This is a genomic window from Geobacillus sp. 47C-IIb, from assembly GCF_014679705.1.
In the GTDB taxonomy this organism is placed as follows: Bacteria; Bacillota; Bacilli; order Bacillales; family Anoxybacillaceae; genus Geobacillus; species Geobacillus thermodenitrificans.
Window position 1 is genome coordinate 2,483,998 of the sequence record NZ_CP061473.1, and the last position, 57,671, is coordinate 2,541,668.

General features: G+C 46.4%; 58 protein-coding genes, 1 rRNA gene and 4 pseudogenes (2 of these 63 only partly in view). 43 read left to right on the plus strand and 20 right to left on the minus strand.

Annotation, left to right across the window (positions count from 1 at the left end; all coding sequences use genetic code 11):
• On the plus strand, positions 1 to 96 hold the final stretch of the coding sequence (locus IC804_RS12485; RefSeq protein WP_011886795.1) for a hypothetical protein. The gene continues 648 nt to the left of window position 1, outside the view; 96 of the gene's 744 nt are visible here — the last part of the coding sequence; the start codon falls outside the window, past its left edge; the stop codon is at positions 94 to 96.
• 110 nt (positions 97 to 206) lie between these two features.
• The gene (locus IC804_RS12490; RefSeq protein ID WP_008881574.1) at positions 207 to 524 is read left to right on the plus strand and encodes a DUF3870 domain-containing protein; all 318 of its coding nucleotides are present in this window, start codon (positions 207 to 209) and stop codon (positions 522 to 524) included.
• A gap of 83 nt (positions 525 to 607) precedes the next feature.
• Here IC804_RS12490 and IC804_RS12495 read toward each other — a convergent pair whose 3' ends face one another.
• Positions 608 to 1,807 (minus strand): acyl-CoA dehydrogenase family protein, encoded by a 1,200-nt coding sequence (locus IC804_RS12495; protein ID WP_008881573.1) that lies wholly within the window; start codon positions 1,805 to 1,807, stop codon positions 608 to 610.
• A gap of 96 nt (positions 1,808 to 1,903) precedes the next feature.
• Positions 1,904 to 3,085 carry a CaiB/BaiF CoA transferase family protein gene (locus IC804_RS12500; protein ID WP_008881572.1) on the minus strand — a complete coding sequence of 394 codons (1,182 nt, stop codon included), beginning with the start codon at positions 3,083 to 3,085 and terminating at the stop codon, positions 1,904 to 1,906.
• Between the two features lie 538 nt (positions 3,086 to 3,623).
• On the opposite strand from IC804_RS12500, the gene IC804_RS12505 reads away from it, so the two are divergent.
• Positions 3,624 to 4,454 carry a glycosyltransferase family 8 protein gene (locus IC804_RS12505; RefSeq protein WP_008881571.1) on the plus strand — a complete coding sequence of 277 codons (831 nt, stop codon included), beginning with the start codon at positions 3,624 to 3,626 and terminating at the stop codon, positions 4,452 to 4,454.
• A 206-nt stretch (positions 4,455 to 4,660) separates the two neighbouring features.
• Here IC804_RS12505 and IC804_RS12510 read toward each other — a convergent pair whose 3' ends face one another.
• From IC804_RS12510 to IC804_RS12525, 4 genes are all read right to left on the minus strand, one after another.
• Positions 4,661 to 4,843 (minus strand): YfhD family protein, encoded by a 183-nt coding sequence (locus IC804_RS12510; protein ID WP_008881570.1) that lies wholly within the window; start codon positions 4,841 to 4,843, stop codon positions 4,661 to 4,663.
• A 90-nt stretch (positions 4,844 to 4,933) separates the two neighbouring features.
• Positions 4,934 to 5,062, minus strand: coding sequence for a YfhE family protein (locus IC804_RS12515; protein ID WP_078172606.1), 129 nt, complete (start codon positions 5,060 to 5,062; stop codon positions 4,934 to 4,936).
• A 129-nt stretch (positions 5,063 to 5,191) separates the two neighbouring features.
• The gene (locus IC804_RS12520) at positions 5,192 to 5,746 is read right to left on the minus strand and encodes a GNAT family N-acetyltransferase (protein ID WP_008881568.1); all 555 of its coding nucleotides are present in this window, start codon (positions 5,744 to 5,746) and stop codon (positions 5,192 to 5,194) included.
• A gap of 251 nt (positions 5,747 to 5,997) precedes the next feature.
• Complete coding sequence (locus tag IC804_RS12525; RefSeq protein ID WP_008881567.1) at positions 5,998 to 6,915, minus strand: TIGR01777 family oxidoreductase; 918 nt, start codon at positions 6,913 to 6,915, stop codon at positions 5,998 to 6,000.
• A gap of 135 nt (positions 6,916 to 7,050) precedes the next feature.
• On the opposite strand from IC804_RS12525, the gene recX reads away from it, so the two are divergent.
• The gene (gene recX, locus IC804_RS12530) at positions 7,051 to 7,860 is read left to right on the plus strand and encodes a recombination regulator RecX (protein ID WP_008881566.1); all 810 of its coding nucleotides are present in this window, start codon (positions 7,051 to 7,053) and stop codon (positions 7,858 to 7,860) included.
• Positions 7,861 to 7,928: 68 nt separating this feature from the next.
• Positions 7,929 to 8,264, plus strand: a complete 336-nt coding sequence (locus IC804_RS12535; RefSeq protein ID WP_008881565.1) for a YfhH family protein — start codon at positions 7,929 to 7,931, stop codon at positions 8,262 to 8,264.
• Positions 8,265 to 8,389: 125 nt separating this feature from the next.
• On the opposite strand, the gene IC804_RS12540 is transcribed toward IC804_RS12535, so the two are convergent.
• From IC804_RS12540 to fdhF, 5 genes are all read right to left on the minus strand, one after another.
• On the minus strand, positions 8,390 to 8,551 hold the full coding sequence (locus IC804_RS12540; RefSeq protein ID WP_008881564.1) for a YpzG family protein: 162 nt from the start codon (positions 8,549 to 8,551) through the stop codon (positions 8,390 to 8,392).
• Between the two features lie 74 nt (positions 8,552 to 8,625).
• The gene (locus IC804_RS12545; protein WP_008881563.1) at positions 8,626 to 8,787 is read right to left on the minus strand and encodes a small, acid-soluble spore protein K; all 162 of its coding nucleotides are present in this window, start codon (positions 8,785 to 8,787) and stop codon (positions 8,626 to 8,628) included.
• A gap of 123 nt (positions 8,788 to 8,910) precedes the next feature.
• On the minus strand, positions 8,911 to 9,891 hold the full coding sequence (locus tag IC804_RS12550) for a metal-dependent hydrolase (protein WP_008881562.1): 981 nt from the start codon (positions 9,889 to 9,891) through the stop codon (positions 8,911 to 8,913).
• 350 nt (positions 9,892 to 10,241) lie between these two features.
• On the minus strand, positions 10,242 to 10,730 hold the full coding sequence (locus tag IC804_RS12555; protein WP_008881561.1) for a helical membrane plugin domain-containing protein: 489 nt from the start codon (positions 10,728 to 10,730) through the stop codon (positions 10,242 to 10,244).
• The gene (gene fdhF / locus IC804_RS12560; protein WP_008881560.1) at positions 10,723 to 13,686 is read right to left on the minus strand and encodes a formate dehydrogenase subunit alpha; all 2,964 of its coding nucleotides are present in this window, start codon (positions 13,684 to 13,686) and stop codon (positions 10,723 to 10,725) included. The genes IC804_RS12555 and fdhF overlap by 8 nt, the downstream gene beginning before the upstream one ends.
• Positions 13,687 to 13,944: 258 nt before the next feature.
• Between fdhF and IC804_RS12565 the strand changes: the two genes are divergently transcribed.
• The 4 genes from IC804_RS12565 to mutY all read left to right on the plus strand — a co-directional run bounded on the left by IC804_RS12565 (position 13,945) and on the right by mutY (position 18,183).
• Entirely contained in the window at positions 13,945 to 14,292 is a 348-nt protein-coding gene (locus IC804_RS12565) for a Na-translocating system protein MpsC family protein (protein WP_029761750.1), read from the plus strand.
• 264 nt (positions 14,293 to 14,556) lie between these two features.
• Positions 14,557 to 15,348: a formate dehydrogenase accessory sulfurtransferase FdhD gene (gene fdhD / locus IC804_RS12570; protein WP_029761751.1), complete on the plus strand. Its 792-nt coding sequence runs from the start codon at positions 14,557 to 14,559 to the stop codon at positions 15,346 to 15,348.
• Positions 15,349 to 15,364: 16 nt separating this feature from the next.
• The gene (locus tag IC804_RS12575) at positions 15,365 to 16,642 is read left to right on the plus strand and encodes an L-lactate MFS transporter (protein WP_029761752.1); all 1,278 of its coding nucleotides are present in this window, start codon (positions 15,365 to 15,367) and stop codon (positions 16,640 to 16,642) included.
• 440 nt (positions 16,643 to 17,082) lie between these two features.
• A complete protein-coding gene (mutY, locus tag IC804_RS12580; protein ID WP_029761753.1) occupies positions 17,083 to 18,183 on the plus strand; it encodes an A/G-specific adenine glycosylase in 1,101 nt (366 codons plus the stop codon).
• Here the strand turns inward: mutY and IC804_RS12585 are convergent.
• Positions 18,180 to 18,404: a hypothetical protein gene (locus tag IC804_RS12585; protein ID WP_008881554.1), complete on the minus strand. Its 225-nt coding sequence runs from the start codon at positions 18,402 to 18,404 to the stop codon at positions 18,180 to 18,182. The two genes, mutY and IC804_RS12585, sit on opposite strands and share 4 nt — an antisense overlap.
• A gap of 60 nt (positions 18,405 to 18,464) precedes the next feature.
• Between IC804_RS12585 and fabL the strand changes: the two genes are divergently transcribed.
• The 10 genes from fabL to nikC all read left to right on the plus strand — a co-directional run bounded on the left by fabL (position 18,465) and on the right by nikC (position 28,172).
• The gene (gene fabL, locus IC804_RS12590) at positions 18,465 to 19,214 is read left to right on the plus strand and encodes an enoyl-[acyl-carrier-protein] reductase FabL (protein WP_081157352.1); all 750 of its coding nucleotides are present in this window, start codon (positions 18,465 to 18,467) and stop codon (positions 19,212 to 19,214) included.
• 58 nt (positions 19,215 to 19,272) lie between these two features.
• Positions 19,273 to 19,464, plus strand: coding sequence for a gamma-type small acid-soluble spore protein (locus IC804_RS12595; protein ID WP_008881552.1), 192 nt, complete (start codon positions 19,273 to 19,275; stop codon positions 19,462 to 19,464).
• Positions 19,465 to 19,694: 230 nt separating this feature from the next.
• Entirely contained in the window at positions 19,695 to 19,898 is a 204-nt protein-coding gene (locus tag IC804_RS12600) for a YgaB family protein (protein ID WP_029761755.1), read from the plus strand.
• 130 nt (positions 19,899 to 20,028) lie between these two features.
• Positions 20,029 to 20,562, plus strand: coding sequence for a nucleoside tri-diphosphate phosphatase (locus tag IC804_RS12605; RefSeq protein ID WP_011886805.1), 534 nt, complete (start codon positions 20,029 to 20,031; stop codon positions 20,560 to 20,562).
• Positions 20,563 to 20,627: 65 nt separating this feature from the next.
• Complete coding sequence (locus IC804_RS12610) at positions 20,628 to 22,370, plus strand: ABC transporter ATP-binding protein (protein ID WP_081157351.1); 1,743 nt, start codon at positions 20,628 to 20,630, stop codon at positions 22,368 to 22,370.
• 199 nt (positions 22,371 to 22,569) lie between these two features.
• A complete protein-coding gene (locus tag IC804_RS12615) occupies positions 22,570 to 23,592 on the plus strand; it encodes an ABC transporter ATP-binding protein (RefSeq protein WP_008881548.1) in 1,023 nt (340 codons plus the stop codon).
• Positions 23,558 to 24,526, plus strand: a complete 969-nt coding sequence (locus IC804_RS12620) for an ABC transporter ATP-binding protein (protein ID WP_008881547.1) — start codon at positions 23,558 to 23,560, stop codon at positions 24,524 to 24,526. The genes IC804_RS12615 and IC804_RS12620 overlap by 35 nt, the downstream gene beginning before the upstream one ends.
• 47 nt (positions 24,527 to 24,573) lie before the next feature.
• On the plus strand, positions 24,574 to 26,178 hold the full coding sequence (locus IC804_RS12625; RefSeq protein WP_008881546.1) for an ABC transporter substrate-binding protein: 1,605 nt from the start codon (positions 24,574 to 24,576) through the stop codon (positions 26,176 to 26,178).
• 70 nt (positions 26,179 to 26,248) lie between these two features.
• Complete coding sequence (locus IC804_RS12630; protein WP_011886810.1) at positions 26,249 to 27,253, plus strand: ABC transporter permease; 1,005 nt, start codon at positions 26,249 to 26,251, stop codon at positions 27,251 to 27,253.
• A gap of 19 nt (positions 27,254 to 27,272) precedes the next feature.
• Positions 27,273 to 28,172: a nickel transporter permease gene (gene nikC / locus IC804_RS12635; protein WP_081157350.1), complete on the plus strand. Its 900-nt coding sequence runs from the start codon at positions 27,273 to 27,275 to the stop codon at positions 28,170 to 28,172.
• 13 nt (positions 28,173 to 28,185) lie between these two features.
• Here the strand turns inward: nikC and IC804_RS12640 are convergent, their stop codons facing one another.
• Positions 28,186 to 29,265 carry an FUSC family protein gene (locus tag IC804_RS12640; protein ID WP_008881543.1) on the minus strand — a complete coding sequence of 360 codons (1,080 nt, stop codon included), beginning with the start codon at positions 29,263 to 29,265 and terminating at the stop codon, positions 28,186 to 28,188.
• Positions 29,266 to 29,382: 117 nt separating this feature from the next.
• The gene (locus IC804_RS12645; RefSeq protein ID WP_050772223.1) at positions 29,383 to 30,438 is read right to left on the minus strand and encodes a class II glutamine amidotransferase domain-containing protein; all 1,056 of its coding nucleotides are present in this window, start codon (positions 30,436 to 30,438) and stop codon (positions 29,383 to 29,385) included.
• 490 nt (positions 30,439 to 30,928) lie between these two features.
• Between IC804_RS12645 and IC804_RS18905 the strand changes: the two are divergent.
• Positions 30,929 to 31,060 (plus strand): annotated as a pseudogene (locus IC804_RS18905) (transposase); the annotation flags it as partial.
• A gap of 124 nt (positions 31,061 to 31,184) precedes the next feature.
• On the plus strand, positions 31,185 to 32,252 hold the full coding sequence (locus IC804_RS18690) for an IS1182 family transposase (protein ID WP_223812815.1): 1,068 nt from the start codon (positions 31,185 to 31,187) through the stop codon (positions 32,250 to 32,252).
• A 110-nt stretch (positions 32,253 to 32,362) separates the two neighbouring features.
• On the opposite strand, the gene IC804_RS18910 is transcribed toward IC804_RS18690, so the two are convergent.
• Complete coding sequence (locus tag IC804_RS18910; protein WP_060476368.1) at positions 32,363 to 32,890, minus strand: IS630 family transposase; 528 nt, start codon at positions 32,888 to 32,890, stop codon at positions 32,363 to 32,365.
• Entirely contained in the window at positions 32,890 to 33,420 is a 531-nt protein-coding gene (locus IC804_RS18915; RefSeq protein ID WP_014195313.1) for an IS630 family transposase, read from the minus strand. Before IC804_RS18915 ends, IC804_RS18910 begins: the two co-directional genes overlap by 1 nt.
• Positions 33,421 to 33,471: 51 nt before the next feature.
• On the opposite strand from IC804_RS18915, the gene IC804_RS12665 reads away from it, so the two are divergent.
• Genes IC804_RS12665 through IC804_RS12675 form a run of 3 tightly spaced genes read left to right on the plus strand, consistent with a single transcriptional unit; the run spans position 33,472 to position 35,085 of the window.
• Positions 33,472 to 33,741 (plus strand): S8 family serine peptidase, encoded by a 270-nt coding sequence (locus tag IC804_RS12665; RefSeq protein ID WP_190300611.1) that lies wholly within the window; start codon positions 33,472 to 33,474, stop codon positions 33,739 to 33,741.
• Between the two features lie 13 nt (positions 33,742 to 33,754).
• On the plus strand, positions 33,755 to 34,543 hold the full coding sequence (locus tag IC804_RS12670; RefSeq protein WP_008881970.1) for an SAR2788 family putative toxin: 789 nt from the start codon (positions 33,755 to 33,757) through the stop codon (positions 34,541 to 34,543).
• 20 nt (positions 34,544 to 34,563) lie between these two features.
• Positions 34,564 to 35,085 carry a hypothetical protein gene (locus IC804_RS12675; RefSeq protein WP_008881969.1) on the plus strand — a complete coding sequence of 174 codons (522 nt, stop codon included), beginning with the start codon at positions 34,564 to 34,566 and terminating at the stop codon, positions 35,083 to 35,085.
• 178 nt (positions 35,086 to 35,263) lie between these two features.
• Here IC804_RS12675 and IC804_RS12680 read toward each other — a convergent pair.
• Positions 35,264 to 36,930, minus strand: a pseudogene (locus tag IC804_RS12680) (IS1634 family transposase).
• 213 nt (positions 36,931 to 37,143) lie between these two features.
• Between IC804_RS12680 and IC804_RS12685 the strand changes: the two are divergent.
• The 10 genes and pseudogenes from IC804_RS12685 (at position 37,144) to IC804_RS12720 (ending at position 47,177) form a co-directional block, all read left to right on the plus strand.
• Entirely contained in the window at positions 37,144 to 39,042 is a 1,899-nt protein-coding gene (locus tag IC804_RS12685; RefSeq protein ID WP_223812816.1) for a peptidase domain-containing ABC transporter, read from the plus strand.
• 26 nt (positions 39,043 to 39,068) lie between these two features.
• Positions 39,069 to 40,004: an erythromycin esterase family protein gene (locus IC804_RS12690; protein ID WP_223812817.1), complete on the plus strand. Its 936-nt coding sequence runs from the start codon at positions 39,069 to 39,071 to the stop codon at positions 40,002 to 40,004.
• Entirely contained in the window at positions 39,985 to 40,242 is a 258-nt protein-coding gene (locus IC804_RS18700) for a hypothetical protein (protein WP_223812818.1), read from the plus strand. The genes IC804_RS12690 and IC804_RS18700 overlap by 20 nt, the downstream gene beginning before the upstream one ends.
• 266 nt (positions 40,243 to 40,508) lie before the next feature.
• Positions 40,509 to 41,675, plus strand: a complete 1,167-nt coding sequence (locus tag IC804_RS12695) for an IS256 family transposase (RefSeq protein ID WP_190300612.1) — start codon at positions 40,509 to 40,511, stop codon at positions 41,673 to 41,675.
• A 298-nt stretch (positions 41,676 to 41,973) separates the two neighbouring features.
• Positions 41,974 to 42,612, plus strand: coding sequence for an MFS transporter (locus tag IC804_RS18705; protein ID WP_223812819.1), 639 nt, complete (start codon positions 41,974 to 41,976; stop codon positions 42,610 to 42,612).
• 11 nt (positions 42,613 to 42,623) lie between these two features.
• Positions 42,624 to 43,184 (plus strand): MFS transporter, encoded by a 561-nt coding sequence (locus IC804_RS18710; RefSeq protein ID WP_223812820.1) that lies wholly within the window; start codon positions 42,624 to 42,626, stop codon positions 43,182 to 43,184.
• A gap of 14 nt (positions 43,185 to 43,198) precedes the next feature.
• Positions 43,199 to 43,804: a flavoprotein gene (locus IC804_RS12705; RefSeq protein WP_060475569.1), complete on the plus strand. Its 606-nt coding sequence runs from the start codon at positions 43,199 to 43,201 to the stop codon at positions 43,802 to 43,804.
• An 82-nt stretch (positions 43,805 to 43,886) separates the two neighbouring features.
• Positions 43,887 to 45,164, plus strand: a pseudogene (locus tag IC804_RS12710) (IS110 family transposase).
• Between the two features lie 428 nt (positions 45,165 to 45,592).
• The gene (locus tag IC804_RS12715) at positions 45,593 to 46,000 is read left to right on the plus strand and encodes a protein kinase domain-containing protein (protein ID WP_236927521.1); all 408 of its coding nucleotides are present in this window, start codon (positions 45,593 to 45,595) and stop codon (positions 45,998 to 46,000) included.
• A gap of 298 nt (positions 46,001 to 46,298) precedes the next feature.
• Positions 46,299 to 47,177, plus strand: coding sequence for an IS982 family transposase (locus IC804_RS12720; RefSeq protein ID WP_099232982.1), 879 nt, complete (start codon positions 46,299 to 46,301; stop codon positions 47,175 to 47,177).
• A 115-nt stretch (positions 47,178 to 47,292) separates the two neighbouring features.
• Here IC804_RS12720 and IC804_RS12725 read toward each other — a convergent pair whose 3' ends face one another.
• The gene (locus tag IC804_RS12725; RefSeq protein WP_029761757.1) at positions 47,293 to 48,579 is read right to left on the minus strand and encodes a glutamate-1-semialdehyde 2,1-aminomutase; all 1,287 of its coding nucleotides are present in this window, start codon (positions 48,577 to 48,579) and stop codon (positions 47,293 to 47,295) included.
• A gap of 220 nt (positions 48,580 to 48,799) precedes the next feature.
• A pseudogene (locus IC804_RS12730) lies at positions 48,800 to 49,845 on the minus strand (IS630-like element ISBs2 family transposase).
• A 188-nt stretch (positions 49,846 to 50,033) separates the two neighbouring features.
• Here IC804_RS12730 and IC804_RS12735 point away from each other — a divergent pair.
• The 7 genes from IC804_RS12735 to perR all read left to right on the plus strand — a co-directional run bounded on the left by IC804_RS12735 (position 50,034) and on the right by perR (position 55,525).
• Positions 50,034 to 51,038 (plus strand): ABC transporter ATP-binding protein, encoded by a 1,005-nt coding sequence (locus IC804_RS12735; protein WP_029761758.1) that lies wholly within the window; start codon positions 50,034 to 50,036, stop codon positions 51,036 to 51,038.
• Entirely contained in the window at positions 51,031 to 51,822 is a 792-nt protein-coding gene (locus tag IC804_RS12740) for an ABC transporter permease (RefSeq protein ID WP_011886813.1), read from the plus strand. The genes IC804_RS12735 and IC804_RS12740 overlap by 8 nt, the downstream gene beginning before the upstream one ends.
• Before the next feature lie 4 nt (positions 51,823 to 51,826).
• A complete protein-coding gene (locus IC804_RS12745; RefSeq protein ID WP_011886814.1) occupies positions 51,827 to 52,612 on the plus strand; it encodes an ABC transporter permease in 786 nt (261 codons plus the stop codon).
• A gap of 151 nt (positions 52,613 to 52,763) precedes the next feature.
• Complete coding sequence (locus IC804_RS12750; protein ID WP_081157605.1) at positions 52,764 to 53,717, plus strand: L-lactate dehydrogenase; 954 nt, start codon at positions 52,764 to 52,766, stop codon at positions 53,715 to 53,717.
• A gap of 185 nt (positions 53,718 to 53,902) precedes the next feature.
• Complete coding sequence (locus IC804_RS12755; protein ID WP_008881536.1) at positions 53,903 to 54,307, plus strand: potassium channel family protein; 405 nt, start codon at positions 53,903 to 53,905, stop codon at positions 54,305 to 54,307.
• Between the two features lie 63 nt (positions 54,308 to 54,370).
• Complete coding sequence (gene bcp, locus IC804_RS12760; protein ID WP_029761761.1) at positions 54,371 to 54,847, plus strand: thioredoxin-dependent thiol peroxidase; 477 nt, start codon at positions 54,371 to 54,373, stop codon at positions 54,845 to 54,847.
• 225 nt (positions 54,848 to 55,072) lie between these two features.
• Positions 55,073 to 55,525 carry a peroxide-responsive transcriptional repressor PerR gene (gene perR / locus IC804_RS12765; protein WP_011886816.1) on the plus strand — a complete coding sequence of 151 codons (453 nt, stop codon included), beginning with the start codon at positions 55,073 to 55,075 and terminating at the stop codon, positions 55,523 to 55,525.
• 26 nt (positions 55,526 to 55,551) lie between these two features.
• Here the strand turns inward: perR and IC804_RS12770 are convergent, their stop codons facing one another.
• Positions 55,552 to 55,905 carry a YgzB family protein gene (locus IC804_RS12770; RefSeq protein WP_008881533.1) on the minus strand — a complete coding sequence of 118 codons (354 nt, stop codon included), beginning with the start codon at positions 55,903 to 55,905 and terminating at the stop codon, positions 55,552 to 55,554.
• A gap of 408 nt (positions 55,906 to 56,313) precedes the next feature.
• Here IC804_RS12770 and IC804_RS12775 point away from each other — a divergent pair, with 408 nt between their 5' ends.
• The gene (locus IC804_RS12775) at positions 56,314 to 57,192 is read left to right on the plus strand and encodes a nucleotidyltransferase-like protein (protein WP_011886817.1); all 879 of its coding nucleotides are present in this window, start codon (positions 56,314 to 56,316) and stop codon (positions 57,190 to 57,192) included.
• Between the two features lie 465 nt (positions 57,193 to 57,657).
• Positions 57,658 to 57,671 (plus strand): 16S ribosomal RNA (locus IC804_RS12780) (it continues 1,543 nt past the right edge of the window).

Below are 57,671 nucleotides of genomic sequence, written 5' to 3' on the forward strand. Positions count from 1 at the left end.
CAACGGTATTTTCTTGAAGCAAGCGAAGGTCATGGCGCCCGGTTTGACCATATGTTAAAGCAGTTTCACATTGTCGATAAGCAACAAGGAAAATAAACGGTCTTCTGTCAGTCGGCACACAAAGGCAGGGAAAACAGTAGCGGGCAACGAAATAAAGTAGTAGATGATGTAGTAAACATTAGGCGCGAAGGAAAGAGGGAAAGCGGATGAAAACGCAGTTTATTGCTGGTCATGCACGACTGCCGGCTGGAATGGCGGCGAAAAGCCTTTACGATACGTTGACGATTACCGCGGAAATTGATAAAAAGTACGGGGTGATCGTGGAAGCGTCGTGCACGCTCGCGACTGAACACGGCCGTGACTATGTTGCTCGTCTGCTTCGCGGTCATTCGCTGCGTGATGGCATTGACGGGCTGTTAGCTGAGCTTGACGCGGGGTATTTAGGCAAAGCGCATTCCGCTCTCTGTGCGGCGCTGAAAGATTTGTACAAGCAATATTGTAAAATGGACGAGAAAGAACAATAAGCGGCTGTTCCTCATCGGCGGATGAGGACAGCCGCGTTTTTGCACAGAGCGGCGATTTGGACAACTGCCGTTTCGCTGTTGTTTTAGTTCTCGTCTGGCCGCCATGCCGGCAATGTTTTGCGCAACGGTTTGTCCTTACGGTAGCCAAGCACGTACTCAGCCTGCATAATCGTATGAATTTCCCGTGTACCTTCGTAAATGACCGGTGCTTTCGAGTTGCGTAAGTAACGCTCGACTGGATATTCGTTCGAGTAGCCATAAGCGCCATGGACTTGAACCGCATCATCGGCTGCTTGGTTGGCATAGTCACAAGCGATCCATTTGGCGAGCGACGTTTCCCGCGTGCAGCGTCGACCTTCATTTTTCAGAAATCCGACTTTGTAGACAAGCAGGCGGCTGATTTGCAAGCCGGCTTCCATGCGGGCGATCATTTGCTGAACAAGCTGGTGGCGACCGATTTCTTTACCAAACGTTTTTCGTTCATGGCAATATTTGACGCTCGCCTCTAAACACGCCATAATGAGGCCGACGGCGCCGGCAGCGACGGTGAAGCGGCCATTGTCGAGTGCTGACATGGCGATCTTGAACCCTTCTCCTTCCTCACCGAGCAAGTTTTCTTTTGGGACGCGGACGTTGTCAAAAAACAGCTCGCCCGTGTTGCCGGAGCGGATGCCGAGCTTCCCTTTAATCGGGCGCGACGAAAACCCGGGCATTGTCCGTTCGACGATGAAGGCGGAAATGCCGCGATGTTTTTTCGATTTATCCGTGTAGGCGAATACAAGGAAATGGTCGGCGATGTCAGCAAGGGAAATCCACGTTTTTTGCCCGTTTAAAATATAGTCATCGCCATCACGGACAGCGGTCGTTTGAATCGAAGCAACGTCTGAGCCGGCGTTTGGTTCGGTTAGGCCAAAGGCGCCGATTTTTTCCCCGCGGGCTTGCGGGATGAGATATTTTTGTTTTTGTTCTTCCGTCCCCCATTGCAATAGCGTCAAGCTGTTCAGACCGGTGTGAACCGAGACAGCGGTGCGGAAGGCGGTGTCACCGCGCTCGAGCTCTTCGCAGACGATGGCGAGCGAGTTGTAGTCCATGCCCATGCCGCCATATTGTTCTGGAATGCAGACACCCATTAAATTGAGCTCGGCGAGCCGTTTGAAAATGTTGCGGTCAAATTCGCCGCGCTCATCCCATTCTTTGATATACGGCATAATTTCTTTGTCGACAAACTTGCGAACCGTTTGCCGCAACATCTCTTGTTCTGGTGTAAAGTCGAAGTTCATCATCGTTTTACTCCTCCTATGCATCTATTGTATATGTCCGCGTTTGCTTGGCGCTTGCGGGCGCCGAGCCGTTGCGGGAAGCCATGTCTCTTGCGTTGGTCAGGACGATTCGTTTCGGTCGCTTTGGAGCGTTTGTTCGTTTCGCCATCCGATATCGGATTCGTTGTTATGCTCGCCAGCGAGCGGCGGTGGAAGCCGATAGGATACCGGCGTTTCAGATAGCTTGAGCGGGCTGGCGACAAGCGGGAGAGAGCCGACGGTCGGATGATGCATGATGACCATCATTTCACGCGCTGCCGTTTGTGGGTGGCGAAACAGTTCATCTAGCGTCTGTACCGGGCCGCACGGAATGCCTTTTTCAGCAAGAAGGCGTTGCCATTCCGCTCTCGTCCGTTGTTTGATCTCTTCGTTCAGCCGCCGGTTGAGTTCATCGCGATGGGCAACGCGGCCCGGATTTGTCTGAAAGCGAGGATCAGTTCCGATCGAACGATCAGATAACAACGAACAAAGCGCTTGAAACTGTCGGTCATTACCGACGGCGATGACGATCGGCCCGTCGCTCGCTTCGTATGTTGAATACGGAACGATGTTCGGGTGTTCATTGCCGAGCGGTTTTGGAATGTTGCCGGATAATAAGTAATTAGCGGCAACATTGACTAGTGCGCCGATAGCGCAGTCAAAGAGCGATAGATCGATTTTTTGTCCGCACCCCGTTTTTTCACGGGCGAGCAATGCCGCTTCAATAGCGATGGCCGCGTACAAGCCAGTAAATACATCTGTAACGGCCACGCCGACTTTGAGCGGGCCGGTGTCAGGGGTGCCATTAATGCTCATCCAGCCGCTCATCGCTTGAATGATGTAGTCGTAGCCGGCAAGTGGAGCGAGCGGTCCGGTTTCGCCGAACCCGGTGATCGAACAATAGATGAGGCGAGGATTCAAACGGGACAGCTCTTCATAGCCAAGTCCCCATTTTTCCATCGTCCCGGTTTTGAAGTTGTGAATGACAACATCAGCCGTTTCCGCCAAGCGGCAGACCGTTTTTCGCCCTTCCTCCGTTTTTAAATCGGCGGTTATGCTCCGCTTGTTGCGATTGACGGCCGTATAGTAGGCGCTCATGCCGTTTTTAAACGGCGGTCCCCAAAACCGGGTATCATCCGATCCACCCGGTGCCTCGACTTTGATGACATCGGCACCTAAATCGCCTAAAATCATCGTCGCATACGGACCTGCCAACACGCGGGACAAGTCGAGCACACGCACACCATCGAGTGCTCCTCCCATCGGGTTTTTTTCCTCCTTTCCCTTTCACATGCAAAAAGCCGGTTCCCTGCCAAATGTGCGAAACAGGAACCGGCTCAAGCGGACTGAGGGGGGCATTCCGGCACGGAGATGCCGTCAGGCCGCACAGTTCTTTTTCGGTGACGAGTATATGAAAATCAATGTTGTCTACCAAGCAGCAGGACAAATGAGCAGATGGTGCGTCCGTCTGGTCTGCACAACCGGCCAAGCTGACAGGAGACGGCTCGCTATATTTATTATAAAATTTTGATAGATAATTGTAAATAGTCTAAACATTACTCGCAAAAAATACTCGAGAGCTAAAGTCAGCTAAAGAGTGAAGCAAACATCCGTTTTGTTGCATTAACAATGTAGCGATTGCCGCCGCCGTTTCCCACTTTTTAAGCAAAGACCAAGCAGCTGATTACGATAGTCGGCAGGAAAACATCGCAGTCTGAGACCAAAAGCGCGCAACATTCGTCTATATCCATATATAATTGTAAAGAAAGGGGAAACGCTGACGTAAAGGAAGTGATGGTGCATGTTCCGCATTTTAGTGACGACAGACGCCAATTATCTTCCACCGTTGAAAGTACTCATGCATTCGTTATTTTGCAATAACCGGCGCCCGTTTACGTTTTATTTACTTTATTCGCGCATTGCGGAGGAGGAGATCCGGGCGCTTAGTGATTTTGTTCGCAAGCAAGGGCACGAGCTTGTGCCGATTTATGTGGATCCACAACTGTTTCATGATGCTCCGGTGTTTCGTCACTATACGGCTGAAATGTATTACCGGCTGGCGGCGCATATGTTTTTGCCTTCGGATGTCGAGCGCGTGTTGTATCTTGATCCGGATATTGTCGCTATCAACCCGATCGATGAGCTGTATGAGATGGATTTTGAGGGCAATTGGTTTATCGCCGCTGAGCATACACATTCCACGAAAGTAGCCAACTTGTTCAACAAACTCCGACTGAAGACACCGAATGCCAAGGGCTATTTCAACACAGGCGTAATGATGATGAATATAGCGATGATGCGGCAACACGTTCAGCTAGAGGAGATTTATCAGTTCATTCGCGACAACCGGTTTAAACTCGTCCTTCCCGATCAAGATGTGCTTAACGGACTGTATTGGGACAAAATTAAACCAGTCGACGGGTATCGCTACAACTACGATGCTCGTTACTATGATTTTTTACAGCTGCTGCCGAATCCAAAGCATGATTTATCGTGGATTGAGAAAAATACGGTTTTCATTCATTATTGCGGCAAAGAAAAACCATGGAAACAAAATTATAAAGGGGAACTCGGCCTGTTTTACAAGCGGTACAGCCAAATGCTTGAACTGGAAGGAGAGGCGATGGTGTAACCCGGTCGAGACAAAGGGAATTAGCCGCTTGTAAGCAAGAGCAGAAAAGCAATGTCAGTTAGGTCAATCAAAAACAAACGAATCAGCAAGGAGAAGAGAGCACTCGACTTGCTTTCTGTTATGGGAGGCATAACCCGCGACATTGCAGCTTGGAAGTGAGGGAGGCAAGCAAAAGGTGTCCCGTTAAGCGGGACACCCTTGTTCGACTATCGTTTGCGTTCTTGCCGGCGGATGCCAGCCGCTGCAGCGCGCGCTTGCGCTTCGAGGTCTTCGTGGTCGGCAAATTCTTCGGAATACTCGACATCAATGTTGTCTTTCAGCTGCTTCGGCACCTGTGGTAAAGTCGCCTTATTTTTATCACGTGCCCGTTGTCCGCGAGATCGGCCCATTGTCCATGCCCCCTATAGAAAAGTGGTGAATCGTACGATTCATTCTTTAGGATGGCAAGGACAGAGCGGTTGTATAAATAGCAATCGTTTCTAATGGCGCGCTTTTTTAGCCGTATAACCGCCCGCTTGGTCGGCCATTTTAAAATCGCGGGCATAGCTCACTTCTTGGGCGCTTGTCAGTGTATGTTTTACTTTTTCACGTTTTCGTTTTTCCGCCATCACTCGTTCCCTCACTTTGCATCAAGATTCATTCAGTTCCATTTTGGACGACACGAGCCGTTTTTATGCATAAAAAGAGGATGTCTGGACGGACATCCTCTTTTTGGATCGTCATGCGTTCTCCCGTGTTTACGCTTCTTTCCGTTGTTCCTCTTCAAGCGTGAAGGAGGGATGGCGCATCGTATAAAGCGTGTAGTTGTCTTTCGTAATTTCATACAAATTGTACACATCCGCACCGATTTGTTCGAGCAGCGTCCGCCGCGTTTCATTGGCCGATGTCACATACGGTAGCTTTTCCACTGCCTTAATCGAGCGGACATTGACTTTACGGATGCGTAAAAATACTGTTTCGATGGAAAGTTCATAAAACAGTTCATGGAAAAATGCTTCTTTGGCGCGCCGGTTGTAGCCGAGTCCGTGGTATGGTTTGCCGAGCCATGTTCCTAAAAAACCGGCACCATCTTGTATATCAAAGAGGCTGATCGTGCCGATCGAGTTTCCCCATTCATCCAAAATCGTGCGTGAAATGACCTCTCCTCGTTCTTCGGCCTCAATGAGCTGTTTTGTCATAAACAAAAACTCTTCGTACGAGCTGGCTTTTTGGCGCACAAAAGGGAAGACGTCCGGGTGCACCATCAGCTCGTATAGCGCATGGCAGTCTTGCAACTCGCGTTTTTTCAGCATGGCCAATCCCTCCTTTTAAATGCCGAGGGCAGCCTCCCAACGCGAGTAGGACCCACCCTCGAAATTTTTTTATTAAAACTTCGTTAAAAAAATTTCGGGGTGGGAATCGAACCCACTAGAACCAGCGCGAGCGCTGGTGGCGCACCATTTGCCTTCCCCTTATTCCTGTTTGTATGCGATTATGAACAACAACTGTTCTGAAGTCTTCTTTATCATACACGATTAGATGGAAAAAAGAAATTGCTTTTTTGTTAATTTTTTTTGGATATTTTTTGTTCGTCTTGCGACAAAACTAAATCCTTGAGACAATCTTCTAACGTTGGAAATGAAAAGCGGAACCCGGCTTGCAGCAACTTTTCCGGGATGACGCGTTGTCCTTCCGTAATAAGCATGCTCATTTCACCGAGGAGGAGGCGAAGCGCTGCTGCAGGGACCGGAAGCCAGTGCGGACGGCGAAGCAGGCGGGAAACCGTACGGCCGAACTCATCCATTTGTACCGGATGAGGCGCCGTGAAGTTGACGGGCCCTGCCAGCTCATCATGTTCGATGATATAGGCGATTGCACGGGTGACGTCCTCAAGATGAATCCATGACAGCCACTGATGTCCGCTGCCGATCCGGCCGCCGATAAATAAACGATATGGTATGACCATCATCGGCAAGGCGCCACCGTGGCGAGCGAAGACAACACCAAACCGGGCATAAACGGTGCGGATGCCGCTCTGTTCGATTGGATGAGCCGCCGCTTCCCACGCTCGAACAGTTTTAGCGAGAAAATCAGCGCCATAATCGGTCGTCTGCTCGGTAAAGGTAGCGGAGTCGGAAGTGCCGTAAACACCGATGGCACTCGCGTTGATAAACAGTGACGGACGCTTAGATAGCGAGTGGATATAGTTGACCATTGCTTCGGTAGCTCGAAGACGGCTGTCAACAATCACAGTTTTTTGCTTCGTCGTCCAACGCTTTCGATTGAGCGGCTCGCCGGCCAAATTTAGCGCCACATCGATGGCGGTTGGTTTTTGGCTGTCGTTGAAGGAAAGATAATGAATGTTTCCTTCAGAAGGCTTGGGTGAGCGAGTGAAAATATAAACGTCATGCCCTTGTTTAGAAAAAGAGTGGGCGAGCGCCTGGCCGATTAGTCCAGTTCCACCATTTATGGCAATGCGCACAGTTCTTCCCTCCTTTTATTTTATGCATAAGGAAGCGGGAAATCATCGCATGCGGGTGACACGTTCCCTTCCCATTTCGCCGTTTATGTCGAGAATTCCTCTCTATGGTAAGATAAAGGAGAGGGGGAACGAGGCATGGGAACGATTGTTGACATTACGGTGACGAAAGAAAACGCTGAGCGGTTTTGGATCGTCATTCACCGCGACAACGAGTCAGCGTTAAAGCTGACAGTCGACCAAGACGTATTGCTTAAATTCCGTTTGAAAAAAGGGATGATCATCGACGATGCCCTTCTTCGTGATATCGTCTATGCCGATGGGATAAAAAAAGCGTACCAACAAGCGCTCTATTTTTTGGCGCATCGGATGCGATCGGAGCAAGAGATTGTTGAACACTTGAGAAAAAAAGGTGTTGTCGATCCGGTCATCGAAGAAGTGCTTGAAAAACTTCGCGCCGAGCGGTATGTCGATGATGAGGCGTTCGCTGCTGCTTATGTGCGTACGCAAAAGAACACATCTACCAAAGGACCGCGTCTCATTCAGGCTGAACTTGAGCGGCTCGGCGTACCTGCGAGTGTGATTGAACAAAGCTTAGTCGAATACTCGTTTAATGAACAAGTGATTGCAGCCCGCTCGCTTTACGAAAAGGCAAAAAAACAACGGCGGGCAGAGTCGGCGCGCGCTTTTTTGGAGCGAGTAAAGCAACAGTTGATGCGCAAAGGGTTTTCGCATGAAGTGATCGCTATCGTCCTAGCGGATGGGAGCGGCCATACCGAGGAGGAAGAGAGAGAAGCGCTACATGTTCAGGCAGAAAAGATTCGTCGCCGCTATGCGCATCACCCGCGCCCGCTTTATGAACAAAAAATGCGTCAAGCTCTTTACCGGAAAGGGTTTTCGCTTGCTTTGATCGACGAGTGGCTGCGCAGGCAAGATGACGATGGATGACCATCGCAACTAAAAACGGGAAAAGAAATGGTGCTGCCGGTTAAAAAAGAAAAAGGAGATGGCCAAAAATGCTCAAAGAGGAACAAAAACGATATAGTGAAATGACAAAAGAAGAATTACAGCAAGAAATCGCTGTCTTAACGGAAAAAGCTCGCAAGGCGGAACAGATGGGCATGGTGAACGAATATGCCGTTTATGAGCGGAAAATTGCTATGGCAAGAGCGTATATGATGAATCCAGCTGATTTTCAGCCTGGGGAGATATACGAGATTGAAGGGGCGCCAGGGGAGTATTTTAAAGTGCGATATTTAAAAGGGGTGTTTGCTTGGGGATGGCGGCTGAAAGGAAACGGAGAGGAGGAAGCGCTGCCGATCTCATTGCTGCGAAAGCCTAACTTGCCGTAAGTAAAAGCATGCAAGGGAGGCTTGACAATCGAAAACACGCCCCTTCCTCTATCTTTATCCGGTGAGCGGCACAGAGAGCCATTTGATGTTTGAAAGAAAACCTAGGGGATTGCCCCTAGGTTTTGTTACGACCGCTTGCGCGTTTCTCGCTCTAAAATGATCAAGTTAAGCGGTTGCCGCGTTTCACCGTTTACTTGCGCGTGGGCATGCTTGCGGTTAGCCCATGGCTGCGGGAACGGATTCGAATACAAGTTGTCATAAAACGCCTTGCGCCGATGGTGACCCATGACTGTTCACCTCGCTGCGGAATATGCTGGGGAACATGGCGGATAGCACCATGCTCCCACGTTTTTGCTCACTATTAAAAGAAGTCGCTTCGTTCACCTGAGGCGCGCATCCGTTCTTGCGGGTGGGTGTTGGTCGTACCGTCAGCCCGCTTTGATGCATACTCGGATTTGGCGCGTGGCTCTCCCTCAAACTTGTTGTTGTTTTGGTTTGGGAAGTTGTGCTCCTTATTCCGCACCGCACATTCCCCCTTAATGGAGTGCTCGTGTTGGGATGGCCAACACGTATTTTTATTATGGGATAATCGAGTGTGCTTATGTGTGCAAATTGTTGGGACAAACATGGGCGCTGGTGACCACTGTCAGTTTGGTGCGAGTTCGAGTTTTTTTCGTAGTCTTCCTTCGCTGAAAATCCATCCGGTGTATGAGCTGACAATGTTGAGGTTCCGGTCAAGCTGAACGACAGCGACGAACGAATAATATCCTTTACTCCGGTAGCGCAAGTCGGTAAAGCGTACTTCGTAATGGTCATCGTATTCGTTCATTTCCCAACGGTATACCGGGGAAAAGGATAAAAAAGCAGCAACATTTTCATCGCGTTTGGCCGCATTCATGACTGGGTGGTCTGGAAGCGGCCGCTTTTGGAAACGGTCGAGAATGAGAAGACGACCGCGTTTGATGCGGGCGACATAAAATTCGTCGCTCGTCGAAATGGCTAAGTGCCATTCACGGGGGCGCCACGTCGGTACGGTAATGATCTCGGTCACGCCATCGATCGTGGAGCGAACGAGCTGTTTTATGTTGGCCTGTTGGCGGAAGCGAAGCACGTAATATGCGGCGATGATTACATAGATGGTGAAAAATGTATAACCTGGGTGGGCGCCGAGAAGCAGTCCACCAATCCCGAGCAAATGGAGCACAAAAATGATCGGATCAAACGTATGAACGACGCCAAGAGCGATCCATTTTTTCGTAAACGGGCGCAACGCTTGTGTCCCGTAAGCATTAAAAATATCGACAAACACGTGAAAGGCAACGGCAATAAACGTCCAGAGCCAAACGCGGAACCAATCTGTCTCCGGATAGACGGCGGTCATCACGCCAACGATTAATAACGGCCAAAGAATGACGCTCGGAATCGAGTGGGTAATACCGCGATGGTTGCGAATATATTTGGCATTATTGTGCAATTTTAAAATCGTATCGATATCTGGCGCCTGTGAGCCGGCAAGCGTGCCGATCAACACAGCGCGCGATAAGAGCGGATCGTGGGCGATGGCGGGATCGAGCGAAGCAAGGCTGCCGAGCGCCACTCCCATTAAAACGTGTGTGCCTGTATCCAACGTCAAGGCACCTCCTTTATTAGCGTCGTTTGTTAGTATATCCCGCATGGAGCCCGGCCAATAACCGCTCCGTTTCAGAGCGGTTGGTCGGTGAGGTAAATAATAGTATCGGTAGTGTACCACATGATGCTGTCAGTCAGCGAGGGACAGAATGACTAAATCGGTGTCTATTTGTTGTTGGGGACATCTAGCAGGGAAGGAAAAAGGCTTGATCGGGGACGGTTTTACTCGAATAAAAAGCGCCCGCGCAATCGGCGGGACGCCTCATTCGTTTTGCTAGTCGCTTGGATTGCTGTCCATTTTTTTGAAAGTCTATTTGCTTGCTGCTATTTTGTCCGCTAACCAACTGGTTAGCTATCATTTCCAAGACGTTGGCCGATCGCCTTAAGTGCGGAAAGGAAAAATCGAACGGCGCGGTTGATATCCGGGTCGTTGAGCGCCTTAAACAAGTCGAACAGCCCGACTTTTGTCGGTTCGACAGAGGTCTGTTCGTACGCCTCGATAGCACCGGAGGCGATATGTTCAAGCAGTTTGGCTGTCCGTTCCGGATCAAGAGAAGAGGCGAGGCTGGCCCAGGCGAACGCGTGATTGACCATCGTTGTTACGGGTTTTTGATTGAGCTGGCCGACGACGATTTTTGCTACGTCTTCCCGCGCTTTTAATAAAGCGTTAGCTGCCTCAAGCAAACCGCTTTCGTGCAGCTGTTCGATGAACTCGAGGAGTTCGTGAACTGCTTCTTCACTGTCACCGACAGCCGCTTTTAGTTTCGTCAGCGCTTCGGCCCGTTTTTCCTCTTCGGTCATCTCATGTTTTTGAATGGTGGTAATCGGTTTAGCCACCGATTTTCACCTCCTTTTCCGCTTCCGTGAGCGGTACGTAATCGCGGCGTCGCCATTTTCGTTCGACCTCGACGCCGTTTTGCGGATGCCGCTTTTGAAAGCGTGGGTTTGTACGCGGCAGCGGCGTCTCTCCTGATCGTTCAAGCACTTCCATACGCACTCGGGCTTGCTTATACGCCGGTGTATTTGTGCGATGGTCGGTCTGTGGACCGGTTAAAATGTTAATAGCGCTCTCATTGGCGGTTGAATGCATCGGCAAGAACAGCTCATTGCCTCTGACCCGGTCGGTGACGAGCACGCGCACTTTGACACGGCCGTATGGTGAGATGAGCCGGACGAGCGCCCCGTCACTAATGCCGCGCTCTTTGGCGAGTTCTGGCGACACCTCAACGAAAATGTCCGGAAACTTGCGCTGGATGCCTTTTGATTTGTACGTCAAGTTTCCTTCGTGGAAATGCTCAAGCAGCCGGCCGTTGTTGACGAGCAAATCGTACTCTTCCGGGTATTGCACCGGTTCGACCCAGTCAGCTAGCGCAAAGCGAGCTTTGCCGTCCGGGAAGTTGAACCGCTCTTTGTACAAAAGTGGTGTGTCGGCGCCGTCATAGCTGCCCCAGCATAAGCTGTTCCAGCCTTCGAGCCGGTCATAATGCGCCTGCGAATAGAGTGGAGCCAAGCTGGCGATTTCGTCCATAATTTCGCTCGGACCGGCGTAATTCCAGTCGGCGCCAAGCCGTTTTGCGATTTCTTGAATGATCCACCAATCCGGTTTGGAGTCGCCAAGCGGCTCGAGCGCTTGGTAAAACCGTTGGATGCGGCGTTCGGTGTTTGTGAATGTTCCTTCCTTTTCTAAGCTCGGCGCTGCCGGCAAGATCACATCAGCAAATTGCGCCGTTTTTGATAAGAAAATGTCTTGGACGACGACAAAGTCGAGTTTCGCTAACGTGTCTTGCACGTGGTTGGCGTTACAGTCGACAAGCGCCATATCTTCACCGATGATATACATCGCTTTTAGATCACCGCGTTCAGCAGCTTCAATCATTTGAATGTTGTCAAGACCAGGTTTGGCATCGATGCGGACGCCGTACGCTTTTTCAAATTTCGTGCGCGCTGCGTCATCGGTCACATGTTGGTAGCCAGGCAGCCAGGAAGGGAGCGATCCCATGTCACAGGCGCCTTGGACGTTGTTATGGCCGCGCAATGGGAACGCACCGGCGCCCGGACGCCCGTAGTTTCCGGTTGCGAGCAGCAAGTTGGAAATCGCCGCCGATGTGTCGCTGCCGCCTGTATTTTGCGTCACGCCCATGCCCCAGAGGACGCATGTGCCGTCTGCTTTGTGAATCATTTCAGCAATGCGGATGAGATCGGTTTTGGCGATGCCGGTTATTTGTTCAGCATAATCGAGTGTGTATTTTTCTAGCAACTGTTTAAATTCATCAAAGAAATGGACGCGTTCGCGAATGAACGATTCATCATGCCAGCCTTGGTCAATGATATATTTCGTTACTGCCATGAGCCACACTTGGTCGGTGCCTTGTTTCGGACGGATGAACAAATCGGCACGCTCGGCCATTTCGTTGCGGCGCAAGTCCGCGACGATCAGTTTTTGACCGAACAGTTTATGCGCCCGTTTTACGCGAGTCGCAATGACGGGATGTCCCTCAGCGGGGTTGGCGCCGATGATGATAACCAAGCCGGCGGAAGCGATATCATAAATCGTGCCGGAATCGCCGCCCATGCCGACCGTGCGGAACAAGCCGTCAGTAGCTGGCGATTGGCAATAACGTGAACAATTGTCGACGTTGTTCGTTTCAAACACTTGCCGAGCCAGCTTTTGCATTAAATAGTTTTCTTCATTGGAAATTTTCGATGATGAAATAAAGCCGATGGCGTTGCCTCCGTATTGTTGCTTGATGGCGCCGAGCTTTTCTGCGACCAAGTCAAGCGCTTCCTCCCATGTCGATTCGACGAAAGTGTCCCCTTTACGGATGAGCGGTTTTGTTAAACGCTCTTCGCTGTTGATAAAATCCCAGCCGAATTTCCCTTTGACACACGTTGAAATGGCGTTGACAGGCGCTTCGGAAACAGGTTGGATTTTTAAAATCTTGCGTCCTTTTGTCCATACTTCAAACGAACAGCCAACACCGCAGAACGTACAAACCGTTTTCGTTTTTTTGATTCGCTGTTGGCGCATAGCGGCTTCAATTTCGGAAATGGCGAAGATGCTCGTGTAATTCGGCTCAACTTCTTTGACAAAATCGATCATTGGTTTGAGCACATCTTGGTCTAAACCGGTCATAAATCCGGCTTCGCCGAGCATCGATTTTTCCATTAAAGCGTTGCACGGGCAGACGGTGACGCAGTGTCCACAGCTGACGCACGACGATTCGTTGATCGGCACGCCGCCATCCCAAACGACGCGCGGCCGTTCCGCTTCCCAGTCAATGGAGAGTGTTTCATTGACTTGTAAGTTTTGGCATGCCTCAACGCACTGCCCACAGGCGATGCATTGGTTCGGATCATAGCGGTAAAAGGGGTGTGACATATCTACCTCGGACGGGTCGACTTTCGGACGGTACGGATATGTTTGATGTTCAATTTGCATCATTTCCGCTGTGTTATGCAGCTTGCAGTTGCCATTGTTGTTGTCACATACCGTACAATACAAGAGATGGTTTTCCAAAAGGCGATCCATCGCTTCTTTTTGTGCCACTTTCGCCCGCGGTGAGCTAAGTTCGACGACCATTCCGTCTTCCACTAGCGTTGAGCAGGCGCGAAGAAGCGAGCCGTTAACTTCAGCGATGCACGTGTCGCACGTTTGAATAGCGCCAAGCTCCGGCGTGTAACAAACTTGCGGGTGAGGGAGACCGTGTTCATTGACAGTTTCTAAAATGGTCATCCCTTGTTTGACGTGATACGGGCGTCCATTGATGGTGACTGTTACCGTTCGTGTTTCCATCATCACTCCTCCTTTGCAAAATAAAAACTCCACCAGCGATGAGAAGCGTGTTTCATCGTGGTGGAGTAGTTCTTTAGCATGGCGATACTAAACAACCAATCCAATATTCACTAGATTCGTAGAAAAATAACAAGAGAAACCTTATTATTTTTCCACTATATACACATCTGTTATAGTTTATTATAGTATGGAGAAACATAGAACACAATGGATGAACAGGAAGTTTTTCAAACGTTGGCGAAAGGAGAGGGGATGGAGATGTCGAGAAAAGAAGCCGCGTTTAATGATATTGTGCGCAAAGTGCGTAAACAGTTGTTTGGCAAAGGACCGGAACGGATTAAAACGTATTTTGTCGACAACTTGGCGATCTCCATTTTGCATGGCAATTTAACGCCGACGGAAAAATTTATCGCCCGCACGCCGGAAGGGCGGGACATGGTGCATGCAGCAAGAACGAAAATGATTCAAGATGTGTATGCCCAACATGTGCCTGATGGTATGGAAGAACTTGCTGGATCGAAACTGCTTTACTTGTTCAGTGATATTAAAGTAGAAGAAGATATGGCCGTTTCCGTGTTTGTGTTTGAAAAACCGATTGAATTGTGACAAATTTGTGAACAATTTTGGTTGTGTTTCGCGATTGTTCATGGTATGCTTATGAATGTAAGTAATGTGAAAATAGGGAGAAGCCTTGTCGGCTAACGGGGGGTGTCCGGTTGGCAGAAAGGTTTCGAAAACGGATGTGCGTTGGTTTCGCTGCAGATCGTACTGGGTGTAAACTACCGCCGCCTTTCGTAAGCAGAAGGATGATTGGCCTTCTGTATCGAAAGGCGGCGGTTTTATTTTGAACAAGGGAGGAGGGGGGACTTGTTGGACGGGTTTGTGGCCAAAAGACGGTATATCGTTAAATATCGAAATGGGCAGCTGGCCGAGGAAGAAGATGAGATCGCGCTCGAGTTTCCGCTGACGGTGGTAGTCAACGGGCAAGAGTTTGCGACAATCGTCTGCACACCGGGTCATATCAATGAACTTGTCATTGGTTTTCTGGCGTCAGAAGGAGTGATTCGTGTAATCGATGACATTAAGGCGATGACGATTGACGGGGAGCGGGGCTTCGTGTATGTGGAGCTCACCTCAGACGAGCTCCCGGCAAAACAGTTTTACGCGAAGCGATTCATCGGCTCGTGCTGTGGAAAAAGCCGGCAATTTTATTTTTACAATGATGCGAAAACCGCCAAAACGATTGTCGGCGGCATTACTGTCAAAGCGGATGATTGTGTGTGTTTAATGAAAACGTTACACGAACAGTCAATTGATTTTGCGGCAACCGGTGGCCTTCATAACGCTGCGCTTGCCACGCCGGATAGAATTGTCGTCATCCGCTCTGACATCGGCCGCCATAATGCGCTTGATAAATTGTACGGTTACTGCTTGCGCCATCAAGTGGCGATGAAAGACAAGCTTATTGTATTCAGCGGTCGCGTCTCGTCAGAAGTGCTCTTGAAGGCGGCGAAAATGGGCATAAGCATCCTGTTGTCGAAATCAGCGCCGACGACGCTAGCCTTAGATTTGGCGGAAGAACTTGGAATTACCGTTGTCGGTTTTTTACGTGGACAGGATTTTAATGTGTATACGCATGAGAAGCGTATTATTATCGAATGAAAGGGGAGAAAATGCCTTGAAAAACCGCTGGCTGATTGCTTTATCCGCTGTCGGCATCCATATCTCCATTGGATCGGTTTACGCATGGAGCAACTTTACGAATCCATTGAAACAATTGTTTGGTTGGTCGGATCAAGAAGTCGCTCTCACATTCAGTATTGCGATCTTATTTTTAGGATTATCCGCCGCATTTCTCGGCCATTTTGTTGAAAAGCATGGACCACGGAAATCTGGACTATTGGCTGCCATCTTCTTTGGTCTCGGGGTGACTGGGTCCGGATTAGCGGTAGCACTTGGATCGAAGTACTTGCTGTATTTGTTTTACGGTGTGTTGGGAGGAATAGGGCTTGGTGTCGGTTACATTGCGCCCGTGTCGACGCTCGTCAAATGGTTTCCGGACCGTCGAGGGCTAGCGACAGGACTGGCGATTATGGGATTTGGGTTTGCCGCGGCAATCGCGAGTCCTGTGATGAATAGTTTGATTGATTCCGTTGGTGTACAAAATACGTTTTTTATTTTAGGTATCACGTATTTTGTCATTATGACGGTATCTTCCCTTTACTTAGAAAAACCGCCGGAAGGATGGCTGCCGGAAGGATTTCAAGAAAAAGTGAAGGCCGGAAAAGCCAAGCCTTCGCTTGACTTGGCGCAATTGACGGCCAATGAAGCTGTTAAAACAAGACGGTTTTGGTATTTGTGGTTTATGCTGTTTATTAACGTCACATGCGGCATTGCTGTTTTAGCGGTGGCCAAGCCGTTAGCGGTAGAAAGCATCGGCATCAGCCAAACGGCAGCGGCGGCACTGGTTGGCGCCATTGGGGTATTTAACGGGCTAGGGCGCATCGGTTGGGCGTCAGCTTCCGATTATATTGGGCGGCCGAATACATACACGACATTTTTCGTTTTGCAAATTTTGATTTTCTTCTTGTTGCCGAATGTATCCATTAAATGGCTGTTTGTTGTGATGCTGACGATTGTGTATACGTGTTATGGCGGCGGGTTCGCCTGTATTCCAGCATATATCGGTGATTTGTTCGGAACAAAACAGCTTGGCGCCATCCATGGTTATATTTTAACTGCTTGGGCAGCCGCCGGGTTGGTCGGACCCATGTTTGCGGCATATATTAAAGACACAACTGGCTCTTATGAAGGAAGTTTAGCCTTTTTTGGCGGATTGTTTGTCATCGCTCTCGTTTTGTCTTTGCTTGTTCGCATTGATATTCGTCAAATGCGTGCTCAATATGAACAGACAGCCTATGTTTCCACGACAAAAGAACAATCCCATCACGTATGAGTCAACTATTTTTCGGTGAAATCTAACGTAGATTCTTGATGAGAATCACGGACGTTTGTCTGTTGTGTTTGTGAGGAATGCCAGACAAAGCGTAGTAGGAAGGAAGCTACATTCCTATCAAAAGGACTCTCTCCCTGCTAGGATAGTGATTGATCCAAACAGCGGAGGGAGTCCTTCACTAGTTATAAACCTTTCATCCTGCAAAATGGTCTATGCTGTTTCCCCATTCTCATGTTGTCACGTTTTCAGCCTCTGTGTTTTTCCAACTGCCGATGCCGTGATGTGCATCGTTTTTACGTCATATCTTGAGCAAGATCTTCGTCTCTCCATGTTCTGTAGTGGATCACCCAGCCGTTTGTCTTCCTGCATGCTGCAAGTCATGTTGGGGGTTTTTTGGTATAATGGGATGGACAATAGACACCATGGGGGACATAATGAATATGACAACGTGGACAAAACGGTTTCCTGCCCGCGAGTTTCAGCGCGATTTGCTTGATTGGTTTGCCCGTGAGCGCCGCGATTTACCGTGGCGCCAAGACCGCGATCCGTATAAGGTTTGGGTATCGGAAGTCATGTTGCAGCAGACGCGCGTCGAGACAGTGATTCCGTATTTTGAAAAGTTTATCAGGCAATTTCCGACGCTAGAGGCGCTCGCTGACGCCGATGAAGACGAAGTGCTGAAAGCGTGGGAAGGGCTCGGCTATTACTCGCGTGTGCGCAACTTGCATGCAGCGGTAAAAGAAGTGAAAGAGCGCTACGGAGGAAAAGTGCCGGATAATCCGGATGAGTTTTCGAAGTTGAAAGGAGTCGGTCCGTATACGGTCGGGGCTGTATTGAGCCTCGCCTACGGCGTGCCAGAGCCAGCGGTCGATGGTAACGTCATGCGTGTGTTGTCTCGTTTGTTTTTGGTGACGGATGACATTGCTAAGGCGTCAACACGAAAGCGGTTTGAACAGATTGTCCGTGAAATTATGGCGTATGAACAGCCTGGGGCATTTAATGAAGCGTTGATTGAGCTGGGTGCTCTTGTTTGTACGCCGCGCCGCCCATCGTGCCTTCTTTGCCCGGTGCAAGCTCATTGCCGGGCGTTCGCGGAAGGGGTGCCAGAGGAACTGCCGGTGAAAACGAAAAAAACAGCGGTGAAACAAGTGCCCCTTGCGGTCGCGGTGCTGACTGACCAAGATGGGCGCATTCTGATTCGCAAACGTGATCATACCGGTCTGCTGGCAAACTTGTGGGAATTTCCAAGCTGTGAAATGAAGGGCGAAGGTGAGACAGAGAATTTGGAAAGGGCGTTTTTGAACGAGCAAGGTCTCGACGTCAAGCTTGGTGAACCTATCGCTTCGTTTGATCATGTTTTTTCCCACTTAGTTTGGAAGCTGACGGTGTTTTATGGACGATTGCTTGATGGCGAGCGGCTGGAGGAACCGTATCGATTGGTGTCAGAGAGGGAGCTAGAGACATACGCATTTCCTGTGTCACATCAGCGCGTTTGGCGGGAATATCAAGAGCACGCAGGCGAAGTGCGCCGCCTGCGTTAATCGGGAACTGGCATCGTGCCATGCGTGTACGTCGCTTCGCGGCGCCCAAGGCCGCCGCGCGCTTCAATTTCTTCAATAATTTCCCGATGAATCGTTTGCCCTTCGATGTTTAAATACGGAGCAATTTGCTGGAATGAATGGTGGAAATAAGCGAGTTCATCATCGGTCCATTCCGTTTTTGGAATCATTGACAGTTCAGTCATATCGCGGCCGACATACATAGGCTGCGCCTCCTTTGTTTGCGGAATTCGGCTATATTATACGTAAAGGAGTGGAAAAACATGAGTGAAAAAGTGGCGGTCGTTACGGGAAGCAGCCGCGGCATTGGTAAAGCGATTGCTTTGCGACTGGCGCAAGAAGGATATGATATTGTCGTTAATTATGCTCGCAGCAAAACAGCAGCTGAAGAAACAGCACGTGAAATCGAAGCGCTCGGCAGAAGAGCGCTTGTCGTCAAAGCGAACGTTGGCGACGTCGAGAAAATTCGTGACATGTTTGCCCATATAGACGAAGCGTTCGGGCGGGTCGATGTGCTGGTGAATAATGCCGCATCCGGCGTGTTGCGACCGGCGATGGAGCTGGAAGAAACGCATTGGAATTGGACAATGAATATCAACAGTAAGGCACTTTTATTTTGCGCCCAAGAAGCAGCAAAACGGATGGAAAAAGTCGGCGGTGGAAAAATCGTCAGCATCAGCTCACTCGGCTCGATCCGCTATTTGGAAAACTATACGGCTGTCGGCGTGTCGAAGGCGGCACTTGAGGCTCTTACGCGCTACTTGGCCGTCGAGCTGGCACCAAAAAATATCGCCGTCAACGCCGTTTCTGGCGGAGCGGTTGATACGGATGCGTTGAAACATTTCCCGAACCGCGATGAGCTACTCGCTGATGCGGCGGCGAACACCCCAGCCGGGCGCCCGGTGAAACCGGAAGATATCGTTAACGCCGTCTTGTTTTTGTTATCCGATGCAGCTGAAATGATTCGCGGACAGACGATCATTGTTGATGGTGGAAGATCTTTACTTTTATAATGTTGGCGGATAGAACGGCCACCTCCGGGGCATAGTAAGGTACGTGGAGGTGAGAGCAATGGCCAAACAACCGAACAAAACATCTGCTGGCACGAACATTCAAGAAGTAAGACAACAAAATGCACAATCGTCGCAAGCTGCTCAAGCTGGCCAATTCGGCACTGAGTTTGCGGCTGAGACGAATGTACAACATGTCAAACAACAAAATGCGCAAGCAGAAGCCCGCAAAGCACAAAACGCTAATCAGTAACCGATCATTATAAAGGCCGATGCCATCGAGCGCTAATGTCGGCGTATGTTGCCAAGAGAGCGCAGGCAAGAGGCCGGATAGGAAAGTCAAAAAGCGGAGGCAGTACGCCTCTGCTTTTTTGTCGACAAAAGCTGCTAAGGCTCTACATAATTAGCTAGAGGATTTGAAAGTCGGGTCGCGAAATGATAAAGCAGATGGTAGGACAAAGGGGAAGGGAGAATAGGAGGAGCATGGAACAGATTTGGGTGGATGAACGGGAAGAAACGTTGTTTTTGTGGCATGAAATGGAGCGCTGTCAGGAGATTACCCGCCAGTTGGAGGAACTCGAACGCGAAGCGCCGACCATTGCTCTTCGTGAAGAAGTACGGCAAATGAAACAGCAAGTCGAAGCCATTCGCCGCGTGTTTGAGAGACAGATGTCATCTAGCGCTTGAAGCAGGCCGCATCCTTCAGCGCTGCACCGCTAGGCCGCTTTTGCTTCGGCAAGGCGGCTTTCTTTTCATTTGCGAAGTAAACAAGGTATAATGAAAAGAAGAAGCTCCCATCGGAAAGTAGGGAAGAGTGATGCCAGCATACCCACGGGAAGGGAAAATCATTCAAATCCATAGCTACAAACATAATGGGACGATCCATCGCATTTGGCAGGAAACGGTCGTGTTAAAAGGAACATCAGCGTACGTAATCGGCGGCAACGACAAAACGCTTGTCATGGAAGCGGACGGCCGGACGTGGGTGACGCGCGAGCCGGCAATTTGTTTTTTTCACGCCAAGCATTGGTTTAACATTATCGCTATGATTCGCGAGGACGGAGTATATTATTATTGCAATTTAAGCTCCCCGTTTGTCTGGGATGACGAGGCGCTGAAATATATCGATTACGATTTGGATATTAAAGTGTTTCCTGATATGACGTACATGCTTCTTGATGAAGACGAATACGAGCGGCATCGCCGCGAGATGAACTACCCGGATGTGATTGACCGTATTTTAAAAAATAACGTCCAGAAGCTCATTGGTTGGATCCAAGAGCGGAAAGGACCGTTCGCGCCCGAGTTTATTGACAAATGGTACGGAGTGTTTCAGGCGTACCAAAAATAGCGGCATGAAAAAAGCCTGTTCGGCACCGCTGACAGGTTTTTTCTGCTTTTTCAGGGGGGATCTCCATGGGAAGTATCCGTCGTTACTGGCAGTTTGTCCGTCCTTACCGTTGGCATATCGCTGCCACAATGGTTATTGGCATCATAAAATTTTCTATTCCGTTACTCATTCCATTGTTGTTGAAATTCGTCGTTGATGACGTGATCGCCAATCACGCACTTTCACTTGAAGAGAAAACAAACCGCCTTTGGCAGGCGCTCGCCTTTATGCTGATCGTCTTTCTCGTCATTCGGCCGTTTGTCGAATATTACCGGCAATATTTCGCGCAATGGACAGCAAGCAAAGTGTTATACGATATTCGTCAGCAACTATTTCATCATATGCAAAAGTTGAGTGTTTCGTATTATGCGAACCACCGGACGGGTGAGGTGATCTCGCGCGTTATCAATGATGTTGAGCAGACAAAAGAATTTATTATTACTGGGTTGATGAATTTATGGATCGATATGGCAACGATCTTGATCGCCCTCGTGATTATGGTGAACATGGATGTCAAAATGACGCTTATTTCTGTCAGTACGCTGCCGCTTTACGCGTTTGCGGTCAAATATTTTTTTGGCCGCCTGCGTCAGCGCACCCGTCAGCGTTCGCAGGCGCTCGCTGAATTGCAGGCATATTTGCACGAGCGAGTGCAAGGGATGCCGGTCGTGAAAAGCTTTGCGATTGAAGACGAAGAACAGCGGCGTTTTTCAAAGCAAAACGGTCATTTTTTAACGAAGGCGCTTATACATACGAGTTGGAATGCTAAATCGTTTGCGGCGGTCAATACGATTACCGACATCGCGCCGATCGTGGTCATCATCTATGCGGGGTATGAAGTGATCACTGGACAGATGACCGTCGGTACCATGGTGGCCTTTGTCGGTTATATCGAGCGGCTGTATACACCGCTTCGTCGCTTGGTTAATGCCTCGACGACGTTGACGCAGTCGTTTGCCTCGATGGATCGCGTGTTTGAATTTTTGGATGAGCGGTATGATATTGATGATGCGCCACAGGCGATTGAGTGTCGCTGTGTGAAAGGCGATATCGTCTTTGACCGCGTCACGTTCGCCTATCACGACGGTGGGCCGCTGGTGCTTCGCGATGTGTCGTTTTCCGTCAAAGCGGGGGAAACGGTCGCCTTAGTAGGTCCAAGCGGTGGTGGCAAATCAACGCTTGTTAGCTTAATTCCGCGTTTTTACGATGTGACCGATGGCCGCATTTTGCTTGATGGCATGGACATTCGCTCGTTTCGCGTCCGCAGCTTGCGCGATCAAATTGGCCTTGTGTTTCAAGACAACTTTTTGTTCAGTGATTCAGTGAAAGAGAATATTTTGCTCGGCAAGCCGGACGCGACGGATGAGGAAGTCATCGCTGCGACGAAAGCAGCGAACGCTCACGAGTTTATTATGAGTTTGCCCGACGGCTATGACACGAAAGTCGGTGAGCGCGGCGTCAAGCTTTCCGGCGGGCAAAAACAGCGGATTGCCATCGCTCGCGTGTTTTTGAAAAATCCACCGATTTTCATTTTTGACGAGGCGACGTCGGCGCTCGATTTGGAAAATGAGCAATACATTCAAGAAGCGCTTGATCGTTTGGCGAAAAACCGCACGACGTTTGTCGTCGCCCATCGTTTGTCGACGATCACCCATGCTGATCGCATTTTGTTCATCGAAAACGGGCAAATTGTCGAAAGCGGCACGCATGAGGAACTCATGGCGAAGCGAGGGAGCTATTACGAGTTGTTTATGGTTCAACACTTATGATAGTAAACAAAAATATTAATATTATTGAAAAACATAAAAAAAGCGGTTTTGCCTTAGGCAAAGCCGTTTTTTATTGTTTTATTTCTTTTTCGATAATTTTAATTTTTTATAATATTATATTGTATTTATGATGCATGTCATAATTTTGTTGAGAGAGAAAAAGTTTCATGAAATGGGGTTATGAGGGGGGAGGGGGAGGATGGAAGCACCTTTATTGGAAGTTCGGGGGCTTCGAACCTCTTTTTTTACAGATGACGGGGAGATTCCCGCTGTCGATGGTGTTGACTTTTCTGCTCGTGAGGGTGAAGTGCTCGGTATCGTCGGGGAGTCTGGATGCGGAAAAAGCGTCACATCGCTGTCAATCATGGGATTATTGCCAAAAGGAATCGGCAAGGTGGTCGGCGGTGAGATTTGGTTTAAAGGTGAGAATTTAGTCGAAGCCTCAGAGCGACGGATGAAGCAAATCCGTGGGAATGAGATCGCCATGATTTTTCAAGAGCCGATGACGTCATTAAACCCATTATTCACCATTGGCGATCAGCTAGTTGAGGCGATTCGTCTTCATACAAAAATAAGGAAAAAAGAAGCGAGAGCACGGGCGGCAGAAATGCTCAAACTTGTCGGATTGCCGCGCGCCGAACAAATGCTGGATGAATATCCGCATCAGTTGTCAGGCGGTATGCGTCAGCGGGTGATGATTGCCATGGCGATGGCGTGCCAACCGGCGCTTTTGATCGCTGATGAACCGACGACAGCGCTTGATGTGACGATTCAAGCACAAATTTTAGCGTTGATGAAAGAATTAAACCGGACGTTCGGCACAGCGATTATGATGATTACTCATGATTTGGGAGTTGTGGCTGAAATATGTGATCGTGTGATCGTGATGTATGCCGGTCAAATTGTTGAAGAGGGAAGTGTTCAGGCGATTTTTCGACGGCCACAGCACCCGTACACCGCCGGTTTAATTCGCTCGATTCCCGATATCCGTGGTAAAAAGGAGCGTCTGTACTCCATTCCTGGACAAGTGCCGAAGCCGGGGAGCGTTCGCTGTGGTTGCCGGTTCGCTGAGCGGTGTGAATATGTGTTTGACCGCTGTCGTCAAGAGGATCCGCAGCTATATGAAACGGGCGAACAAGGACATCGCACCCGTTGCTTTTTGGCGCTAGAGAAGGGAGGGGGAGTCGATGAGCGACCTGTTGCTCGAAGTGAAAGGGCTTAAAAAATATTTTCCGATTACCGGTGGCATTTTTGGCAAACAAATCGGAATGGTGAAAGCGGTTGATGATGTGACATTTACCGTATATCGCGGCGAGACACTTGGGATCGTCGGTGAGTCCGGTTGTGGCAAGTCGACGACAGGACGAATGCTGATGAGACTGATTGAGCCGACGGATGGTTCGATCACTTTTGAAGGAAAAGAGGTAACGGCTTTATCCAAAACAGAGTTGCGTCGGTTGCGGCGCGATATGCAAATGATTTTCCAAGATCCGTTTGCCTCCCTCAATCCGCGCCATACGGTGGAAAAAATTTTAGAGGAGCCGTTGATTGTTCATGGCATCGGGTCGAAAGAAGAGCGGAAGCGTCGGGTGCGTGAGATGCTTGAAGTTGTCGGGCTCGGTTCGTATCATGCGAAACGTTACCCGCACCAATTTAGCGGCGGTCAGCGCCAACGCATCGGCATCGCGCGGGCACTGATGACCAATCCGAAGCTGATTATCGCCGATGAGCCGGTCTCAGCGCTCGATGTGTCGATTCAAGCACAAGTGCTTAATTTGCTTGAAGATTTGCAGAAACAGTTTGGCCTTACATATATTTTCATTGCTCATGATTTGGGAGTGGTACGGCATATTAGCGACCGAGTCGGCGTCATGTATCTAGGAAGGATGGTCGAACTAGCGGACAGTGAGTCGCTATATGAAGCGCCGAAACATCCGTATACGAAGGCGCTTTTGTCTGCTGTGCCGATTCCCGATCCGGACCATAAAGCGGAGCGTCAGCTACTCTCCGGTGATTTGCCGAGCCCGGCCAATCCACCGCAAGGGTGCGCATTCCATACGCGCTGCTCGGCTTGTATGGACATTTGTCGTGCTCAACGTCCAGCATTAAAAGAAGTAGCGACTGGACATTACGTCGCCTGCCATTTATATGAATAAACAGCAGGCGGTGTGATGATAGACAAAACAAGTAAGGGGGAGAAACGATGAGAAGAAACAAATGGTTTACCTGGCTGGCCATGCTGCTTGCCGTTGTGCTTGTCTTTGCCGGCTGTAGCAAGCCGAAGGAAAGCACAGGGGGCAGCAGCGAAAAACCATCGGCCCAAGACACTCTTGTCTATGGCCGCGGTGGCGATTCGGTATCGCTTGACCCGGCGACAGTGACGGATGGTGAGTCGCTCAAAGTCACGAAAAACATTTTTGACACACTGCTTGACTACAACGACAACGACACATCCGTTAAGCCAGCATTGGCGACGAAGTGGACGGTTTCTGAGGATGGACTGACGTACACTTTCGAGTTGCGTCAAGGTGTAAAGTTTCATGATGGCACGGATTTTAACGCTGAAGCAGTTGTATTCAACTTTGAGCGTTGGGCAAACGGCAATGAAGACAAGTTCCCATACTATGGCTCGATGTTTGGCGGCTATAAAAATGATGAAGGCCATGTCATTAAAGAGGTGAAAGCGATTGATGACTATACCGTACAGTTTGTGCTGAAGCGTCCGCAAGCGCCGTTCTTGAAAAATATCGCCATGCCGCCGTTTGCCATTGCCAGCCCAGAAGCTGTGAAAAAATACGGTGACAAATTTGGCGAACATCCGGTTGGCACCGGACCGTTTATCTTTAAAGAGTGGAAACGAAACGAACGGATCATGCTTGAGAAAAATAAAGAATATTGGGAAAAAGGTTATCCGAAGTTGAATCAGCTTATTTTCGTTTCCATTCCGGACAACTCAGCGCGCCTCAATGCCCTTTTAAAAGGGGAAATCGATATCATGGAAGACTTGAACCCGACGGACTTAAAACAAGTGGAAGGAAACAAAGAGTTTCAAATTTTTAAGCGTCCGTCGATGAACGTCGCCTATGTTGGACTGACAGCGACGAGAGGCCCTCTGAAAAACAAACTGGTGCGCCAAGCGTTGAACCATGCAGTCGATAAGAAAGCAATCATCGATGCGTTTTACGCCGGACAGGCGGAAGTGGCAAAAAATCCGATGCCACCGAGCATTCCAGGGTATAACGATGCCATTCAAGACTACCCGTTTGATCTAGAAAAAGCCAAACAATTGCTCGCGGAGGCCGGATACCCGAACGGCTTTGAAATCGAACTTTGGGCGATGCCGGTGCCACGTCCGTATATGCCAGATGGGCAAAAAATCGCTGAAGCCATTCAAGCAAACTTTGCCAAAATCGGTGTCAAAGCGAAAATTGTGTCATATGAATGGGCGACTTACTTAGAGAAGCTCGCTAAAGGGGAAGCGGATACCTTCATGCTCGGTTGGACCGGCGACAACGGTGATGCGGATAACTTCCTATACGCGCTCCTTGACAAAGACAGCATTGGCAGCAACAACTACACGTATTTTGCGAACGATGAGCTTCATAACATTTTAGTTGAGGCGCAAACAGTCAGCGATGAAAATAAACGCAATGAGCTGTATAAACAGGCACAAGAAATTATTAAAGAAGAGGCACCGTGGATTCCGCTCGTTCACTCGACTCCGCTGTTAGCCGGCAAGACAAATATTCAAGGGTTTCATCCGCATCCGACTGGCTCAGACAAATTTACAAAAGTGGAATTTCAATAATCAGTTGGGAGAGGGGAAGGAGCGCATCTTCCCCTCTTTGTTTACCGCACGTTAAGGGAGGGATACTTGGGTGCTGTCGTATATAGTGAGAAGGGTGCTGATGATTATTCCCGTCTTATTTGGCATGTCGTTAGTTGTGTTTTTTATGATCCGAGCGATTCCTGGCAACCCCGCACAAGTCATTTTAGGACAAAAGGCGACGAAGGAAGCAGTGGCGGCTTTGACCCATAAACTTGGATTGGACGAGCCTTGGTATGTCCAATATGTCAAATATATTGGCGGGTTGCTGCGTGGCGACTTAGGGGAGTCTATTCGCACCGGCGCTCCCATCGCCGAAGAAATTTGGCCGTATTTGGCGGCAACGCTCGAGCTGTCGTTAGCAGCAATGTTGATTGCTGTTGTGATTGGTGTCAACGCCGGCATTATTAGCGCTTGGTTTCAGCATTCATGGTTCGATTATATTGCGATGGTATTAGCGTTAATCGGCGTTTCGATGCCCATTTTTTGGCTTGGGTTGATGGAGCAGTGGTTGTTTTCGATTCAGCTCGACTGGCTGCCGACGTCAGGTCGGGAGGACGTGCGTAACCCCATTGAGCCGATTACCCATCTCTACTTGATCGATACACTGCTCAGTGGAAATACGGAGCAGTTTTGGCAAGTCGTCCAACATCTCGTGTTGCCGAGTATGGCGTTAGCGACGATTCCGATGGCGATTATTGCCCGCATGACACGCTCTAGCATGCTCGAAGTGATGAAATCGGATTATATCCGCACCGCAAGAGCGAAAGGGGTAAGCATGTTTTGGGTTGTGTATAAGCATTCGTTAAAAAACGCCATTATTCCCGTATTGACTGTCATCGGCTTGCAAACAGGGCTATTGCTTGGCGGAGCAATTTTGACGGAAACGATTTTCAGCTGGCCTGGCATTGGACGTTATATTTATGATGCAATCGGTTACCGAGATTATCCAGTTATTCAATCAGGAATTTTAATTATTGCTGCCATTTTCATTTTCATTAATTTAATCGTTGACTTGCTTTATGCAGCGATTGATCCGCGTATTAAGTACAATTAACGAAGAGGGAGGCGTGTGTATGGCTGAATTAGCGCGCACACCGGCAACGCCACCGACAGCGATTGAGGAAGAAAGAACTGTTTCATTATGGGGAGAAGCTTGGCAACGGTTTCGAAAGAATAAAATCGCGCTTGTTGGGACAGGGATCGTCTTATTTTTTATTATGATCGCCATCTTGGCGCCCTGGTTGGCGCCGTATGACTACAAAGAACAGCAGTTGGCTGAGCGGCTGCAACCGCCTTCGAGTGAGCACTGGTTTGGAACGGATGATTTTGGCCGCGATATTTTCTCCCGTGTGATTTATGGAGCGCGCATTTCATTATGGGTAGGGTTTTTCTCTGTGCTCGGGTCGATCGTTGTCGGCTCATTGCTTGGCATTATCGCTGGCTACTACGGCAGATGGATCGATGGAGTGATTTCACGACTATTTGATATTATGCTAGCATTTCCGAGCATTTTATTAGCGATCGGCATCGTTGCGGTGCTCGGCCCGTCTTTGCAAAATGCCCTTATTGCCATTGCTGTCATTAATGTGCCGAACTTCGGCCGTTTAATCCGTTCTCGCGTGTTAAGCATTAAGCAGGAGGAATACATTATGGCGGCAAAAGCAATCGGTATGAGCGATTGGCGCATTTTGTTTCACCATATTTTGCCCAACAGCCTAGCGCCGATTATTGTTCAAGGGACATTGGCGATCGCTACTGCCATTATCGAAGCGGCGGCACTTGGCTTTTTAGGATTAGGGGCACAGCCGCCAAACCCAGAGTGGGGGAAAATGTTGTCCGATGCGAAAGATTTTTTAACGCAAGCACCGTGGATGATGATTTTTCCAGGACTGGCGATTATGTTAACCGTGCTCGGTTTTAACTTAATGGGTGACGGGCTGCGCGATGCGCTTGACCCACGGATGAAAAGCTAAAACAGGCGGCCCGCTATGAGCGGCCGCCTGTTGACTTTTCGAGCTGTTTCGTCAGCTCCTCATCATAATGGTAATGGTGGAAGCTATCAATTAACTTATCTAAATGCTCAAGCCGATCCCCGTAATCGATGATCGCTCCAATTAAGGAGAACAACCGGTACTCAGCGGGCAGCTGTCCTTCGGAGTAAAAGGTCGCCGCGAGCCGTTCACGCTGGCGGTATATTTCTTCGGCTCTCTTGTTATGGGGAAGCGGTTTTGCCTTATGGATAAATTTCAGCAATAGCTGCTCATGATAGTCAAGCAAGTGGCTGAGATGCAAGCTGATGGCTTGGTGGAGCTCAGCAGGCAGACGTCCGAGCTCGTTTTCAAGGCGATGAAGCCATTTTAATACTGACAGCGCTCGGTCAGCCGCAGCAATCATCTGGCGGTATAAAACGAGCTTGCGCGATTTTTGGAAGCGCTGGCGACGGAAATACGTGCGCTCTTCCTTATACATGAAATAAAGATGCTTGAGTTTCGTCATTTCATCGAGCAACGTTTCGATTTCATCTTTTAAATGATGATGGTCGGCAACTTGTTGCTTATGCAGTCGGATCCATTTTAAAATCGTTTCCGTCTCACCACTAATTTTTTCGTACAACTTTTTTTCGTACTTTGGCGGCAAGAAAATCAAGTTGACGAGAAAGGCGGCGAAAATGCCGAGCATAATGGTTAAAAAGCGGATAGCTGCAAATTCGATAAACTGGCGTTCCGTATATTCCATAATCGCGATAACGGTCACAAGCGCCACCGAAATCGTCGACGATTCAAGACGCATTTTTAGGCAAAGAGCGATGACGATCATGAGCGTCAAGCCGACGATAAGTGGGTCACGGCCAAGGATGAGAACCGCGGTGATTGCGAACAAGGCGCCGATCACGTTCGCTTGTACTTGTTCAATTAATGATAAGTAGGAACGATAAATGGTCGGCTGCATGGCGAACACCGCAGAAATGCCGGCAAACACTGGTGATGGAAAATGAAAAAGCGCCGCTAAAAACAGAGCCAACGCCACGGCGATTCCCGTTTTAAAAATGCGGGCACCGAGCTTCATCTATGGAAATCTCTCCTTTTCGATTTGGTAAACCATTCTGTACTATACACACTTTTATCTATGAGTTCAAGGGGAAAATATAACGCCCCGCCGAAATCGGCAGAGCGTTGAAAAGATTCAGAAGGCAGTCTTGCTATTGGCGGTGCGTCGGTTAGAGAGGCGGGTATTCATTTCCTGATAAAAACGGGTTCCATCAAGCCATTGTGTTTGCCCGGCAGCAGAGCGGATGAGCGCTAGCGGCTGCCCTGGAGTCAGCGACTTGGCGGTGTCGCCATATGGCTTGGAGGTGATGAACACACGGGAAGGAGTGTCCATTTTCCAAAGCGACTCGGCGGTGTTGGCAATCCATATGGCTTCCTGTTCCGAACAGGCGGCAAAAAGAACATGTGGTTGTTCCAGCGGCGACAATCCGTTTTGTTTAGCCTTATTTGGCATGAAAGCAAGTCCGACTGCTTCGAGCAGGCTGTAACCGTCAATGTAAATGAGCGTCTCGACTGCCGAAATAGACGTTTTAGCGCTATGAACAAGCATGCCGGCTGAACCGAGACGCTTATAGCAAAGAGGCGCGCCTGCTTGCCCGACATAAGCGAACGTAGCAGTTGAGGCGAGGAATGGATGAGATACATCCGGTTCGCGCAGCAATTGGGCTAATGTGTCAGCTTGATAGACCACATGGGTATGGCTAAGCGAGGCGACGCGGACGATTGAATCGCGCTCCATTGCCGCCATCAAGCGGAACAAACGGTCGGATAAGGAAAACACATCCCTCGGCAACATGGCGATTTGTAAAAACAAGGTATTGCCATCCGAGGATGGTCGGATGGATTCGAAAAGAAGAACAAAGCCGAACTGTTTGCAAAGTTGGCGGAGATGCACCCGAATCGGATCTGCGTCAGCCGACCGAGAAATGTGTACATGGCCGACGATGAAATGATCATTTGTTGCAATTTCTGGGTTTTGTCCGGCGTTGGCAAGTTTCTCCATCCATAGCTTGCGTGGGATATCGAGTTGGATGATGACGTTCCCTTTTGCCGGATGCCCCCATTGCGCAAGCGCCCCAAGGACGGATTGGACATGCTCGTTAGTCGGGATGTCCTGCTTTTCTACTGCCGCCAACAAAAAAGCACCTCGTTGTTCTGCTGCGTTTGGCGAACGATGTGTGTGTTGCTCCATATATACTAGGCGCGGTCGGGAGGGGGTTCTCCCATCGGCGCCGGTCACCTCCTCGAATGGCTTGCTGGATGAAAAATGACAGTCTTAATTTTCAGAATTTGTTGTTTATCATATCATGTGGGTTGCAGGAAATCAATGGTTCCTTATCTTGTGGCGGTATTGTTCACAAAATTGTCAACATCAGCAGTCGTATAAATAAACAGCGCCCGCCTAGCAGCGGGCGCTTCAGCTTGTCGACAAAGTCGACAAGCTGTTTTATTATGAAGGTAAGACGAGGGAGAAATGGAGGAAAGGAACGATGCTTCGGCCACACCAAGAAGATGGGCGCTATACCGAAACCACGGTGAAACTGGATGATCTGGTTCCAGAGGATCACTTGGTAAGAAAGCTGGATGCGGCCATTGATTTTTCTTTTATCTATGATGTGGTGAAAGATCTCTACTCTCCTGATCATGGACGTCCGAGCATTGATCCAGTGATGTTGTTTAAAATGTATTTGATTCAGTATGTATTTGGGATTCGCTCCATGCGTGAAACCGTCGAACAAATCCGAACCAACGTCGCCTACCGTTGGTTTTTAGGACTTAGTCTTCATGATCCCGTTCCTCATCACTCGACGCCAAGTAAAAACTATGCGCGTCGTTTCGCTGGAACGGATGTATTCCATCAAATTTTTTCACGGATTTTAAAAGAAGCCTTTGAACACGGATTGGTAGATTCGAGTGTCTTGTACGTAGACTCCACTCATGTCAAAGCAAGCGCCAATAAAAAGAAGTTTACAACGGAAATGGCAGAAGTCGAAGCCAAAGCCTACCAACAGGAACTCGAAAAAGAAATCGAACGGGATCGGATCGCTCATGGAAAATCGCCGTTGCCATCTGAGAAAAAAAAAACGGGAAGTAAAAGTAAGCAAAACGGATCCGGAGAGCGGACTGTTGGTGAAAAATGAACGGGAGCGAGTGTTTGCCTATTCGTATCATACAGCTTGTGATCGCAACGGATGGATTCTACAGACCTACGTGACGGCAGCCAACGTCCATGACAGTCAAGCGTTTTTTGTGCTGTTCGAACGAGTGAAACGGGAAATCCAATCATGTCCGGAAGCCGTGTGTGTAGACGCAGGATATAAAACTCCTGCCATTGCCAAGTATTTACTCGAACAAGGGGTAAAGCCGATTTGGCCGTACACTCGCCCGAAAACAAAAGATGGATTCTTTCGGAAATCAGATTTTGTGTATGACGAATATTTTGATTGTTATCTATGCCCCAATGATCAAGTTCTATCTTACTCTACTACGAATCGGGAAGGGTACCGGGAATACAAATCGGACCCGGCGGTGTGCCGAAGCTGTCCGTATCTTCATCAGTGCACGCAAAGCAAGAGCTACACCAAAGTAGTCACTCGCCACGTATGGCAGGACTACTATGAAGAAGCAGAGCATTTGCGGTATGTTCCGGAATACCGGGAACTCTATGCCCTCCGAAAAGAGACGATTGAACGGGATTTCGCCGATATGAAAGAGAAGCATGGTCTGCGCTGGACGCATTACCGGGGATTGGAAAAAAATGAGGCGCAGGCGATGCTTGTTTGTGCTGCCATGAATTTAAAAAAACTGGCGAATTACCTATGGAAGGCGAAGCACCGCCCTTTCTTTTCCTTTGCATGGCTTCCCATCCTACCCACTTTTTTTGAAAACATAGTCTATTTATGGAACAAAATGGGTTTCAGACATTCGTCTGAAACCCATTTTGTCAACAGTCTGCAGCGCCCGCCTAGCAGCGGGCGCTTGAATGGCAGAGGCATGCCGGCCTAGAGCACTCGTGATTGAACCAGACAATGCGCGGCGTAAAGCTGTTTCTTTACTAATTGAAAAACGTTACCCGTGGTGCTATATACATGCAACATGAAGAGTTAACTTCTCAGTCATCCTGCACACCCTAAGCGCTGCAGCACTTCCTCCGGACGTTCGTGGATGTAGTTGACAAACCGAGTAATGGCTTGAATGATATCGTTGCGATCCTTGTGAAATACATTGGCAATCACCGTATCTTTCAGCCATTTCCATAAGCGTTCGATCGGGTTCAGCTGTGGCGAATAGGGAGGAAGGTAAATAAAGTGAAAACACTGCCCTTCTTCCCGCAAAAACTCCTTGACCATTTTGGCATGGTGAATGCGGGCGTTATCCAACACCAAGACCATGAGACGGTCCGGATAGCGCTCTTTGAGCATTCTCAAGAAATCCAAGAACGTCGCGGCATTGGCAGCGGTCGTTTGATGAAGCACCGTTTCGCCATCGTGGATGTTGACCGCGCCAAACAGCGATACGTGGGCATGATGGCCGAACGTCGGCACTTGTTTTTGGCGGCCGACTGCCGACCATGTGGACCGCAAGACATGGTAAGAGCGGATATGTGTTTCATCAAGGTACAACAAGACCGAATCAGGATCCATTAAGTTTTTTTTATGAAGTCGATCTGTTTCTCAAAATTCTTTTGTCGATCCGGATCGCCTTTGGCCAATGTGTAGGTCGGCCGTGTCCACGACAGCCCTTTGCGGTGCAGGAGTTTTCGCAACGCTTCGCGGGAAATGCAAACACCGAAGTGCTTTTCGACATAGGATTGCAGGAGTTTGGTGTTCCACGCCGAAGCGACGTCCCAGCCCAGTTCTACGGGAGTGGTGGTCAACACAAGCTGTTTGATCTCTTCCTGCTGTTCTTCGGTGAGAAACGGCTCCCGCCCGGGGGCGAAATCCCGATGAAGCAAGAGCTCCAGACCGCCTTCGTTGAACAGCGACACATAATGGGAAACGGTTTGTCGGCACACGTTGACCATGGAGGCCACCTCTTTGCCCAAATAGCCTTCCATGACCAGGCGAACCGCCATCACCCGTTGGCGAAGAAGGGTGTTTTTGATTTTCCGTTCCTGTTTGCGAAGTGTCCGAGGTGTCCATCCGTGATCGTTGGTGATTTTGAGACGTTTCATGCAGAATTCCGCTCCTTTTCCATGCTTTTCCTTAGGAGCAGTATAACCGGAGTGGGAACCACTTATACGAAGGTTAACTTTTCAATGAGCATATATATAACTACTACTAAAGATGGATCTTATTCAGTACATAGTGGCACTTCTTTAGCTGCAGCTCATGTAACAGGAGTAATTTCATGGATTATAGCAAATGAAGAAAGATATAATTTACAAGTAAATGATCCTAAACTAATAAAAAAGATTCGTGGAATATTAAAAAAGTATTCAATAGACCTTGGTGATCCAAACTACTATGGGAATGGGTTTATAAAATTAAATTAGGGGTGAATTGTTAATGATTAAGAGAATTATATCTATTATTCTATCAGTTGTTCTTTTTATTGGACTCTTACCAAATAAAGCTGTTTGGGCCAACGATTCTGTAGATGAAATACAACCGAATGAATACAGAGATGATATAGACATTGTTGAAAATAACTCTGAAGAAATTGTAGCTGAAACAAATGTTTCAACGGTTGATGAAGATATAACTGTTTCTGCTTCCTGGGACAAAATAAACAATGAATTTATAATAACGTCAGTAGAAAAAGATTCAGAAGGAAATGAATTAGTTAAAGAATATGAAGTAGAGTTAAAAGAAGCATCAGAAGATAAAATTGTTGCTGTATTTAAAGATACTGAAACAAACGAAGAATTTGTGGTAAACTCAAATGAAGCTCATGCGTCGATGGCATTTCTAGCTCCAATTGGGGTTGTAATAGGTGAAGCGCTTTTATCTCATTTAATTGCTGCATCTGCTGCAGTGGTAATAGCAGGTGTAACATATACTGTTGCAAGTAAAGTTGCCAGTAAATTAAGAAATAAAAGTTATGATCACTATGCAGCTGTGATAAGAAAGGGAGACGTGTATATTGGTAATCCAATATCATACTCAGCCGCAGTTGCTAGAATGAAGTCTGGTGGCGATGTTTGGTCGAAATCATATTCTTTAGCTGCAAAAGTGGCTCGTGGAGCAGGAAATGGTAGGACTCCTGTGGGACCAGAGAGACACGGTAATGGTAAGCCAGGATACTATTGGCATTTTCATACTTATAACAGAAGTGGCGGGCATTCATTCTATTAATTTTAAAGGAGCAGATTCTTATGATTCAAAAATTATTTGATAAATATAAAGAGCTTAAAATTCCAAATAAATTTACACTTCAAGAAGTAGATTCTATACTTAAGGAAAAATATAATGCTGTAGAAATTGATAAACAGCAATATACTCATTTAAAAAAAGATCCTTACATTAATTATGAAAAAATTGCTAAATCTTACAAGTTAGAAGATAAAGATGTTTTAAGCAATCTGTTTAGTGATGAGGAAAAAAATAATTTTATCGAGATTATAAAAGAGAATAGTAATTATCCGATACACCCTGAAGAAGATTACAATAAAGCTCTTGAACAAAGAAATTTACAAGAAGGTAAATTACTCTTAATTTTTCTAGAGTCTGAAGATGGAAAATATATTAGTTCTTTTACATTACAGGGACAATGTGAAAAGCTATACAATGAGCTTGTAGTATTTAAAGGAATAGACCCCGATGAATGTGATATACAAAATGAAAACTTTGTACACTACTTAGAAGCTCTTTTAAAAGCTGGCTATATAAAAGAATAGTCTATTTGTTTAAAAGAAGACGGTGGCTTATTATATGTGCCATCGTCTTTATATTTTCATTACTCGTTTTATAAGATTAAGTTATACCCGAGTTCGACAGTCACTAGGCAAACAAAATGCCTCTCGCCCCTTGATACAAAAGGGATCGGAGGCATTTGGGCACACTTCGGGCGTGTATCTAGGTGCGAGGGTGGATGCCTAGAATCTTTGGAGGAGGTTCCAGCCCTAGAGCCGCAAGGAATAGCGCTTGTTTGGCCGTCAGTTCGGTTCGTTGATAAAGGTCGCCGTTTTTTGAAGAAAAATGTCCAAGCATGAGACGCTCGCATTCGTCTCTTACTTTCGGCCACGATTCATGAGTTCGGATCTCCACGATCCGAACCAGCAAGAGAGCCAGCCAACTGAGCAGCACATGCGCCCGGATACGGTCTTCCAAGCGATGATACATGGGGCGCAGCTCGAGTGTTGATTTCAACGTCCGAAAGGCCTGCTCGATATCCACCAGTTGCTTATACCCGAGCGCGACATCCTCGGCAGACAAGGTGTCATCGGAGGTTCGGATGAGATATTTGCCATCGTACGTTTCCGCTTCACGAACCGCTTGCTTGTCGATGCGAAGCGTTCCATCCTTCAATTGACGCAAGTATTTTCCGTAGGACGGATGGGAACGCAGCCGGCAGGTGGCCTTATGATGAGCTTCATTGGGGAGTTGGCGAAGCCCTCCAACTCCTCTTTCAGCGATTCGAGCAGCGTTTCCCGTTCCTTGCGTTGGCGTTCGGCTTCGCTGGGATTGTACACGAGAACATAGCGCTGACGCGCTTCTCCGTCGCCCACGATGATTTCTTTGATATGCAAGTTCTCGCGAACTTGTTGGTAGCGCCCGCGACGGTTTAGGGCCTCTTCGACGGCGGCTTTGCCGGACCGCATTTTTTCGCCGACAATGTAGTGTCCCCCGGCCTGTTGCAAGATTCGCAAATTCTCTTCAGACGAAAATCCGCGGTCCATCACGCTGATCACACGCCCAAGCTTCCAGCCAATCAAGTCTTGTTTCACCTGTTTGATGACCGTCATATCCATCGTATTGCCAGGCCATACCCAAGCGCGAATGGGGACTCCTTCCCGGGTAACGGCCAGTCCAATGACGATTTGGACCAAATCGGGACGCTTATCTTTGGAAAACCCCTGCTTTCGAAGCGATTCTCCTTCTGGTGTTTCGGATGGATCCACTTCGAAGTACGACGAAGTCGTATCAAAGTAAATCAAATCGACTTCCAGGTTCAATAAATCGGCCACGGCATGGAACACTTGGCGTTCCAATTCCGGCTGCACAGCCAGCAGCTCATCCATCGCCCGGTACAACTGGTGGCTGGCGACTTGGGGAAGATGAGGGATATGCACGTCTTTCTCCACCCACTCCTCCATCGCCAACTTGCTTGACGGATGAAGGGCACGATTCGCCACCATGGCAAAAATCAGCCGTTCCAACGGAATCTGATGATGTCGGGAGGCAAACAAGGAGTGGAGAATCTCTCCCAATCCCAGTTGTCTCCAGAGCTGATCCAAAAGCCAAGCGCCACCAAGGCGTTTGCTTGATTGAAACTGAAAGTCATCCGACACTTCTCCTGTCAACGTCTCGATTTCCCAAGCCTGCTCAGGAGAAAGGAATCGCGAAATGCTTTTGGCCAGACGCTCCAAGACAGCGCGATCCACCTCGTCTTCGCGCCCAAACGAATAAATCACCTTCGCTTTCGCATATTTGGCCTTCGGATCCCATTCGTTGTGAGCAAGCTGGAGATACGCCACGGTCGTTCCATCTTTGTTTTTGCGTGTTACTCGCCGTATGTACATGCCTATATTATAACCGATATTCAGCTGTTTTAAAAGTTAAAATAAACAAGTCGTGTGCCTATGAAATTCAGTGTTTTTTTCTAGGATCCGCATCGCGAAATCTTTGATATAACAGCATTTTGGCCATTTTCATTTGCCTAAAATGGCCTCAAAACTGTCGAACTCGGGACACAAGTTTACAAAAGAAAAGATTTATTTGAAGTTGATTCGCCAGTGATTGTTTATTGGGATCACTTTCATTATGTGGTATTAGAGAAAATAAATAAAAGGGGATACCATGTGTTGGATCCTGCTATTGGTCGATGCATTTATTCTAAAGAGGAGTTTCATAAACATTTCACAGGTTATTATTTGGAATTAAAACCCAACAATAATTTTAAAAGGAAGAAACCGAACAATGTTTGGCTACCATATCTAAAAATAGCCTTTGAGAAACCTAAATTATTATTTTCAGTATTAATTGGGTCAATGTTTATTCAATTACTGACTATAATAATGCCTTTACTTACAAAATTTGCAATAGATGAGATTGTTGGCTTAAATCATTACGAGTTTTTTTACAATTTTCTTCTCAGTATTATTTTTCTGGTTTTAATTAATGGAGTAATCCATTTTTTACGCGGCCGTTTTTTAGCCAATTTAAGGGTTCATCTTGATTGGAAATTAATGAGCAGGTTCTTTAAACATTTAATTAATTTACCTTTTCAGTACTTTCAAATGAGATCATTTGGAGATATAGTATACAGGGCAAATGCCCATATAATGATACGTGAACTTTTTTCTCAACAGACCATCATGAGTTTTTTAGATTCTACTTTAATTCTTATCATACTTGGATATATGGCAATAAATTCACCTTGGTTAACAGGATGGGTAATTTTATTTGGGTTATTGAATGTATTATTATTAACCTTAACACAAAATGCGATTAAGCAGCGCTCCGAAGAGGAATTATCTGAACAAGCTAAATTTCAAGATGCACAAGTTGAAACATTATATGGTATTTTTGGAATCAAAATGGCCGGTGTAGAACGACAAGTTTTTAATCAGTGGGAGCGCTTGTTAAAAAATCTATTAAGTGCATTTAAGAAAAAAGAATATTATTCTAATAAAATAAATGCTTGCATAGTGAGTTTGGAGCTGGCTGCTCCTTTAATAATTTTAGCTTTATCATTACACCAAGTTCAACTTGGAAACATTACTGTTGGGACAATGGTGGCATTCTATTCATTAACAGGGACTTTTTTCGGACTGGTATCTTCTTTAGTTGATACAGTACAAAGCATGATAATGATGGACACTTATTTACATAGGATAAATGATGTAATGGAAGCTCCAACAGAAAAAATACCGGAGAAAGCTATAAAACTAGAAAAACTTTCAGGCAATATTAGACTAGAAAATGTTAGCTTTTCTTATACAAAATATAGTCGCCCCGTACTTAAAAATATCAGTCTTGAAATAAAAGCAGGGCAAAAAGTTGCGATTGTTGGACCATCAGGATCAGGTAAAAGTACACTGGCCCGGATGTTATTAGGTTTATATGAACCAAATGTAGGTGAAATATTTTATGATAATGTTAATTTAAAAGATATAGATAAGCAGTGGTTACGGAGAAAAATTGGAGTTGTCCCTCCAGATGCCACTCTTTTTAACAAATCCATTCTTCACAATATTTCAGTTTACGAGGAAAATCCTTCTATGGATGATGTAATTGAAGCTGCGAAAATTGCCCAAATACATGACGAAATAATGGCTATGCCAATGGGTTACTACACACCTGTCTCTGAAATGTCGATGAATATATCAGGTGGCCAAAAACAAAGAATTATGTTAGCAAGAGCCATTCTACAAAAACCTGCTATTTTGATATTAGATGAGGCAACAAGTTCATTGGATAATATTAATGAGAAAAATATTGATAAACATTTAAATGAAATGAATTGTACTCGTATTATAATAGCGCACCGTTTAAGCACAATTAAAGATGCGGATTGCATTATTGTTCTGAATGATGGAAAAATAGTTGAATCGGGGACTCACTACGAGTTAATGAAAAGAAAGGCTTCTATTACAATCTTTATTATTCAAAGAGTAATAATGAGGAATTAGACGCCGTTTTGGAAGGTGAAATTTAAATGACTACTTTATTTGTAAACGAAGTCAAAAATCAAAGTATCGATATAGGGGATATGGACCGCTATCATTTTGAGTTTCTTCAGCCGATTTTGGAACATAAACGCTTTGTCTTCCTTGGGGAGAGCAGCCATTGCGTCAAAGAATACAGTCTAGCAAAAGTAAGCCTGATTAAATATCTTCATGAAGAATTGGGGTTTCATGTACTTGCCTTTGAAAGCGAATTGGGGCCATGTATGATCGGCGATTATCTGTCTGATCAACTTGATTCTAAACGTTTTATGGCGGGTACCATTGGGCGTGTGTGGCAAAATGAATTTGTCCTTGGATTATTTGACTATATGAAAAAAATGAAGCAGGAGCGGCCGCTGTATTTTACTGGTGTGGATGTTTATCAAGGAAAAAAGGAGAATTTGTTTTCGGAATTCCTCGAGTCTTATTTAACGGGTCCGACCAAACAGAAGTTTGTCGATTTTGAAAAGCGGGCGATCGAGGTTTTGATTGCAGCCGATAAACGGAAAATCAAGCGTTCAATGCGCCAAAATATAAGGGAAGAGATGGAAAGTAAGGGCATGGAATTGATTGAGGAACTCAAACAGCATTGTTTTCCGGACAGCAAGATTTATAAAATTGTCCTCCGTACGATGGAAAATAGAGTAAATTACTTGAAAGCAACTTTAGAAAAAAGTTTCTCGAAACTTTTTGAGTATCGGGATGCATTAATGGCAAAAAACCTAGAATTTTTAGCACAGGAAATATACCCAAATGAAAAATTTATCATTTGGGCACATAACATGCATATTAGCAAAAATACTTCCGCCAAGCGCCTGTCTGCCTATAAATCGTTTGTGGAAAACCTCTCCCAAACGATTAAGGAGAAAAAGTTTTGTATTGGGGTTGTATGCAAAGGAAGGCAAAATGTTGGATTATACAGGTAAGGAATATCCAATAAAAAAAATGAATAAAAAACATTTGGAAAGCCTTCTTGACCATTCCCCTTATCAAAATAGTTTTATTCAGTGCAATGGAAACTGGGCACAGAAAAAGTGGCGGGCCTATGAGGGCGGAGGAATGCCTACTTCCTTTGTACCTGCACAACAATATGATGGGATTTTATTTTTTAAATATGTTTCCCCAGCTTACTTTGACGTTTCTGAGAAGAACAGAGAAGAGTAATTTGAAGCTATGAAATGATCAATGACATTGTGGAATGGTCAGCTAAAAGGTGAATTTGGAATAAATCCATTCTGTCGTGGCATTACTTAGAATTGTTTGGTCTAGAATACATCTATTATGTGTTTTGTAACACGTTCATTTATTAAAAAAGGTGATAAGATGATGTATAAAATTTTGTGTAAAGCATTTTACTAGATCAAAGAAAAAAGGTAGGGCATTCTCTGATTTGGACCACAACACATTTCAGAGAAAGGAGTACCCTACCTATGTCTAAAAGTATACCGAATGCAGACTGGGCAAATCAACTAGAAAGTGCTATTCGCCAGTTTGTAAAGGAAAAATTAGAGCTGATCATGCGGGAAGAAATTAAAAATTTCCTCGAAATTGAACAGGCTGGAACGTCGAATATGAGAAACGGCTACTATCAGAGAAATCTAGATACGCAATACGGTCGGATTGAAGGTCTTTTGGTCCCTAGAGACCGAAACGGAGAATTTCAAACGCAGCTGTTTGCCCCTTACCAACGCCACACGGGCTGGCTTGAGGAAGCCATCATCAGGATGTATCAAAGTGGCATGAGCACACGTGAAATTGGCAAGTTTATTGAACGAATTTTAGGCAATGCCTATTCTCCTGCAACGATCAGTCGTATTACCGATGTAGTGAAGGAAGACATCGAGAAATGGCACACTCGTCCACTGCACAAGCGTTATTCTGTCTTATATTTGGATGGTTTATACGTAAAACTTCGTCGCGAAACCGTGGAGAAAGAAGCCATTTATGTGGTGTTAGGGGTGAATGAAGAAGGATATCGCGAAATTCTTGATTTCTTTGTGGGAGGACAGGAAAGCGCCTATGTATGGCAGGAGATTCTTCAACAACTATACAACAGGGGCGTAAAGGAAGTGCTTCTGGGCGTATTCGATGGACTACCGGGGTTGGAGGAAGCCTTTAAGGCGGTTTATCCGAAAGCCGATGTGCAGCGTTGTGTCGTTCACAAAGTCCGCAACACGCTCCATCGTGTTCGGAAAAAAGACCAATTCGAAGTGGCCGAGGATCTCAAGCTGATTTATCGCGCGCCGAATAAGGAGATGGCGTTACAAATGTTTCAACAGTTTGAGTCGAAATGGTCCAGCAAATATCCAAGAGAAGTTCAATCTTGGGCCAATGAGTTGGATGTCCTCCTTACATTTATGGATGATCCAAGCAGTATTCGAAGTGTGATTTACACGACCAATGCCATCGAACGAACGATCAAGGAGATTCGGAAACGCCTAAAACCGATGAACAGTTTGAATAGTTTAGAAGCCGCTGAAAAAATCGTGTATTTGACCATTCAAGATTTTAATGAGAAATGGGCAGGGCGAAAGTTGCGAGGATTTGCCGAAGCGCATGAAGCCCTTCAACGAATGTTTGAAGAACGTTATCATTAACCAAATACTGTAAATAAACAAAATAGGGGGATTCTCCCTTTCCACACAGGAGACTGAATATTCAGTCTCCTGTGTGGAGAAAATCAGTCCCCTATCAATTCAAATCCATTTCAGAGAAACCCTACCCCATTACATTACACAAAATTCTTGACGGTACCGTATTTTCCAAATAAAATAATTATTGTAATAATTGTAATATAATGAATATTTAGTTATATTAAAACCGCCCCTTATCCTATGTTTTGATTTTGTTCTGTTTCACAAGTGCATTACATGCCTAGTCTCAATCTTTCTAAGGGTGATCATTTTGAACGCTACAAAATTTTGTATAGCAACGTTTCTTTCAAACTTGGGGGATGTCATATACAGTGTTGTTATAGCTTGGTATATTGCTGATGTTTTACAATCAGGTTTTTTGATGGGAGCAGTTTTATTTTCCCTAGGTTTGTCGAGATTTATTGCTGGGCTTCTTTGCGGACCGGTTATTGATCGAATAGGGGCAAAGTTGTTTCTGTGGTTGTCAGACATGATAAGGGCAATCATTGTGTTAGTTTTGGCTATTCTGTTATGGGATCATACTATCTCTTTTGTAATTCTCATAATGGTCTCCGTTTTGTTTGGAGCGATTGATGCTTTTTATTGGTCAGCCTCAGAATCAATAAAGCCAAGATTAGTCGCTACTGAATATTTGAGTCGTCTCAATAGTCAATACTTCACTGTTGTAAGAACAACGATCATTTTGGGACCTTTAATCGCCGCTTGGATGGTTGAATCAATCTCAATAGAACATTCCTTGATAGCCATTTCTATCTTATATGTATTTTCAACTTTTTTAATTTTGTTTATTGACTCTAAAAATAGTCATCTTGAAAATATGAACGATAATAATGACAAAACTTCTTACTTTTCGGATTTAAGACTTGGTTTTAGTTTTTGAATAGACAAAAAATGATTTTTTATTTGGTTATAACTATGTTTTTTGTAAATATTGGAGCAAACGGGGTTAATGTATTGTTCCCTTTTTTAGCTAAAAATGTTAGTGATGATGCTAAGTATTTAGGATATATATATTCATCGATGTCAATGGGAAGTTTGTTAACTGGTTTAATCTTTTCAGTTAAAAGCATTCACAGGGTTGAATTGAAGATTATTTATTTATCTTTTCTTTTACAAGCTACTGGTATTGCCGCACTATGTTTCACCCAAAATTTTTTGATTATTCTAATTTTTGTTTTTGTAATTGGCTTAATTACTGGTTTTATAGGAGTCCTTATACCTACTTTTGTTCAACGTTCTGTGCCTATTCATTTATTAGGAAGAGTTAATAGTATTATGATGGCGATTTCAATGCTTTCAACGCCAGTAGCCCAGTTTATTTTTGGGGTCAGTGTTGATTATTTCAATATAAAATATCTTTTCTTCATTGCAGGTGCTTTGGGTATAGTTACTAGTTTATCTTCGTTATTAATTAATGAGAGAAAAGGTACGCCAAGAGAAACTGTAATGTAAAGGAGGTGTTAAGCTTGAATATATTAGTTGGCGTTACAGGTTCTTCAGGAGTTGTTGAACTACCTATGTATTTACGAGTTTTTAGAGAAAAACTAGATGCTAACATTAGACTAGTTTGTACATCGAACGTTCAGAAATTTATTGATGTCAATTTTTTGGCGGCGCACGCTGATGCTCCTGCATATCAGGATATGTACGATTTTCCAAAGGAGTATACACGAAATAGAGTTCCTCATTCCTTTTTACATGACTGGGCGGATATTTTCATAATTTTGCCTTGTACTGCTAATACTTTAGCGAAGTGTGCAAACGGAATAGCTGATAATTTGTTAACCATGCTGGTTTTATGCTCTCCAAGACCTGTTGTCTTTTTCCCAAATATGGGGCCAAACATGTGGGATGCAAAAGTTACACAATACAATGCTAAAAAGCTGATCAGTTTTGGACATAAAGTTGTATTTCCTAGTGGAAATGCATGGATAACTGCAACCGGAGAAAAAGTAGATTATGGACATGTACCTCCCCCATATACAGTAGCTGAGTATATACAGAGACATATACAGCAGTCAGACAATGAATTGAAAGGAGCATTCCTGTTAGAAGTTTTTTCGGGGACTTGAATAAAAAAAGCCCTCTTGGTATGATTCGGGGGTGTCAATCGGATGAATTGACCCCTAATTTGGATACCAAGGAGGACTATACATGAATTCTATCTCAAACAAGAAGATTAATCAAGTCACCGATCAAACGCTCGTCGTTGGCATGGATATCGCGAAAAAGAAGCATTACGCCTGCTTTGTGGATGAGCGAGGGAGGGTGCTGAAAAAATCGTTTCCCGTTCCGCAATCCAGAGAAGGGTTGGAATGGTTGTACCAGTGCATCGTGAAAGCGATGGAGGAATTTGAAAAAACGGAAGTGATCGTTGGCATCGAGCCAACGGGACATTATTGGCTCAATCTCGCTTACTTTCTTGACGAGAAGGGCATTCCTCTCGTCATGACAAACCCGATGCACGTGAAGCGATCCAAAGAGCTGGACGACAATCTTCCAACCAAGCATGATGCGAAAGACGCGCTCGTCATTGCCCGGTTAGTGAAAGACGGCCGATTCAGCTATCCGCGCATTCTGAAAGGGATGGAGGCCGAACTGCGCGTTGGAGCGACATTTCGCTCCAAATTGGTGGAAGAACAGGGAGCGATTCGAAATCAAATGATTCGCTGGCTTGATCGATATTTTCCGGAGTTTTCCCAAGTCTTCCCGTCATTTGGGAAAATGGCGCTCGCGGTGCTGGAATATACGCCATTTCCGAGTGATCTGGCAGGAAAAGAACTGGAAGAGGTGCTGGCCCTTTACCGGCAAAGTGAGGGATTACAATCGCCACAAAAACCGAAAGCGAAGAAGTTGATGGAATTGGCCCAACACTCCATTGGCGTAACGGAAGGACAACAGATGGCCCGTATCGAAATTGCCACGCTTGTCCGCCGGTACCGCCAACTGGAAGAAGAAATCGAGGCACTGACAGAGCAGCTGATCGAACTCGTACAGACATCGGTCGAGTACGAATGGTTGAAGACCGTTCCAGGCTTAGGCGATGCGACCATCGTAGAACTGTTATCAGAGATCGGGAGTTTCTCCCATTATCAGGATCCGCGGCAGCTTATCAAATTAGCGGGCCTGACGCTGCGGGAACATTCCTCCGGCCAACACAAAGGGCAAAAACGGATCTCCAAGCGTGGAAGAAGGCGGTTGCGCGCCCTTCTGTTCCGGGTGATGATGCCGATGATCCGCCACAACGAAGCGTTTCGGTAGCTGCACGAATATTACACGACACGTCCTGATAATCCGTTGCGGAAGAAGCAATCCATTGTAGTGTTATGCGGAAAATTACTGAAGGTACTGCATGCGGTGTGTACGAAACGACAGGCGTTTGACGTGAAGCGAATGATGCAGGATATCTTTGGCCTCGAAACGGCTGCTTGATGCCTATAGTCTCGATTCTCTAGACAACAAGGATGACACGGAGAAGCTGGCGCGATATCATCCATTCGACCTTGAGCCCCTAAAGGAGCTTAGCCGGCCTCTGCCTGATGACTAGACCGAACGAAGGAATGTAGGCACAAGGATGCCAAGAGACATGGGAGGGTTCGTCATCATCAGCGATGCAGAGATCCACGGTGCATCCCATACGCTTCCTCCACTACAACCAAATTTAACCAGTAGTGGCCGCGAAGCGTACCCAGTCAATGTAAGATATACACATATTTAAGAAATAATGTTAGGAACTTTGTCGAAAAATATTTTTTTGACACCCCTGAAACGGCTACAACCGTTGATATATCAACATTTATAGAGGGAGAGATTTAGTTATTCAATTATTAAACGCATTTGAATACATCCATTCAAAAGGAATTTTACATAGGGATATTAGTTATCAAAATATTTTAATTAAACAATATGATGATGGTTCTTCATGGGTAAAAGTGACGGACTTTGGTTTGGTGAAGCGTCCTGAGAGTAAATTAACTAGACAAGGTACGGAAATAAAAGGGGTTATTAATGATTATTCTGATTTAAGAAAAGTTGGTTTTGAAAATTACGAGATAAGGCATGAAACATATGCACTTGCCCAAGTGATTTATTTTATACTTACTGGCCGAAAAGGTGAATTCACAAGAGAAAAAAATACTGAGCTCAAGAAATTTATTTTAAAAGCTGTTTCAGCAAATAAAGAAGAACGTTTTACAAGTGTTAAGGAAATGAGAGAAGAACTGATAAGGGTAGTGTTACCTTCTCTCAAATCAGAAATCAAATGTTAAATTAAATTGAATTAAATATTGAGAACACCTGTAATTTTTGTTATGAGAATTCGACGATTACTAAGTAAACAAATCGCCTCTGAACCCTTCTTTATCAAGGGTTGAGAGGCGCTTCTAGATTCCTAGAGAAGTCCCACCTCTATAGATGTAAAGTGGGTATCCATATTTCTGAATTTCTATAAATTTAATGTTTATACCCGTGGTGCTAGATAAAATGAGATAAGTATAAAAATAGCCCTTGCATGAAGGATCTCCTTTAAAATGAAAGTGCTACCAAACATTCAAAAGGAGAGTTCACATGCAAGAGCACTTTCATTTTACAACAGACGAAGCGAAAATTCAAAAACAATATGCAGCGATTTTATTCTTTGTATCTGGACAATTGTCTTTAATTCAGATGTATTTACAACGTCGAAATCGCCATTTGTTGAAGCAAGAAGATGAGGTCATCATCGCCGTCCATGTTCTTGGAAAGTTGTTAGGTTTTACATCCGAACGAGCTTGGCACCGATTTGTGATCGGAAACTTATTTTCGAAAGATTTATTTCCTGAACGCTCTCGATATAACCGTCGTTGTCGAAATCTTGGCTTTGCCGTCAAATGGATCCGATATCAACTAGCCAAACGTGGGCAACATCATGCTTATGCGGTAGTGGATAGCTTACCCATTGAACTCTGCCACCACGTACGAATATATCGCGTCAAACGGTTTCAAGGAATCGCAGATATTGGGTATTGTGCATCCAAAAAGATGGCTTACTATGGATTGAAGCTTCATCTCCAGATCACTGACCAAGCGCTTCCGATGGGATATGTCGTCACCGAAGCATCCTGTCACGACCGGACAGCTGCGGAAACCGTGATGGTCCAACTTCCTCATCCGTATACACTTGGTGACAAAGGATATGTGAGCCAAGACTTGCAAAAGAAGCTGTATGATGAATACAAGATCACTTTTTGGACGCCCGTTCGGAAAAACCAGAAAATCCATCAATCGAAAGCATGGAAACGATGGATGAAACGAAAGCGCAAAGTCATTGAAACCGTGTTTTCCGTTCTCATTGATCAGTACCGGATCACAGAGATTCGATCCAACTCTGTTTCTGGATTTGAATCATCTTTGGATGGCATTTTACTCGCTTATTCACTCGTCATTCTTGGGCTAGTTGAGCGTTAAAGTTCAACTAGCACCACGGGTAAACGTTGTTTTTGAGCCTTTCAAAAATGGCAGTTGTCGGGAAACATTCATTTTTCTTTAGCCTGCTAGAGGCAAGGGTCGCATGCCATGCCGATTATAGTTGTCGGAACGCGCGACCGACCGCGTCAATCGTGTAGGCGATGTCGTCTTCTGTATGGGCGAGAGTAATAAACCATGCCTCATACTTGGACGGTGCGAGATTGACGCCTTGCTTGAGCATTAGCTTGAAAAATTTCGCAAACAACTCGCCATCGCTCCGCTGGGCCTGCTCATAGTTTTCAACTTTTTCTTCTGTAAAGAAGACAGTCAGCGCGCCTTTGAGGCGATTGATAGTTACCGGCAGGCCGCATTGGCGGGCATGAGTCATGATCCCTTCTTCGAGCATGGCGCCAAGCCGGTCAAGATGCTCGTATACGCCTTCTTGTTTCAACACTTCGAGGCAGGCGATACCTGCGAGCATCGATGCTGGATTACCAGCCATCGTCCCAGCTTGGTAGGCTGGGCCAAGCGGAGCAACTTGTTCCATAATATCTTGGCGTCCGCCGTACGCCCCAATCGGCAAGCCGCCACCGATAATTTTCCCCATGGCCGTCATGTCAGGTTCAATGCCAAGCAAGTTTTGCGCTCCCCCGTACATAAAACGGAAAGCAGTGATGACCTCATCATAAATAACGAGCGCCCCGGCTTCATGGGCGATATCGTTCACGGCTTCTAAAAAGCCGGGTTTCGGAAGGACAATTCCGAAGTTGCCGACGATCGGTTCAACCAATACGGCCGCGACGTGTTCGCCCCAAACGTTCATCGCCTCACGGAATGATTCCACATCATTATATGGCACCGTAATGACTTCTTGGGCAATGCTTTGCGGCACGCCAGCTGAATCCGGCGTCCCTAATGTCGAAGGACCTGAGCCGGCGGCGACAAGCACGAGGTCGGAGTGACCGTGATAGCAGCCGGCGAATTTAACGATTTTGCTGCGGCCGGTGTAAGCTCGAGCGACGCGGATGGTCGTCATCACTGCTTCTGTTCCTGAGTTGACAAACCGCACTTTCTCAAGTGAAGGAATCGCTTCTTTTAACATTTTCGCAAATGTAATTTCGTGCGGTGTCGGTGTGCCGTACAACACCCCTGTTTCCGCGGCGCGCTGGATGGCCGCGGTGATGTGCGGGTGGGCATGTCCGGTAATGATCGGTCCGTAGGCGGCCAAATAGTCAATGTATTTGTTGCCATCTACATCCCAGAAATAGGCCCCTTGCGCCCGTTCCATGACGACCGGAGCGCCACCGCCGACTGCTTTATATGAGCGGGATGGGCTGTTCACCCCGCCGACAATGTGTCGAAGTGCTTCTTCATATAATTGTTCCGATTTTGTCCACTGCATCGCTTGATATCCTCCTGTTTCCGATGACTGCCCCTTTATTTTACCATAATGTGCTGTTCACTGTGGCTGTCGTGCTCGCTAGAGAGAAGACATCATTTGGTCATTGCGGGAGACGAGGGGGAAAAGTAAGCCGACAACCGATATAGGATATGCGTTTTCAGCACATTAAAGATATTTCCACAAATTCCTCGCCAGCTTCTATATAAGTTGAATTAAAGATTTACAACTGAACACACAAACGATCGATCGTTTGTTCTGGTTTCTGGTTGATTCGCTGAATAAAGGCTTGGACATTCTTTCTAATTTCTTGCACACTCGAATAGAACACGTTGTAAATCACGTCTGATTTCAGCCATTTCCATAGCCCTTCAATCAAGTTCAATTGCGGACTGTATGGTGGCAAAAAGACGAGCTCTAACCGATCTTCGTGTTCTTTTAAAAATGGCTGAATGAGTTTGGCATGGTGAATTCGAGCGTTATCTAAAATCATCACTATTTTGCCTGTGGGATAGCGTTCTAACACAAGTTGAAGAAATCGAAGAAATGTTTCCGCGTCATAGCATTCTTCTTCGATGCAAAACACTTCCCCCTGTTTCGTAGTTCAACGTGCCAATCAGCTTCAGCCCTTGATGTTTTCCAAACGTCGGAATGATTCGTTGTTTTCCTTTGACAAACCATGTTTTTTGAATCGCTTGGTAATCACGAATCATCGACTCATCTTGAAAGAGGACATGGGCGATGTTCCCATCTACCAGTTTTTTTTACTTCAGGGAAGGTGATTTCGACGAATTCTTTTTGTTTCTCTTCATCGGCATTGGCTAGTGTATAGGTCGGTTTCGTATAGCTTAGCCCTAACCGATGCAGAATGTCACTTGTTCCGCGAAGCGTGTATGTTGGCCCCCACTTTTGTTGAATGAGTTCAGCGATTATCGCAAGCGTCCAATTATATTTTGCTTCGAATCCCACATCTACGGGGAGCTGATGTTCAATGATCAAAGCCAGCTCTTTTTCCTGCTCAGGGGTCAATCGACGTGGGGCGCCAGGTGAGTATTTCATCTCCAGTCCATCAAGACCGCGCTGGGCGTAGGCATGAATATAGTTATAAATAGTTTTCTTGGATCGACCAATAATCGTTGCGATTTCTCCTTTGGTATATCCCTGCAAATGAAGATAAATCGCTTGGTAGCGTTCATATGCTCGTTTACTTTTTGCTTCTTTCATGGCAGTGGACAACTTTTCGATCTCGTCTTTGTGATTTGGCATCATATTTTCTCTCCGTTCCCCTATTTTCTCTTTGTATTTATTCGCCGTGGAACGGGAGAAAACCTTTATTTCAATTTATATAGAAGACAAAACAGGTGAAAATAACATGGATTTATGTATAATTGCAACATAGAAGGAAGGCGGCAGCCTGTCTTCGTTTGTTCACTTCAAAGAGAGGCAGGAGGAGAAGGATGAACGCTATTGAAGTAGAGGAGTTGCGAAAAGAATTTAAAGTGCACAAAAGCCGCTCCGGCCTCGTCGGAGCGTTTCGTGATTTATGGACGCGCCGTTACATGACGGTTCGTGCGGTTGACGGCATCTCCTTTACCGTCAAGCAAGGGGAAATGGTCGGCTATATCGGCGAAAACGGTGCTGGCAAATCGACGACGATCAAAATGTTGACTGGCATTTTGACACCGACATCCGGTCGCATCATTGTCAATGGGATGAACCCGCATAAGGAGCGGGAGAAATTTGTGCGGACAATCGGTGTTGTCTTCGGCCAGCGCTCACAATTATGGTGGGACATCGCTGTTCAAGAGTCGTTCCGACTGTTAAAAAAGGTGTACCGTGTCCCGGATGAGCAATACGCTCGCCATATGAGCGAAGTAATTGAGATGCTTGAGATCGGCCCGCTCCTTGACAAACCGGTGCGCAAGCTGTCGCTCGGGCAGCGGATGCGCTGCGAGCTCGCCGCTGCGCTCATTCACAATCCGCCCCTATTGTTTTTAGATGAGCCGACAATCGGTCTAGATGTGCTTGTCAAGCTCAACATCCGCCAGTTTTTGAAACAGTTGAACGAACGGTATGGAACGACGATTTTATTGACGACGCACGATATGTCGGATATCGAAGCGCTGTGCGAGCGGGTGATTATGCTCGATGAAGGGAAAATCATTTACGATGGTTCGCTTGAGCAGTTAAAAGAAAAATGGGGGCAAGGAAAACGGGTCGCCTTTACATTTGCTGAAGGAAAGGACGCCTCCATCTTGCAAGAGCTGACCGCCGGATTGGATGTTGTCTGGAAAAAAGGCGAACAGTCCAACGTCTGGGTGGCGCACGTTCCATCAGGAGGAGTTCCGGAAGTCGTCAGCCGCGTCGCCGCCCGCTATGCGCTGCAAGATATCCGCATTCATGAAGTGTCAACGGAAGAGATTGTCCGCAATATCTATGAGGAAGGTGCGGTCCATGGATAAATATGTGGAAATGATCCGCATCCGCTTTTTAATGATGCTTGCCTATCGGACAAACTATTATACTGGCATTCTTATTTATGCTATTAACATTGCGGCGTATTATTTCCTTTGGGCGGCTATTTACGGGGACAAACCGTCGATGCAAGGGATGTCGCTTGGACAAATGACGACGTATGTTGCCATTTCTTGGCTGTCAAGGGCATTTTATTTTAACAACATCGACCGTGAAATCGCTATGGAAATTCGCGATGGAAAAGTAGCGACCGAGCTCATTCGCCCATACAGCTATTTAGGGATGAAGGCGGTTCAAGGGCTCGGCGAAGGGTTGTTCCGTTTGTTCTTTTTGTCGTTGCCCGGGCTTTTAGTCGTGTCGCTCTTTTTGCCGCTTCAGTTTCCAGAAAACGCCCATACATGGCTGTCATTTAGTTTGTCGCTCCTGCTTAGCTTTGTTATTTATTCAGAGCTGAACTTGCTAGCGGGGGTGGTGACGTTTTTTACATTCCGTAACGAAGGGTTGCTCAGGGCGAAACGGTTTATCATCGATCTGTTTTCCGGGCTCATTTTGCCCGTTTCCTTTTATCCGGATTGGGCGCAACGACTGATGGATTATTTTCCGTTTCAGGCGATTAGCTACATCCCAAGCATGATCATTACGGAAAGCTTCCAAGGCGCCGACGTTCGTGACGGCTTGATCGTGCAGGTGGCATGGTGCGCGCTGTTGCTTTTACCAATCGGGTTGTTATGGCGGATGGCGAAAAAGCGGCTCGTCGTGCAAGGGGGGTAAACGATTGTTTTATATATCGGTCTTTTTTCAATACATGGCGCAATATATGAAAACAAAATTGCAATACCGTACCGATTTGCTCATTGAGTGGTTGTCCGACTTCATGGCTCAGGCAGTCAATCTCGTGTTTTTGCTCGTCGTTTTTGGCCATACACCGCTCCTTCACGGTTGGACGCGCGATGAAATTTTGTTTATTTACGGCTTTTTTCTTGTGCCGTATGCGGTATTTGGCGCTTTTTTTAATCTATGGGATTTCAATGAGCGCTATATTGTCCAAGGAGAAATGGACCGTGTGTTGACTCGCCCGGTGCACAGCCTATTTCAGATCATTCTCGAACGGATGGAGCTCGAATCGTTGTTAGGGGCTATACCGGGATTGATCATTATGGCGTACGCTAGTGTCCGGTTATCGCTGACGTTTCATTGGTATGACTTCTTTATCTTTATTTTACTTGTGATCGGCGGTGCGTTCATTTACGCCGGCATTTTCATTTCGCTGGCAACCATTAGCTTTTTCGCTGATGCTCGCACCTCGATTATGCCGATGATGTACAACATTAGCAGCTATGGCCGCTATCCGATCGATATTTATCATCGGGTCATTCGCTATATTTTAACATGGGTGCTTCCGTTTGCCTTTGTTGGCGTCTATCCGGCTTCGTATTTTCTTAACAAGCAAGAGTGGTATGATTATGCGTTTATGACCCCGGTTGTTGGCGCGCTGTTTTTCGCCATCGCTATAATGCTTTGGAACGCCGGGGTTAGGAGGTACCGAGGGACGGGGAGTTAACTGCCTCGTCCATTTTTTTGCTTAATGGAGGTTGTCATGAAAATGACAAACAACGTCCAAACAATTGCCATAATCGTTTACGCATAGTTTCGATTTCATCGCGTAAAATAATTTGTGAATGTATTCACAATAATAAGAAGGGAGAATAGTGATGAAAAACGGAGGAGGAAACAGAGTAGCGGTTGTCGGCACAGGGTTTGTCGGTTCCAGCTATGCATTTGCTTTAATGAATCAAGGGATTGCTGATGAGATTGTGCTCATTGATGCAAATGAAAATAAAGCCAAGGGCGATGCGATGGATTTAAACCATGGGAAAGTGTTTGCACCGAATCCCACCAACATTTGGTATGGGGATTATCGTGATTGTCGTGATGCTGATTTAGTCGTCATTTGCGCCGGTGCCAACCAAAAACCAGGTGAGACGAGGCTCGATCTAGTCGATAAAAATATCGCCATTTTCCGTTCGATTGTCGAATCGGTTATGGCGTCCGGGTTTCAAGGGTTGTTTCTTGTCGCTACCAATCCGGTCGACATTTTGACCTACGCGACATGGAAGTTCAGTGGCTTGCCTTATGAGCGGGTGATCGGTTCGGGGACAATTTTAGATACGGCACGGTTCCGCTTTTTGTTAGGTGAGTACTTCGATATTGCCCCGACGAATGTACATGCCTACATTATTGGCGAACACGGCGATACTGAGCTTCCGGTCTGGAGTCAGGCTGATATCGGCGGCGTGCCGATCCGCAAGTTGATCGAATCAAAAGGAGAGCAGGCAAGGGAAGAGCTGGAGCACATTTTTGTCAACGTTCGTGATGCCGCTTATCAAATTATCGAGAAAAAAGGGGCGACGTACTACGGCATTGCCATGGGGCTCGCCCGCGTGACGCGCGCCATTTTGCATAACGAAAACGCTATTTTGACCGTCTCGGCTTACTTAGACGGTTTATATGGCGAACGTGACGTCTATATCGGTGTACCGGCGGTCATCAACCGTCATGGTATTCGCGAAGTGATTGAGCTTGAGCTAGACGATAACGAGCAAAAATGGTTTCAACATAGCGCAGCGACACTGAAAGGTGTGTTGGCTCGCTCCTTTGCGCAGTAAGTCAAGGCGTTAACTTTCTACAAAAATGGAGAAGGGCTCTGCTAAACGGGTAGTCTAGGCAGGCAGCGCAGCTTGACGCTGCTGTTTCAAGTACGATCACTATCGAGATCGCGGCGGTTCACTCCGTCATAATTGTCCATTCGGCCACGTATATATGAACAACGGACAAGGATGGAGGGAATGTGATGGATTACGCCTTCCTCGGAGTGGTTACCGCCGTACTGCTCGGTAGCATCACCTCAATTTGGACAGCGCGCGTTCAAGCGACGCACCGCCTCTCACTCGACAGTCTGTGGGTGCTCGTTCAATGGTATGTAACGATGCTGCTCGGTTTTGCCATGATTTATATGATTTTGCAGGTGAATGGCCATGCAGTGTTCACTCCGTCCTCAAATAGCGACGTGGATAACCGCTTGTCTTTGCTTGGGGATAGCTTGTACTTAAGCGGCATAACGCTCTTATCAGTGGGATACGGAGATGTGACCCCGATCGGCATCGGACGGTGGATCGCGATCACTGAGGCGTTGCTCGGCTACATTATGCCAGCTGTCATCGTAGCGCGCACCGTATTTGATTGGGACCGCCGCTAACAGTTGCAATTTTCTTCCCACTCCGTTACGCTAAAAGAAAATAAAGCAGACGGAGGGAACGTCATGATAATTGCCATTGGCCAACCAGCCCCGGATTTCACCTTGCCGGCAAGCAACGGGAAAATGGTTTCGCTTTCAGACTTCCGAGGCCAATATGTCGTGCTTTATTTTTATCCGAAAGACATGACGCCTGGATGCACGACTGAAGCATGTGACTTTCGTGACCGCTATGAGCAGTTTACCAGGTTGAATGCCGTTATTTTAGGGGTAAGCACGGACCCAGTTAAGCGGCATGAAACGTTTATTGAGAAATATCAACTGCCGTTTTTGCTTCTTTCCGATGAACAACATCACGTAGCAGAACTATATGGGGTTTGGAAGAAAAAGCGGAATTTTGGTAAGGAATATATGGGCATTGAGCGCTCGACATTCATTATTGCTCCCGATGGAACGTTGGTAAAGGAATGGCGCGGGGTGAAAGTAAAAGGACACGTCGATGAGGCGCTTGCGGAAGTTGCCCAATTGGCCTCATCTAGGTAAGCGTCCAAGCGACATAAACTGTTTTACATATGATACATAGTAACCTCCTCAAATGAATGAAATGTGGTGGGCGGAAAATATTTCTGCCCCCTTTTTTTGTTAAAAGAACGTTTAAGCCCATATATTAATGGTATCTATATTGACAAAAGGCATACATTCCTTGTAGACTAATTATAAATATTATAAAATGATAATTTTTTTTATCTTTTGCAGAGAGTGAGGTGCATGACGGTGTCTGTCAACGAGCAACTGAAGGAAGCGCTGGACATGCTGAAAAAGACGGGCATACGCATCACGCCACAGCGTCATGCGATATTGGAGTATTTGATCAGCTCGATGTCCCATCCGACGGCTGATGAAATATATAAAGCGCTCGAAGGGAAATTTCCTAATATGAGCGTAGCTACCGTCTACAATAACTTGCGCGTCTTTAAAGAGGTCGGGCTTGTCAAAGAGTTGACATACGGTGATTCGTCAAGCCGGTTCGATTTTGTCACATCCAATCATTATCACGTCATTTGTGAACAGTGTGGCAAAATCGTGGATTTTCATTATCCAGCGCTCGATGAAGTTGAGCAGCTAGCTGCTCATGTTACTGGATTTAAAGTCGATCATCATCGCATGGAAGTGTATGGAGTATGCCCTGACTGTCAAAACGAGAAGGGGCGGACACATTAAAAAAGCTGATAGCGCGACAGCGGCTATCAGTTTTTTCTTTTTTTATTGTATTTCTCATCGAATTCTTTTCCTTCAAGTTCGCGATCCAACGTCAGGGGCTCGCGGCAAAACATACATAAATCAACGCGTCCAAGCATTTTCGTCACCTTACCGCATGATGGACAAACGACTTGGACAGCTCTCGTTGAGAGTGTACCGATCCAAAAGTACACGATGCCACTTGCGACGAGAAATAAAAGTCCAAGCACCATAAACAGCGTCATGATGATCGGGGACGTGCGGAAAAACAGCCCAAGATACATGACGATGACGCCGACGAAAATCAAGCTTAAAGCAAATGTGCGAATTTTGTTGATTTTACTCGAATATTTGATACCCATGGTCGTCCCTCCTACATACATCACTATACCATAAAACAGGGGACAATCGTGAAGGAGAAATCAACAAAATTGATGGGCGTTTTTTACTCAGAATAGAGGAATTTCTCGTCTTTTGTCGAATAACGAACGACAACAACGAATTCTCATCTTTGCCGAGGAACGAACGATAGCAATAAGACATAGATTGTGGGATGCATGTAATCGCAGCATAAACGGCCGCTAGCAACATTTTTGTTATCTGTATAAAACAAGGTTGAATCATTGACGACGTTGGAAGGGAGGAAGCCGTTACAGAAAAACAACTGGCCCCAAAAGTGAAAGAAAATATGCTCTCTCCGTCGATTTTTTTGAGGGGGAGAGCTCGGAAGATGTCACAGCTTTACCTGTTTTCTGTAACGGGAACGATTTATGGAAGAATTGCTGCGTCCCATTTATCAAGAATGGGCAAGCCGTTGCAATACGCTCGGAATTTTACTGATTGAGAAAAATGAGGGACATGAGACGGTGACAGATACGTTTGATGCGTTGTTGCTCGTCATTGTCGATTTGCAAAGTGAGCCATTGTTTTTAAAGCATTACTCGATTAATGGTGAGAAGGCAGCACTTTATGCAGTGAATGAACAAAAATTAAACGAATGGTTTGTTCTCGGGTCACATCGAAAGGCCGTCGATTGGGTATTCAATGGAAAAATCGTGTTTGACCGCAATGACTACGTTTGGCAGTTGCGTCAACGTCTTGAGCAATTTCCTCCTAGGGAACGGCAGCTGAAAATGGGATTGGAATTTGCCAAACTGATTCGTCGTTATACTGATGGCAAGGCACTGTTTAGTGCTCGACATTGGCTTGATTCATACAACCATATGATGCACGCCTTGCACCATTTAGCACGGTTAACAGTCATCGAGCATGGCCTTTATCCGGAAGTGACGGTATGGAATCAAGTAAAGCAAATGGATGGGCAAATTTATAAATTATATGAGGAGTTAGTCGGTAGCGAAGAACCGCTTCCAAAACGACTCGAGCTTCTGTTGCTGGCGAGCGAATTTTTAATTCATTCTTTTGTGGCACCAGGATCCTCCCATTTATGTGAGGTGCTAAAGCAAAAAGAGGGAGCGTGGAGTATCGAGGAAATGACCCACCACCCACAGTTTGCCCCCTATTCGGTCGACCTTACCATCATGCTTGAATATTTAGTAGAAAGAAAAGTGTTAAGTGCGGTAGAGGTACCGACAAATGGGGAAAAAATGTTTGAACGTTATTATACTTTGCAGGAAGAGAAAAACTGATGAGCCTTTCCGTCTGGGCTCCCCTTTGTTTAACCTGTTTCAGAAAGAGGTTCCTCAACTTTGAGGGGGAAGTGTCATTGTACGGAATCACACCCGTTAACTTTTTGTAATGAGACGGGGGAACCCGAGCGCACCGCCTTCGCTATCGTAGGCGGAAGGAGCGTATCAATTTCGGTTAGGCATGAAAGTTTAGATCATGAACACAGAATGGTTGAAGAAATTTCGGCAGCCCAGCAAAGATGGGCTGTCTATCCAAAAAAGTAAAAAAAGCTATTGACTTCTATGTCGAACGATGATATATTTTAAATCGCTGCCGCGACGAAAAAACGTTGCGAAGCAAGATGAATAAAAAAGTGTTGACAACTCATAATAAACATGCTAACATATAGAAGTCGCTTCGAGAGAGCGAAAAACAAACTTGTTCCTTGAAAACTGAACGAAACGAAGCGCAAGTCAATCAACTTTCTTTTGGAGAGTTT

Coding starts and splice junctions, on each gene's coding strand:
- IC804_RS12490 (WP_008881574.1), top strand. CDS start 207: ATGAAAACGCAGTTTATTGCTGGTCATGCACGACTGCCGGCTGGAATG.
- IC804_RS12495 (WP_008881573.1), bottom strand. CDS start 1,807: ATGATGAACTTCGACTTTACACCAGAACAAGAGATGTTGCGGCAAACG.
- IC804_RS12500 (WP_008881572.1), bottom strand. CDS start 3,085: ATGGGAGGAGCACTCGATGGTGTGCGTGTGCTCGACTTGTCCCGCGTG.
- IC804_RS12505 (WP_008881571.1), top strand. CDS start 3,624: ATGTTCCGCATTTTAGTGACGACAGACGCCAATTATCTTCCACCGTTG.
- IC804_RS12510 (WP_008881570.1), bottom strand. CDS start 4,843: ATGGGCCGATCTCGCGGACAACGGGCACGTGATAAAAATAAGGCGACT.
- IC804_RS12515 (WP_078172606.1), bottom strand. CDS start 5,062: ATGGCGGAAAAACGAAAACGTGAAAAAGTAAAACATACACTGACAAGC.
- IC804_RS12520 (WP_008881568.1), bottom strand. CDS start 5,746: ATGCTGAAAAAACGCGAGTTGCAAGACTGCCATGCGCTATACGAGCTG.
- recX (WP_008881566.1), top strand. CDS start 7,051: ATGGGAACGATTGTTGACATTACGGTGACGAAAGAAAACGCTGAGCGG.
- IC804_RS12535 (WP_008881565.1), top strand. CDS start 7,929: ATGCTCAAAGAGGAACAAAAACGATATAGTGAAATGACAAAAGAAGAA.
- IC804_RS12540 (WP_008881564.1), bottom strand. CDS start 8,551: ATGGGTCACCATCGGCGCAAGGCGTTTTATGACAACTTGTATTCGAAT.
- fdhF (WP_008881560.1), bottom strand. CDS start 13,686: ATGGAAACACGAACGGTAACAGTCACCATCAATGGACGCCCGTATCAC.
- IC804_RS12565 (WP_029761750.1), top strand. CDS start 13,945: ATGTCGAGAAAAGAAGCCGCGTTTAATGATATTGTGCGCAAAGTGCGT.
- mutY (WP_029761753.1), top strand. CDS start 17,083: ATGACAACGTGGACAAAACGGTTTCCTGCCCGCGAGTTTCAGCGCGAT.
- IC804_RS12585 (WP_008881554.1), bottom strand. CDS start 18,404: ATGTATGTCGGCCGCGATATGACTGAACTGTCAATGATTCCAAAAACG.
- fabL (WP_081157352.1), top strand. CDS start 18,465: ATGAGTGAAAAAGTGGCGGTCGTTACGGGAAGCAGCCGCGGCATTGGT.
- IC804_RS12595 (WP_008881552.1), top strand. CDS start 19,273: ATGGCCAAACAACCGAACAAAACATCTGCTGGCACGAACATTCAAGAA.
- IC804_RS12600 (WP_029761755.1), top strand. CDS start 19,695: ATGGAACAGATTTGGGTGGATGAACGGGAAGAAACGTTGTTTTTGTGG.
- IC804_RS12605 (WP_011886805.1), top strand. CDS start 20,029: ATGCCAGCATACCCACGGGAAGGGAAAATCATTCAAATCCATAGCTAC.
- IC804_RS12610 (WP_081157351.1), top strand. CDS start 20,628: ATGGGAAGTATCCGTCGTTACTGGCAGTTTGTCCGTCCTTACCGTTGG.
- IC804_RS12615 (WP_008881548.1), top strand. CDS start 22,570: ATGGAAGCACCTTTATTGGAAGTTCGGGGGCTTCGAACCTCTTTTTTT.
- IC804_RS12620 (WP_008881547.1), top strand. CDS start 23,558: ATGAGCGACCTGTTGCTCGAAGTGAAAGGGCTTAAAAAATATTTTCCG.
- IC804_RS12625 (WP_008881546.1), top strand. CDS start 24,574: ATGAGAAGAAACAAATGGTTTACCTGGCTGGCCATGCTGCTTGCCGTT.
- nikC (WP_081157350.1), top strand. CDS start 27,273: ATGGCTGAATTAGCGCGCACACCGGCAACGCCACCGACAGCGATTGAG.
- IC804_RS12640 (WP_008881543.1), bottom strand. CDS start 29,265: ATGAAGCTCGGTGCCCGCATTTTTAAAACGGGAATCGCCGTGGCGTTG.
- IC804_RS12645 (WP_050772223.1), bottom strand. CDS start 30,438: ATGGAGCAACACACACATCGTTCGCCAAACGCAGCAGAACAACGAGGT.
- IC804_RS18690 (WP_223812815.1), top strand. CDS start 31,185: ATGTCAAAGCAAGCGCCAATAAAAAGAAGTTTACAACGGAAATGGCAG.
- IC804_RS18910 (WP_060476368.1), bottom strand. CDS start 32,890: ATGGATCCTGATTCGGTCTTGTTGTACCTTGATGAAACACATATCCGC.
- IC804_RS18915 (WP_014195313.1), bottom strand. CDS start 33,420: ATGAAACGTCTCAAAATCACCAACGATCACGGATGGACACCTCGGACA.
- IC804_RS12670 (WP_008881970.1), top strand. CDS start 33,755: ATGATTAAGAGAATTATATCTATTATTCTATCAGTTGTTCTTTTTATT.
- IC804_RS12675 (WP_008881969.1), top strand. CDS start 34,564: ATGATTCAAAAATTATTTGATAAATATAAAGAGCTTAAAATTCCAAAT.
- IC804_RS12690 (WP_223812817.1), top strand. CDS start 39,069: ATGACTACTTTATTTGTAAACGAAGTCAAAAATCAAAGTATCGATATA.
- IC804_RS18700 (WP_223812818.1), top strand. CDS start 39,985: ATGTTGGATTATACAGGTAAGGAATATCCAATAAAAAAAATGAATAAA.
- IC804_RS12695 (WP_190300612.1), top strand. CDS start 40,509: ATGTCTAAAAGTATACCGAATGCAGACTGGGCAAATCAACTAGAAAGT.
- IC804_RS18710 (WP_223812820.1), top strand. CDS start 42,624: ATGATTTTTTATTTGGTTATAACTATGTTTTTTGTAAATATTGGAGCA.
- IC804_RS12720 (WP_099232982.1), top strand. CDS start 46,299: ATGCAAGAGCACTTTCATTTTACAACAGACGAAGCGAAAATTCAAAAA.
- IC804_RS12725 (WP_029761757.1), bottom strand. CDS start 48,579: ATGCAGTGGACAAAATCGGAACAATTATATGAAGAAGCACTTCGACAC.
- IC804_RS12735 (WP_029761758.1), top strand. CDS start 50,034: ATGAACGCTATTGAAGTAGAGGAGTTGCGAAAAGAATTTAAAGTGCAC.
- IC804_RS12740 (WP_011886813.1), top strand. CDS start 51,031: ATGGATAAATATGTGGAAATGATCCGCATCCGCTTTTTAATGATGCTT.
- IC804_RS12750 (WP_081157605.1), top strand. CDS start 52,764: ATGAAAAACGGAGGAGGAAACAGAGTAGCGGTTGTCGGCACAGGGTTT.
- IC804_RS12755 (WP_008881536.1), top strand. CDS start 53,903: ATGGATTACGCCTTCCTCGGAGTGGTTACCGCCGTACTGCTCGGTAGC.
- bcp (WP_029761761.1), top strand. CDS start 54,371: ATGATAATTGCCATTGGCCAACCAGCCCCGGATTTCACCTTGCCGGCA.
- perR (WP_011886816.1), top strand. CDS start 55,073: ATGACGGTGTCTGTCAACGAGCAACTGAAGGAAGCGCTGGACATGCTG.
- IC804_RS12770 (WP_008881533.1), bottom strand. CDS start 55,905: ATGGGTATCAAATATTCGAGTAAAATCAACAAAATTCGCACATTTGCT.
- IC804_RS12775 (WP_011886817.1), top strand. CDS start 56,314: ATGGAAGAATTGCTGCGTCCCATTTATCAAGAATGGGCAAGCCGTTGC.